Source organism: Rhodoferax aquaticus, from assembly GCF_006974105.1.
Lineage (GTDB): Bacteria > Pseudomonadota > Gammaproteobacteria > Burkholderiales > Burkholderiaceae_C > Allorhodoferax > Allorhodoferax aquaticus_A.
Genome location: NZ_CP036282.1, coordinates 850,379 through 905,660, shown reverse-complemented (window position 1 = coordinate 905,660; position 55,282 = coordinate 850,379). Strand labels below are relative to the sequence as shown.

The following is a 55,282-nucleotide window of genomic DNA, read 5'->3' as shown; positions in this document are numbered from 1 at the left end:
GCGCGTAGCGCCCGGCTTGCCGTAGGCAATGTTGTACTCCACCGTGTCGTTAAACAAGACCGTGTCTTGCGGCACGATGCCAATAGCTTGGCGCAAGGAGGCTTGGGTCACATCCTTGATGTTTTGCCCGCCAATCAAAATGCGCCCGCTTTGGCCTTGGGCAATATGGGCCTGGGTTCCTACGTCATAAAAGCGGAACAACAGGCGCGCCAAGGTGGACTTGCCTGAGCCCGAGGGCCCCACCACCGCCACGGTTTTCCCCGCCGGGATTTCGAAGCTGATGTTGTGCAGGATGGTACGGCCGCCCTGGCTCTTGTCACCCTCTGTGGCCACAGGGTCATAGGCAAAGGTCACATGGTCAAAGCGCACGCTGGCGTCGCTGCCGTTGGCCGCCAGTTGCAAGGCTGGCGCATTAGGCAGGTCGGCGATTTCACGCTCACGCTCTAAGAGAGTGAACATTTTTTCAAGGTCGGTCAGGCTTTGCTTGATCTCGCGGTAGATCACGCCCAAAAAGTTCAGCGGAATGTAGAGCTGGATCATGAAGGCGTTGACCATGACCAAGTCGCCCAAGGTCATGCGTCCGTCGGCCACGCCCTGCGTGGCACGCCAAAGCATGGCCACCAAACCCGTGGCGATGATGAGCTGCTGCCCGCTGTTGAGAAAGCTCAGCGTGGTTTGGCTCTTCACCGAGGCCCGGCGAAACCGCTCTAAGTTCTCGTCATAGCGCTTGGCCTCAAACTCTTCGTTGTTGAAGTATTTGACGGTTTCAAAGTTCAACAAGGAGTCGATGGCGCGGCTGTTGGCCGTGGAGTCCAACTCGTTCATCTTCTTGCGAAACTGGGTGCGCCACTCGGTCACCGTAATGGTGAAAGTGATGTACACCACCAGCGCAATGATGGTGATCCACGCAAACCACACGTCAAACTTAACCGCCAGTAAAGTGAGCACCATGGCCACTTCGATGAGCGTAGGGATGATGCTGTACAGGGAATAACTGATCAGCGAATTCACCGCCCGCGTGCCGCGCTCAATGTCACGCGTGAGCCCACCCGTTTGGCGCTCTAGGTGAAAGCGCAAACTCAAAGCGTGCAAGTGGCGAAACACCTGCAAAGAAATGCTGCGCGCGGCACCCGCCGTGGCCTTGGCAAACACCAGTTCGCGCAACTCGGTAAACACCGAGGTTGACAGACGCAACGCCCCGTAGCCAAACAACAAGGAAATAGGCACCACCACCAGTGCTGCAGGGTCGCCGGGCTTGATGGTCATGGCGTCCACCAGGTTCTTCAACAACACCGGCACGCCCACATTAGCCATCTTGGCGCCCACCATGAAGGCTAAGGCTGCCATCACGCGCCACTTGTAGGTCCACAAGTAGGGGAACAGGCGGCGCAGCGTGTCCCAGTCAGATTTGGGGGATTCGGCCATGGCGGTCGTGGCGGCGGGAACAGGGGCTGAAGGGCCAAAGGAGCGCATGGGCGACAATTCTTAAGTGTTAATTACAGAGGATTGTGCCCATGTCTACAAATTCAAGCCCCAACAGCGTGCAATTGCCAACCGATCAGGTCTTAGTGCTCAAGGTAATTCCTATGCCCGGAGACTGCAATGCCAACGGCGACATCTTTGGTGGATGGGTCATGGCACAAGTGGACTTGGCTGGATCGGTGCTGCCAGCTCGCTATACACAAGGCCGCATGGCCACCGTGGCGGTGAATGAGTTCATCTTCAAACAGCCTGTGCGAGTGGGTGACATCTTGAGCTTCTTTTCCAAAGTGAGCCGCATTGGGCGCACTTCGATCACGGTGAAGGTAGAGGTCTACGCCGAGCGCTACAGTGACCAAGGTACCTACATCAAAGTGACAGAGGCATCACTCACCTACGTCGCCATAGACCACCAGGGCAAACCGCGCGAGATACCCAAGCCCGCCGGTCAAACCAGCTAGCTAAGCTCCCAATTGGCGCCCACCATGCGCGTGGCATTGCCCTGTGCGTCGCGGGTTACACGCCCGGCTCCCCGAATACGCCGCACCACCCCATCCCCACCGATGATCCGGAAGTTCGTGTTGAAGGTGCTTTCACCGCGCAACGCGGCTTGCAGGGAGGCTTCTGCCATGGGCAAGTCGTCTGGATGTACATGCTGCGCCCATAGCTGGTAGTTGCCGGGAACAGAAAACGGCTCTATGCGGTACAGCAGATAGTTTTGGGCGTTCCACACCAGCGTGTTGCTTGCCACATCCCAGTCCCACACACCAATGCCGCCGGACTCTGTAGCAAGTTCCAATCGCTCATTGGCCTCCAGCAACAAGGTTTCTTGTCGCTTTTGTTCAGTAATGTCCTCGTGGGTGCCAAACACCCAGCCCGCCTTACCATCCGCCAGCCAGTGCAGGACCCGCCCTCGGCTCAGAACCCACACCCAGTGGCCTTCACGGTGGCGCAGTCGCATTTCGAATGCAAAGTGCTCACCCCTGTTTTGGAAGTGCTGCGCGTACAACTCCGTCACACGGGCAAGATCTTCTGGATGGCAGATACGCTGCCAAGTCGCTATGGTCACCTTGGCCCAGTCCGACAAGCTGTGGCCGACGATCTCCGCCCAACGCGCGTTGATGCGCATCTGGCCATCTGGTACATGCCATTCCCAAGTCCCTAGGTTGGCGCCGTCGATCACGTTGGCCAAACGCCTGCGCTCGTCGTACAAGCCACGCTCGGCGGCTCGGTAATCGGTCACATCTTCTGCGCTACCTACATAGGTCACGCTGTCAACAGCTTCGTCGTCCACATCAAGGCCTACGTCCACCTCGACAGCCGCTTGCGCGTGCACACGAACAAAGCGCTCTGTACGGTCCAAGCGTTGGATGCGAAACTCCATCATGAATGGGGCACGGTGTAGTACCGAGTCGTCCCATTGCTTGCGCACGGCTTCCAAATCTTCAATATGCACCATGCGCATCCAACTGGCCCCAACACTTTGCGATGCACTGAGGCCGTGCATCTCTTGCCAGCGCCGGTTCGTGTGGGTGCAATTGCTGTATTCGTCGGCATAAAAAATACCGACAGGAAGTGCATCGCTCAGCGCTTTAAACCGAGCATCATCTGCTTGGTTCAGCGCAGACACGCGCTGCAACTCCCGCATCGCTCTGCGCCCTTCTAAGGCCTGACCAGCGGCGAGTGCAAGGTTGACCAAGATTTCTTTCTGCGCAGAAGTTAAGGTGCGTGGCTGGCGGTCAATCACGCACAGCGTGCCCACCCGCTGCCCATTGCCCACAGAAACAGGAGCCCCCGCGTAAAAGCGAATGTCAGGGTTCCCTAGCACCAAGGGGTTGTCTTTAAAGCGGGGATCCAAGCTTGCGTCAGGCACCTCCATAATGCCTTCGCCCAAAATTGCATGGGCGCAAAAGGCAATGTCCCGCGGGGTTTCGCTCATCCCCGTCACACCGACTTTGGCTTTGAACCACTGCCGCTCGCTGTCAATCAGGCTAATCAGTGATACGGGAACACCGCACACCAAAGAGGCCGCATTGGCCAAGGCATCGAACTCAGCCTCAGGTCCCGTATCCAACACCTGCAAGTTACGCAGGGCCTTTAGGCGCTGCGTTTCATTGGCAGGAAGGGTTGCAGATGGCATCTACGCATCCTTTAATCAGCCTGAGACCAAATGGGTCACCGTGCCCCCCATTATGGGCATGTCAACTCCAAAAGAAAACCCCATAGAACACAAGGCCAAAACAAGTCGCCAATGTGTCATGAGCGCGCAGTGGAAAACGTGGCATTTCCGAGGAGAAACAGATGCGTTGGAGCGAAGTTTCCCCTCTGATAGCGCCCTGTAAACCGTGCATCACCGCATGTAAATTGGCACGACATCGGTGTGAACCCTATCAGCGTGAACCCTATCGGTAAAGAAGCGACAGACCACTATAAACAAGACTTCATCCAGAGGAGACAACGTGCAGGTTCTTCAATTGCTGATCAGCGGCATTGCACAAGGTTGCATTTACGGCCTGATCGCGCTGGGCTTTGTGCTCATTTACAAGGCCACCGAAACCGTGAGTTTCGCGCAGGGCGAACTCATGATGCTAGGTGCCTTTGGCGGCTTGGTTGGTTTGACCATGCTGGGCTTTTCCTATTGGACTACCGTCTTGTGCGCCGTGGCGGGCATGGCTGTGTTCGGCATGTTGCTTGAGCGGGTTGTGATACGGCCCGTGCTCGGCCAACCCGCGTTTTCTGTGGTGATGCTGACCATTGGAATTGGCTATGTCATCAAAGGCTTGGTCACCATGATTCCCGGCATAGGAACCGACACACAAGCTCTGCCCGTGCCTTACAAAGACGAGATCTGGAAGCTAGGTGGTAACGCGATGGGCGTGGGTGCACTCATCTTGAATGTGGAACATATGGCCGTCATTGGGGCTACTGCTGTACTGTGCGGTTTGCTCTACGCTTTGTTTCGCTACACCAAGCTTGGCATTGCCATGCAAGCAGCCTCCCAAAACCAGCTGGCAGCGTATTACATGGGCATCCCGGTGCAACGACTCAATGGCATTGCTTGGGGACTGGCCGCCGCTGTGGCCGCCATTGCCGGGCTCTTGCTGGCCCCGATTACCTTTGTGCATGCCAACATGGGCTTCATAGGTCTCAAGGCTTTTCCGGCTGCAGTGGTGGGTGGCTTTGGCAGCCTACCAGGCGCAATTGTGGGGGGGCTTGTCATCGGGCTTGTGGAATCGTTTGCGGGCTTTTACTTGCCCGATGGATTTAAGGACACCGCTGCCTATGTGGTGGTGCTCGTCATGCTGATGGTCAAACCCACGGGCCTCTTTGGTCCTAGCTTACGCAAGAAGGTGTAACGTGCGCTTCATCTTCAAAACCGACTACGCACAAGACATCAAACTCGCCAAGCACGGCGGCCATGTGTTTTGGTACAGCGCCCTTGCGGTAGCTTTGTTATTCGCCCCTTGGCTCATGGCCGAGTACTGGCTGGCACAGCTGACCTTTGTATTGATCTATTCCATCGCTGGCTTGGGTTTGATGCTTTTGGCTGGCTTCACAGGTCTTTTCTCACTGGGACATGCCGCATTCTTGGGGGTGGGTGCCTATACGCAGGCCGTGCTCACCAACATGGGTGTTCCGTTTCCTCTGGCGCTGGCAAGTGCAGCGGGTTTTTCCGCCATTGTGGGCTTGGTGGTGGGCTTGCCTGCGCTGCGGGTCAAAGGTATCTACCTAGGTATGGCGACGCTGTCGTTTGGATTCATTGTGGAAGAAGTGCTTGCGCGCTGGGAGTCAGTGACGGGCGGCAACGCGGGCATTCACATCAAAAAGCCCAATGTTTTTGGCTGGCAGGTGGACAGCGGAGACCAGTTTTACTGGCTGTGCTTAGGGATCACGGTGGTCTGCACTTTAGGTATCTTGAACCTGCTGCGCTCACCCACTGGGCGTGCCTTTGTCGCCATTCGAGATTCAGAAATTTCGGCCCAAAGCATGGGCATTCACCTAGCCCATTACAAAACGCTGTCTTTTTCGCTATCGGCCGCTTTGGCGGGAATCGCAGGCGCACTGTACGCACACAAGCTGCAATTCATTTCGCCCGACCAGTTCAGCCTTTTGCAATCGGTTGAGCTTTTGCTCATGATTGTGATAGGGGGCGTTGGTTCTGTGCACGGTGCGTTTTTGGGGGCGGTGTTCCTCATCAGCATGCCCCAACTGATTGCCTTGTTTAAGGACTACCTGCCCGCAATGATTGGGCAAGCCCCGGGCTTGCAAGCAGTGGTGTACGGCACCGTTGTCATTGCCTTTGTGCTGTTTGAGCCACTTGGCTTGTATGGCCGCTGGCTCAAGGTACGGACCTATTTGCAAATGTTCCCCTTCTACCGCCAAGGCATGTTCAAGCGCCAAAAGTCGTTCCAAAAATCGGACAGATTGAAATGACGCCCTCTCCCATTCTTCTATCAGCCCAAAACATCAGCGTGCGCTTCGGTGGCGTGCTGGCGGTCAACAAGGTGAGCTTTGATGTTCGCCAAGGCGAAGTCTTCACACTCATCGGGCCCAACGGCGCTGGCAAGACGACGGTGTTCAACCTCATCAGCCGGATTTACACACCGACCAGTGGCGAGATCAGCTACTTGGGGCCGCAAGGCATGCTGCAGCTGACCGAGCAAGCACCGCAAGACGTGGCGGCTTTGGGCATTGCTCGCACGTTTCAAAACATCGAGTTGTTTGAACACGCAAGCGTGCTGCACAACCTGCTGATTGGCCGGCACACCCACCGCGCCACTGGGCTGTGGCAAGACCTGTTCTTTAGCCCTAAGGTGCGGCGCACCGAGTTGCAAGCGCGTGCCAAGGCTGAAGAGGTCATCGACTTCTTGGGTCTGCAGCATTACCGCGACACCTTTGTGGCGGGTTTGCCCTACGGCGTACGCAAGGTGGTGGAACTTGCGCGGGCACTGTGCACAGAGCCCAAACTGCTGCTGCTGGACGAACCCTCCAGTGGCTTAAACGTGGAAGAAACCGACGACATGGCATTTTGGATTCAAGACATCAAAAACGAACTCGGCATTACCGTGCTGATGGTCGAGCATGACATGGGCTTGGTCTCTAAAGTCTCAGACCGCGTGCTTGCCATGAGCCAAGGGGAAGTCTTGGCCATGGGCACCCCGCGCGAGGTGCAAAACGACCCGGGGGTGATCGAAGCGTATCTGGGCTCTGCAGACGATGTGTCTTCGCTGCGACGCACCACCACATTTGGCGCTTTAGACGCCCGCCAACTATGAGCACCCTGCCTCCCTCTATCAGCGACCAGCCGGTGCTGAAGCTGCAAAACGTGGAAAGCGCCTATGGCCCTATCAAGGCGATTCGGGGCGTTAGCTTGCAAGTCGCGCGCGGCGAAATCGCCACCGTACTAGGCTCCAACGGCGCTGGCAAGACCACCATTTTGAAAACCATCTCGGGCATTTTGGACCCACGCAAAGGCAGCGTGGAGTTCAAGGGCGAAGACATCACGGCCCAAGACCCCGCTGACATCGTCAAGCAAGGGCTCAGCCATGTACCGGAAGGGCGCGAAGTCTTCCCCTTGCTCAGCGTGCGCGACAACTTGCAGATGGGGGCATACACCCGCTCCGACCGTGACGGTGTCGCACGGGACATGGAAACCGTGTTTACTTACTTCCCTATTCTGCGCGAACGCGCCGAGCAAGATGCTGGATTGCTGTCAGGCGGCCAACAACAGATGCTCGCCATCAGCCGTGCACTCATGGCCGACCCCGACTTGATTTTGCTCGACGAGCCCAGCTTGGGCCTGTCGCCCAAACTCACCAAAGAGATATTCGAAATCGTGGTGCGCATCAACCGTGAGCGTGGCACCACTATTTTGTTGGTTGAACAAAACGCCAACATGGCCCTCAACGCCTCCGACTACGGCTACGTGCTGGAAAACGGGCGCATTGTCATGGAAGACACCTGCGCCCACCTGCGGGAGAAAGAGGACATCAAAGAGTTCTATCTCGGCATGAAGGACGACGGCGTGCGCGGTGAGCGGCGTTGGAAGAAGAAAAAGATGTGGAGATAAAGACAATGAGCGTTCTGTGGGATCTCCAACACCTGCAAGCCAACACCCAAAGCGTGTTGAGCGGCAACACCATCCCAGCCATGTTCTGGGAAGCGGTAAACAAGCGCAGCGCACAAGTGTGGTTGCGCCAAAAACACATGGGCCTGTGGCGCAGCCACACCTGGCAGCAAACGGGCGATGCCGTGCAAGAGATTGCAGCGGGACTGATGAGCCTGGGCTTCCAGAAAGGCGAATGCGCGTCCACTTTGGCAAACACCGTGGTGGAGTGGGTTTGGGCAGACCTCGCCATCCTGTCCGCAGGTGGCGTGTCCAACGGTATTTACCCCACAGACGCGGCCAGTCAGGTGCAGTACCTGTGCGAAGACTCGCGCACCACGTTTTTGTTTGTTGAAGACGACGAGCAGCTCGACAAGGCATTGGAGGTCCGCGCCCACTTGCCCCAGATGCGCAAGATTGTGGTGTTCAACATGGACGGCCTGCGTGGCTTGGAAGACCCAGACGTTTTGAGCCTAGACGCCCTGCGTCAGCTGGGCCGTAGCTACTTGCAAGCCCACCCCGGGGCAGTACAAGCGGCAGCCGCCGCATGCCAACCAGAAGATCTTGCAATACTGGTCTACACCTCAGGCACCACCGGCAAGCCCAAAGGTGCCATGCATTTACACAAGGGCTTGGTCTATACCGTACGCGGGTTCAACACCCTGCTCGCCCAAGACGAGCACGATGAACGCATGTGCTTTCTTCCCCTGTGCCACATTGCAGAGCGCATGGGGGGCGAGTATTTCTCCCTCTACACCGGCACCAAGCTCAACTTTGTTGAAAACCCCCAAACCGTGCCGGAGAACGTGCGTGAGATTGCTCCCACGGTCTTTACTGCAGTGCCACGCGTGTGGGAAAAGCTGTACTCAGGCGTGATGATTGCACTCAAAGAATCAGGCCGCCTGCAACAGGCCGCGTATGGCTGGAGCATTGGCGTGGGCACGCGCATTGCCGACTTGGTGCTGGCGCAGGCACCTGTAGGCGCGGGTCTTAAGCTGCAATTCAAGCTGGCACAACTCTTGGCGCTTAACAATGTGCGCAGGCTCATTGGTATCCACCGCGCGCGTTACTTGGTCACGGGTGCTGCGCCTATCTCGCCAGAATTGGTGCGCTGGTACTTGGCGCTCGGTGTTCCCATGCTGGAAGTCTGGGGCATGACCGAGACCTGCGGCGCATCCACGGGTGTGCCCGCCTCACGCATCAAGCCTGGCAGCATTGGCCCGGCTGCCAGCTTCAACGAGATACGCTTGGCCCCTGATACCCACGAGATTTTGGTGCGTGGCCCCAATGTGTTTGCGGGCTACCTGAACCAACCTGAAAAAACGGCGGAGACCATCGATGCCGAGGGTTGGCTGCACACGGGCGATGTGGGCGCTATGGATGCTGACGGCTACCTGCGCATCACCGACCGCATGAAAGACATTTTGATCACTGCCGGGGGGAAAAACATCACCCCCAGTGAGTTGGAAAATGACTTGAAGTTCTCTCCGTACATCACCGACGCGGTGGTCATTGGCGACAAGCGGGCGTATCTCACCGTCATCATCATGATTGACCAAGAGAACGTCGAGAAATTCGCCCAAGACGCAGACGTACCCTTTAGCAACTATGCCAGCCTCACCCGAAGCCCTGAGGTGCAGGCTTTGATCCAAGCCGAATTGGACCGTGTGAACAAGAAGTTTGCACGGGTCGAACAAATCAAAAAATTCTTTTTGCTCGAAAACCAGCTCAGCGCTGAAGATGAAGAGCTCACCCCCACTATGAAGCTCAAGCGCAAACTCGTTGAGCAAAAGTACGCGGCGCAAATCACCGCTATGTACCGCGAATAGCCCCGCGTACTGAGGTGTTTAAGACAAATTGTTAGTGTGTTGGAACCGAATATTCACAAGGAGACCGATGATGAAGTTGCATACTCTTTTGGCCCATGGTGCCGCGTTAAGTCTGGCCTTGTCGGCCGGTTTAGCGCAGGCACAACAAGGTGTCAGCAAAGACGAGATTACGGTGGGAACCATCCAAGACTTGTCAGGCCCCTTGGCGGGTTTTGGCAAGCAAATCCGCTCCGGCATGATTCTGGCGGTCGATGAAATCAATGAGCAAGGCGGCATCAATGGGCGCAAGGTAAAGCTCTTGATTGAGGACTCTGGCTACGACCCCAAACGCGCAGTTTTGGCCGCACAGAAGTTGGTTAACCAAGACAAGATTTTCATGATGCTGGGCCACCTAGGAACCGCCCAGAACATGGCGGCCATGCCGGTGCAATTTGAGAAGAACGTCGTCAACTTCTTTCCCATTACCGCAGCACGCGAAATGTACGACCCGTTTGACCGGCTGAAGTACGCATTCGCAGCACCTTACTACGACCAAATGCGCTCCGCAGTACCCAAATTGGTCAAAGAGAAGTCTGCCAAAAAAGTCTGCACCATGTACCAAGATGACGACTTTGGCTTGGAAGTCCTCAAAGGCAGTGAAGACGGCTTGAAAACCATAGGCATGGAGTTCGCCGAAAAAACCTCGTACAAACGGGGTGCCACGGACTTTTCGTCACAGATCTCCAAACTGCAAGCCGGCGGCTGCGACTTCGTGGTCTTGGGCACCATCATCCGCGAGACCATTGGCGCCATTGGCACCGCGCGCAAGCTGGGCTACAGCCCCACATTCTTGGGTTCTAGTGCCGCCTATACCGACCTGATCCACAAGCTGGGTGGCAAAGCCATGGACGGTCTGTATGCCACCATGACCGTACAAAACCCCTACACCGATGAGCAATCGCAACCCCTCCGGTTTTGGGCGAACAAGTACAAGACCAAATTCAATGACGACCCCACCGTCTTCTCTGTGTATGGCTACTACGTGATCAACGCGTTTGCCAACGCATCGACCAAAGCGGGCAAGAACTTGAGCACCGACAGTTTCATCAAAGTGATGGACAGCACCACGATTGCTCCTGACATGTTTGGTGCGCCTGCAGCCACGTTCACCTCCACGAAACGCATTGGCAGCACCGTGTCGCGTCTGTCTCAGATTACCGACGGCAAGTGGAAAGTCGTGTCGGAGTATTTTGGCGACGCACCCGCTAAGAAGTAATCGAGTGAACTTTTAGGGGCTAGGCGTATCATTCACTGATGCGTCTAGCCCTTTTAATTGTCATGATGGTCTTGCTCCCGCTGCGTGCGCTGGCGGCAGACCTTATGGCATTGGACATGGCCACGTCGCAGGCCCACACTACAAAAATAGTAGCTACTCCCGCTCTATCTACAGGCGCTAGCAGCCATTTTTCCTCTCAAAGTGTAGATGCAGCGCACCATGACTGCGTAGACCAGTCCGCGCCTGCCTTGGTACAAAGCGCTGAACAAGCTGATGCGTCATCAGGCGACACCACGCATTGCGGTACTTGCAGCAGCTGCCAAGTCTGCCATTCCTTGGCCCTGGGCACAGCTGCCGTGCTTGCTCCCGTGGTCGCGTTTGGCCACAGCGCACCGCAAAGCACGTATTGGGCATTGCACAGTGTCACTGCCGCCCCGAGCCTGAAACCACCTATTTCCTGAGTGCAACGCCCGTATTGGGCCTTGTGGATGGCGTGTTGCCTAGCGTGACATGCCGCGTGTGCAATGCCATGCATTGCTGCTATTGACTCTCAGGAAAACACATGAAAACCTCTCTTGCCCAAGCTTCCAGGCTTTGGCTTTTTGCACCCTTGGTGCTAGGCACCGCCATGCAGGCGTCTGCCCAATTACCTAGCACCCATGCCTTTGTGGTGAGCGCGCTCGACGCGGCACAGGCCGCGACGCCTGTACCCAAAGCGCTGTACCACTCCACGTTTGATGGCTTCCCACTTGGCGTGGAGCAGCCACGCATCGACTGGAAACAAGCCAACGCCAACGTGGGGCAGTTCAAGCGCGGCTACCCAGATCTGCTGAAGTGGGAACAAGAGCAGGCCAAGCCAGCCAACGCGTCCCAAACAAGCCCACAACCCACACCACCCGCGGGGAGTAGGCCATGAGCACACCGAGCCTCTGTGGCCCTAGAACGCACCGGCACACACTAGCGACCGCCTTGGGCGCGATGGTCTTGTCCACATGGATGGGTGCGAGCAGCGCCCACGCCCAAGCCAGTGCACCCGACCGAGGAGTGCGCACCCTGCACGCGCAAGTGGCAGACAAAGCACTGAGCCTGCAGTCGCTAGGCGCGAACCCCCATAGCCCAGCTGTGGCAGTGTTGCTGCCCCATCCTGCGCAAGAGAGCGCCCACCTGAAGCGACTCTTGGCCCAGGTGCGCCAGCGCCCCATGGATGCAGACACCGCAGTGAAGCTGGCGTTGCTGAACAACCCCACGCTTCAGGTCGAGATGGGACACGCGGGCTTAGACCTTACCGACGCGAGCCCGGCCCACAACCCCGCCAAGCGCCAACTGCAAGAAACGGTCACGGTGCTGAGTGCGCAGGTGCTGAGCGCATGGGTCAACGCCGTAGCAGCACAGCAAACCGTGCAATCACTGCAAGAAGCCAAAGCCACGGCAGAAGCGGCAGGGGAACTCAGCCGCCGAATGACCCAGGTGGGCAACGCGAGCAAGCTTGCGCAAGCCAAACAGCAAGCACAGGTATCAGAGGCAAGCATCCAGCTGGCGCGCGCACAGATGCAAGCCTTTGCTGCGAAAGAGGCCTTGATCCAACTGCTGGGGCTTTGGGGCCTAGATACACAGTTTGAGCTTCCCACGGCCTTGCCCGAGCTACCGGAGCGACCCACCGAGCTGCCCAACATGGAGGCCGACGTACTGAATGCCAGGGTGGCATTGAACCTGCAAACCGCACAGTGGCAGCAAAAGCGCCGCACGCCGCAGCCTGCCAGCGCGGACGCTTTGTGGGACGCCATGGGCGACGCGGCCAGTGTGCGGGTGGCAGCAGTCCAAGCGCGCAGCGAAGCGCGCGAGGCGTATTACCGGTACCGCAGCACCTACGACCTTGCCCAGCACTACCAAAACGAAGTTTTGCCCCTGCAACAGTTCATCCAAGACGAGCTGGTGCTGCGCTACAACGGCATGTTGGTCAGTGTGTTTGAGAGCCTGGCACAAAGCCAGACACTCAGCCAAACCAAAGCCAGCGCCACCGACGCGCAGCGCGACTTTTGGCTCGCCCACATTGGCCTGGCAGCGCTCTTGCGTGGCGTGTCCGCTGAGCGGGGCTCTCTTGCAGAGGGCAACAGCGCCAATCGGACAACAACGGCGTCAGGGTCCGGTGGGCACTAGCCAACGCCCTCACGCCCCTCCAAACCATTTTCTACAGAACACCACACACCATGCAAAGACGACATTTTTTCAACGGTGCCGCAGCCACGGCGCTTGGCGCAGTAGCCGCCGCCTCGGTCAGCCGGGTGGCCATGGCCGCACTGCCTGAGCCTGTGCTGCAAACCAGCCCCAACACCATGCCTCCATTGGCACCCAACACCGGCAGGCCTTACCGCCCTGTGGTCACTCTGAATGGATGGACACTGCCTTGGCGCATGAACCAAGGCGTCAAAGAGTTCCACTTGGTGGCCGAACCCGTGGTGCGCGAAATGGCACCGGGCTTTAAAGCCCATATGTGGGGCTACAACGGCCAAAGCCCGGGCCCCACGATCGAGGTGGTCGAGGGTGACCGTGTGCGCGTATTTGTCACGAACAAGCTGCCCGAACACACCAGTGTGCACTGGCATGGACAACGTTTGCCCAACGGCATGGATGGGGTCTCTGGCCTCAACCAAGCGCCCATAGGTGTTGGCAAAACCTTTGTCTACGAGTTCATCGCCAGACGGCCTGGCACGTTTATGTACCACCCCCATGCCGACGAGATGACCCAAATGGCCATGGGCATGATGGGCTTTTGGGTCACCCACCCCAAGACGCCCAGCCCTTTGATTGAGGAGGTAGACCGCGATTTCGTGTTCCTGCTCAACGCCTACGACATTGAGCCCGGGGCCATGACCCCAAAGACCATGACCATGCTGGACTTCAACCTCTGGTCTTGGAACAGCCGCGTGTTCCCCGGCATTGACACGCTGAATGTGCGTTTGGGCGACAAGGTGCGCATCCGAGTGGGCAACCTCACCATGACCAACCACCCCATCCATTTGCACGGCCATGAATTCAAGGTCACAGGGAGCGACGGTGGCCCATGGCCGCTCAGCGCCCGCGTGCCAGAAATCACCACCGACATCGGGGTGGGCCAGATGCGCCAGTTCGAATTTTTAGCCGACGAGCCGGGCGACTGGGCGTTTCACTGCCACAAAAGCCACCACACCATGAACGCCATGGGCCATGACGTGCCCAACCTCATCGGGGTAGACCACCGGGGCTTGGTGCCCAAGCTCCAAAAAGCCCTGCCCGACTACATGATGATGGGCGAGCGTGGCATGGCCGATATGGGGGACATGGAAATGCCCTTGCCCGAAAACACGGCCCCCATGATGACCGGCACAGGCCCCTACGGTGGCGTGGAGATGGGAGGCATGTTCAGCATTCTCAAAGTCCGCAAAGACCAAAAGCCCGGCGACTACAAAGACCCGGGGTGGTACCAACAGCCCAAGGGCACGCAGGCTTTTGAGTGGACGGGGGCTTTGCCCGAACCCGCGCGCTTCCAGTCCGAAACACAAGGCCCCATGCCCATGGCCGCCACACCGGCCCACACCACCCAAGTACAGGTCAGAAAGCCCCAAGGGCCTATGCAGCACTGAGCTGCCGACGCCTCCCTCGCAATCCATGGTTCAACAGACTGAGACTCACATGAAACAAAACACTATTAACTTCATAGCAGCCTGCGCCCTACTGACGGGCCCAAACGCCGCTTTTGCCACAGGAAGCCATGCGGGCGGCCATGGCCACACTGCCGCCAGCATGGGTGTGGCGGGCAAGGCACAAGACATCAGCCGCACCATACACGTCGACATGAGCGATGCCATGCGATTTACACCGTCTGCCATCCAAGTCAAGCAAGGCGAGACCATTCGCTTTGTCATCAAAAACTCCGGCCAACTCAGCCACGAATTTGTCCTGGGCAGCACCCAAGACCTGGCTGACCACTACGAGCTCATGAAGAAAAACCCGGAGATGGAACACGCCGACGACAACATGCTCACCGTCAAACCCGGGCAAACCGGGGAGATGCTTTGGAAGTTCACGCGTTCCGGCTCAGTAGGCTTTGCATGCCTTCAAGTAGGGCATTTTGACGCCGGCATGAAAGGCAATATTGCCGTGGCGGCAGCCAAAGCCAAAGCAAGCAAACCCACCAGCACAGCCCCGTAATCTCTCAAGAAGGACCTGCACCGCCATGACATATTCATCCACCATGACCCACATGCTGCAAAACGCCCTGCGCCCCCTGGCGCTAACCTTAGGGCTGACGGCCACCCTACTTGCCCCTGTCTGGGCCCAAAGCGACGCTGCGCCCAACCTGGGAGAAGTCCGCAAGATTGACAAAGAAGCCCAAAAAATCACCCTCAAGCATGGTGAACTGAAGTCCATGGACATGCCCCCTATGACCATGGTCTTTAGAGTGGCAGACCCCAGCCTGCTCGACAAGGTCAAGCCAGGCGACAAAGTGCAGTTCAATGCCGAGAAGCGAGACGGCGCCATCGTGGTCACGGTCATAGAACCCACAGCAACAAAGTAGCCCTCGCTCAAGGCCGCGCGTTACAGTGGCGGCCTTAGCCACTCTGTATCAGCATCCTATGGACCTGCCCCTTCACCAACTCACCATGACGGTGCTGATGACGCCTGACACCGCCAACTTCTCCGGCAATGTGCACGGGGGCAACCTGCTCAAGCTGCTGGACCAGGTGGCTTATGCCTGCGCCAGCCGCTATGCGGGGCGCTACGTGGTCACCCTCACGGTAGACCAAGTGACGTTTCGCCAACCCATCCATGTGGGTGAGTTGGTCACATTTTTGGCCTCGGTCAACTATACAGGCACCTCGTCCATGGAGGTGGGCATCAAAGTGATTGCTGAGAACATCCAGCAACGCCAGGTACGCCATGTCAATAGCTGCTTCTTCACTATGGTCGCCGTGGACGATGCGCGCAAGCCCGTCGCCGTGCCGCCCCTAGAACCCAGCACCCCCGACGAACGCCGCCGCCACCTCGCAGCCCAGGTCCGCAAAGAAATGCGCCTGGAAACGCTGCAAAGGTTTGATGCCCTGCGCAAGCAACAAGATTTGTGAAAAATCAAGTCAACGCGTCCACGGCGCGCATGAGGCAACCCTGCAACTGCGTTGCAGCCTACACTGGGTACAACCTGCGACAAGTTCTGCTGTTCGGCTAGACCCCTCGCTGGCGCGGACGGTCCCCCAAAGCCTCATGCACACGCCAGTACCTCTGCAACAGCCCAACACGGCTCTCCAAATGCGGCTTGGCTTCGAGATGGAGTATGAATGTCCCGCCCCCACCCCCATGCTCTTGGCATTGAGCATCCATGACTCCCGCTCGGGCGACTTGGTATACCCAGACCACTTGCTTACGCAGCCCAGCGTAGAAGTAAGGTCTTATCGCGACCATTTTGGCAACTGGTGCAGCCGTTTGGTGGCTCCGCAGGGCCTCTTCATCCTGCGCAGCCATGCCCTGGTCAAGGACCATGGCCTGCCAGATGCGCAAGACCCCACGGCAAGGCAAACCCCGGTAGAGTACCTACCGGAATCCACCCTGCTCTATCTGCTGGGTAGCCGCTATGTAGAAACAGATTTGTTGGCTGACATAGCCTGGTCCCACTTTGGGGGCGGCCCTACCGGCTGGGCAAGGGTGCAGGCCATTTGCGATTTTGTACACCACCACATCCAGTTCGGGTACCAGTTTGCGCGCCGCACCCGCACGGCATGGGAGGCCTACCAAGAAGGCCAAGGCGTCTGCCGTGACCATGCGCACTTGGCGATCGCCTTATGCCGCTGCATGAACATTCCTGCCCGCTACTGCACCGGCTATTTGGGTGACATACGTATCCCGGCGGTGCCAGCCCCCATGGACTTCGCAGGCTGGTTCGAGGCCTTTTTGGGTGACCGTTGGTACACCTTTGATGCCCGCAACAACACCCCCCGCGTCGGGCGCGTGCTCATGGCAAGAGGGCGAGATGCGTGCGATGTGGCGCTGACCAACACCTTTGGACCCAACATCTTGAAGCGCTTTGAAGTCTGGGCCGATGAAGTCCCCACGGCGTAGATCACCGTAGGGGATGCATACCGCATGCGTGGCCCTACTTACACGTGTAACCAATCGACACATGCCGTCACAAAAAACACGCAGGCAAGAGGTGGATACATCACCGCTGCCCCCGCTCGGCTAGAGTCAGTCTCCTAAAATACGCGAGCCCCTGGAGCCCATCACTCCGGGGGTTTTGCATTTGGGACCCTACATGTTGAGTTTGTTGAAAGAGGCCACTACTTGGGTGGCCACCAGCCTGTCCATCCAGCGCGCACGCAGGCTGATCTTGGTGGAAGGCGAGTTATGCCAGCTCTAAGCTTGTCCAGCATGGCAGAAGACTTGGCCTACATCTGGCGGCCAAGCCGTGACTACTTAGAGCACAAGCTGGAAGACCATCGCCTGCAGTTTGCGCTGCTGCAACTGTGCGCCACGCTCTTTGGCTGCGCCATGTGGGGTTGGGACTACACCACGGATCCAGAGGGTGCAAAAAACACCGTGCTGCTACACCTTTGGTATTTGGTCTTGCTGGTGAATGTGTACAACGCCCTGACCCGCACGCGGGCCAGTATTTTGGTCCCCATTGCGGTGCTGACCGGCTGGGTGTCGGTGGTGGTGTTCGTCATGACTTTGGACCGCCTGCACAACGGTTTCTCGCTGGGCCTAGGCGGCTTCATGTTTTTCATGCTGATGGCATTGGCGGTGTTTCCCGGGTTTTCGTGGCGGGTGACTTTGGGCTTGGTCGTCGTAGGCACCTGCATTCCCCCGGCCATGGCTTTGGCGGGCTGGGTGCAAGGCTTTGAACATGGCTTGTACAGCGCGCTCATGTGGCCATCCTGTGTGGTGGTGATTGGGGGTGCCACCGCGTCGGAGCTCAAATACCTGCAAAGCTACCGTTTAGAGCGGCTGTTCGAGTACGAGTCCAACCATGATGCGCTCACCGGCGCACACAACGGAACATTCTTCAAACCCTACTTAAAGCGGGCCATGGCTGAGGGACGTTTGCATGGCGCTGCACCTTCGGTTTTGGCCATTGACATCGACCACCTCCGACGCATCAACGAACAATATGGTCGCGCCGCTGGAGACCGCGTCATCCTCAAGCTCACTGAAATTGGCCACCGCGTCTTGGGCCGCCACAGTGACGTCTTTGCACGCATGGGTGGAGAAGAGTTTTCTGTGCTGTTGCCTGCGACCACGGTGAAAGCCGCATTCGCATTGGCGGAGCGCATGCGCTTAGCGGTCGAGCAAAGCGAAACCACGGGCCCCAAGGGCGAAAGCATGCACTTTACCGTCAGCATTGGCGTGGCCAGAGGGATGGGCCCTGGCTCCGCGCGGGAGCAAGAGTCTGACCTCTTGGCGCGCGCCGACTTGGCCCTGTACCAAGCCAAAAACTCGGGCCGCAACCAAGTGTGCGTGTACGCAGACAACCTGAGCGAAGCCTGAGCGCACGCACATCTAGCCTGAGGCAGGGTCACCGGGTACAAGCGCATTGACAGGGGCACGGTGGGCCACTTACAGTGGTACGACATGCCTTGTCGAGCACAGTGCATGCATCCCTCAACGCATTCGCCAGGAGAGCGCCCATGCTGCAAGCTGCGCCTTTGTCGCCCGCCATAGCGGCATCCCTTGAAAAATGGCACGCCATGGTGGCCTCTGGCAATCTAGAAGGTTTGCCCGATTTGCTGCACCCACAAGCCAGCTTTCGTTCCCCCATGGCCCACAAGCCTTATGCCAGCGCACAAGCCGTCGCTCTCATTGTGACGACCGTCATCGGCGTGTTTACCCAGTTCAAATACCACCGCCAGTTTGTGAATGAAGACGGCATGAGCGTGGTGCTGGAGTTCAGCGCCATGGTGGGGGACAAAGCCATCAAAGGCATCGACATGGTGCGCTTCGATGATGACGGCCTCATCGTTGACTTCGAAGTCATGGTGCGCCCCATGAGCGGCCTGCAAGCCCTGGGTGCTGAAATGGGTGCGCGTTTGGGTGCCTTGCTACCCGCCTTCAAAACTGCAAACACCTAGGCTTTGAGCGTGGAAGCCGCTTCTGAATAGACGTGCCCTAAAAACCTTAACCGGCCAGCCCTACGTAGACGTTTTGCACGTCGTCGTTGCCGTCGATGGCGGCCAAAAACGCTTCCACTTCTTCCAGTTGCTCGGCGCTCAAGCTCGCCGGATCAATCGGGTTCTTGGGCTTGTAACCCAGTTTGGCGGTCAGCACCGTAAAGCCGTGCGCGGGCAAGGCGCGGCTCACCAAGTCCAAATCGGTGGGGTCGGTCAAGAACAGGGTGGCGCCCTCTTCAGCGGCCTCAAAGTCTTGGGCACCGGCTTCAATTGCGGCGACCTCAGCGTCTGCACCGGCAGCCGTAGGTTCGGCTTCAATCATGCCCACGTGGTCAAAGTCCCAGGACACGGAACCCGAGGTGCCCAGTTGCCCTTTACGAAACAACACGCGCATTTCAGGCGCGGTGCGGTTCACGTTGTCGGTCAGGCACTCCACCATCACCGCCACGCGGTGGGGGGCAAAACCTTCGTACATCACGTGTTCAAAGTTAACTGCCTCACCCGTCAAGCCCGCACCCTTTTTGATCGCACGCTCCAGCGTGTCCTTGGGCATAGACACCTTGCGGGCCTGCTCCAAGACCAAGCGCAGCTTGGAGTTACCGGCCGGGTCTGCGCCATTGCGCGCAGCAATCATGATGTCCTTGGCCAAGCGTCCAAACAAACGCCCTTTGGCGTTTGCCGCCAGTTCCTTACCTTTTGCTTTCCACTGCGCGCCCATGCTGATGCTTCCTTGCTGTAATAGCGCTCTATGGCGCTTGGTGATATCTGGTGAGTGATTGCGGGTGCCGCAATTGCAAGCCCCACGCACCACTGAAGAGGGCTAGGTTATACACCCAACCCAGACCAGCCGCCCACGTTGGCGGTGCAGCGCCGCGCCTGATCCAGCCGGCCACGGCAAAAGCAGGTGGGCCTCACGACACGATGTACGCCGCCGAGCCGGTGGACAACAGCTTGCCGTCGGCCCCCACAAACTCCATGCGGGTAGACGCCACGCGCGAGCCTAGGCGCATAACTTCAGCATGCAGCACAAAGTACTCGCCAATGCCGGGGCGCAAGTAGTCCACCCGCAGGTCTATGGTGCCTAGCTTGGCAAAGCGGTGCAGACGGGCGAACGGAGACTCGTCCATATGGCGCGCGCCGATGGCGGCCATCACGGCCAAGCCGCCCATGGCGTCCAGCCCCGCGCTGATCACGCCACCGTGGATGCGGTTGTAGCTGTAGTGCCCCACCAGCGCCGGGCGCATGTCAATGCGCGCACTCACCCGCTGCGGCAACAGCTGCGTGATCTTCAGCCCAATGGTTTGGTTAAAGACAATGCTTTCTTCAAAAATCTTGGTCAAGCCGGTGATGAACTCGGGCTCAAACACGACCTCGGCGTTGCTGCCCGCATCGGTGCTGGGCAAGGCAGCGGCAGGACTGGATGGTTCAGTACGGGAGTGGGGCATGGGCCGATCTCACAAACCGAGCTGGCGGCTGGCCAGCTCTTTCATGATCTCTTCGGCGCCGCCGCCAATCATCATCACCTTGACCTCGCGGTAAATGCGCTCGCAGGCTGTGCCCCGCATAAAGCCCATGCCCCCCAAGATTTGCACACCTTGGTCGGCGCAAAACTGCATGGTTTGCGTGGCGTGGTTTTTGAGCAAGCACACCTGGGCCACCCACTCAGCGCCTTTGGCCGACTTTTCGCCCCGGTCCCCGGCGTCAGCACGGGCAGACACCGCATTGAGCCAAGCGCGTGTGGACTCAATGCGCATCTTCATGTCCATGAACTTGTGGCGTATGGTTTGGTGGTCTATGAGCGCCGTGCCAAAGGTCTTGCGCTGCTGCGCCCAGGCCAAGGCTTCGTCATAGCAGCACTCGGCAAAGCCCAAAGCCATGGCCGCCATGGACAAACGCTCGCCATTGAAGTTGGTCAAAATGATTTTGAAGCCCGAGCCTTCTTCGCCCACCAAGTTGCCCACGGGCACGCGCACGCCATCAAACCGCAGCTGCGCTGTGTCCGAGCACAGCCAGCCCATTTTTTTCAGGGGGCTGCGCGACAAGCCAACAGCGTCGCCCGGCACCATGAGCATGGAGATACCCATGGGCCCTTTGTTTACCAAGTCGGTACGCACGGCCACCGTGATCCAGTCGGCGCGCATGCCGGAGGTGATGAAGGTTTTTTCGCCATCCACCACGTACTCGTCGCCCTCGCGGCGTGCCGTGGTTTTGAGGGCAGACACATCGGTGCCACCTCCGGGCTCGGTGATGGCCAGCGCCGCTATTTTTTTGCCTGCCAGCACATCAGGTATGACCTTGGCCTGCAGCGCAGCAGAGCCGTGGCGCACCACGGGTGGCAGGCCAATGTTGTGGCTAAACAGGCTGGCCATCAACCCGCCGCTGCCCCCAGTGCGCGCCAGCGCAATCGTCATGGCGTTGCGCAATGCCCATGGCGCGGGCGTGCCGCCAAAGGCCTCTGGGTAGCCCAGCCCCAGCCAGCCCAAATCGGCCGCGCGCTGGTACAGGCTGCGGGGGAATTCGCCCGCCTCCTCCCAGTCGTTCAAATGGGCGGCCACCTCTTCGCGGATAAAGCGGCGCGCGCTGTCTTCGACCTGGGCAATGTCTTCTGGCCCCCACTCGGCAGTGGTGCTGGGCGGTGTAGGCAATGTGGCGTGTGTCATGGGGTTTAACTCTGGCCTTCGCTGGGCGTGAAAAGTTTGGGCGTGGTGGCGCGGTGAAAACCGTTGAACGGTTTGATGGCGGCGCGCTCTTGCGCCTTGGCATCGGCCACACGCATGGGCCAGCCCATGCGCACTTGGGGCCGCGCACCGTCCACACGCAGCGTGCTGCCGCTGATAAAGGCCGCTGCGGGACTGAGCAAAAACACAATGCTGGCGGCCGCTTCGGCCTCGGTGCCAAAGCGCCCTAGGGGCACGGTTTTGCTCATTTCACGCAGCATGGGGCCCATCTCGGCGGGGTATTTGTCCATGCCGCTGGAGGCTATATAGCCCGGTGCCACGGCGTTCACACGCACCCCGCGCCCGGCCCATTCAATGGCGGCAGTCTCGGTAAAGTTGACCATGCCCGCGCGTGCCGCGCCGCTGTGGCCCATGCCCGGCATAGAGCCCCACATGTCTGCCACGATGTTGACGATGGCGCCGCCGTTTTTGTTCATGCTTTGCAAAAAGCATTCGCGTGCCATCAAAAACCCACCGGTGAGATTGGTGTTGATCACAGCCTCCCAGCCTTTGGCGCTAATGGCTTCTAACGGCGTCATGTACTGGCCACCGGCGTTGTTCACCAGCCCATCAATGCGGCCATGGGCGGCCACCACTTCGGCCACCACCGCTTTCACCGCCTCTTCTTGCCGAATGTCACATGCATGCCAGCTGGCCTTGCCACCGTCGGCCTCTATCTCGTCTTTCACCGCTTGGAGTTTTTCGGGCTTGCGGCCAATGAGCACGGTGTGCGCGCCCAAAGCGGCCAGCTCATGGGCGGTGCAGCGCCCAATGCCAGAGCCGCCACCGGTCACCACCACCACCTGCCCGGCAAACAAGCCGGGCGCAAACACAGAGCCGTATGTAGAAGCTGAAGTCATGCCTTGTCTTTCAAAAATAAAGCAATGCAGGCGCTGGTGAGCTCGTCCAGCGAAGCGCCTTTTTTGCGGTCGAACCACTGCACTGACCAATTCAGTGCACCCAAAATCAACAAGCGCGCCAGCTTGACCGGCGCACCCAATTGCCCGCTGTCGTGCAGGCGCTGCAGCACCGGCGTCCACGCAGCTTCATAGTCGGTCTGGAGCCGGGCCAAGTCCGTGCGTTGGCGTGCGCTCAAAGCGCGGTGCTCGTACAGCATCACAGGCACAAAGTCGTTGCCAGGGCCCAGCAAGGTTTCATAGTGCGCGCGGATCAGGCTGCGCATGGTGTCTACCGAGCTGGCACTGGCGGGCAAAGCCGCTAAAGCCTGCGCTTGGCGCGCCAACGCGGTGTGCATGCCCGCCTCCATCACGGCGAACAGCAAGGCGTCTTTGCTTTTGAAGTGGTAGAACGGCGAGCCGCTGTGCATGCCCACAGCCGCCGCAATGTCGCGGGTGCTGGTGGCGTCAAAGCCTTGCTTGCGAAACAGCTTGGCCGATGCGGTGATCAGGTCTTGGCGGCGGTTACCGTCGTCTAGCTCCAGCGCGGTTTTGCGCGGGCGACCACGGGGGCGCTTGGGTGCCAAGGCCGTGTCTGTGGCAAGCGTTGAGGGTGGTGCGTGGGAGTCGTCACGGAGCGATGCGGGAGCCTTCATGGGCTCTGAGCATATCCAAGCGCCGCATTTATAGCAAGCAAATGCTTTGCGTAAATACCCCTAGCAAAAACCAGGGGCTACCGAGGGATGGGCCTGCTAGGCGCAGCGCATGAGCGTCTGCGCTTAGCAAGGCCTGCGCGGGCTTACTCTTCGAGTTCAGCGCCTGCAAATTCGTCTTCAGGGCCTTCGCTGTCCATGGCGGCAATCTCAGCGTACTGCACCGCGTTGAGCTGGTGGCGGTAAGCCAAGAAAGTGTGGCGAGCGGCTTTGTCAGTGTCGCCTTCGTCTTCGGCAATGGCGGCGGCAAAGTGGTGCTTGGCAGCAGCGGTGAAATGGTGCGCCGCCATGCGGTGCACGTCTGCGGCCGACTCAAAGTCGTCTTCCGCGTATTCCTCGCCCAAGTCGTCGGTCTCTGGCGCGTTATCTTGAGTCATGGTGGCCTCGCATAGGTGTGTCACGGCAATGCGCCGCAGCCCCAAGCATGGGCGCTGCGTATGAAGCCTTCGTGACAAAACAAGGCAGCGCGGTTTGAAGACTCGCCACACGGTGCCATCCTGCACAGTCGCTTGGTATTCTTCGCGGCATTTACACATCGCAAAGCAACACACCGTGACGAATGCAACACCCCACACCCTAGACCCCGCCGCTAGCGCCCAACGCCAACTAGACGCCTACAACGCCCGCGACCTAGCGCGCTTTGTGGCCGAATACACCGACGATGTACAGGTCTACCGCCTGCCCTCCGCAGAGCCCATGTTGGTGGGCAAAGCTGCCCTGACCGAACACTACCGCACCCACCGCTTCAACCTGCCCCAGCTTCACGCCGAGCTCGTCAACCGCATGGTCTTCGGCAACAAAGTCATAGACCATGAACGCGTGACTGGCGTGCAAGACCAAGCCATGGAAGTGGCGGCTATCTATGAAGTGACGGAACAGGGGATTGCCAAGGTTTGGTTTGTGAGTGGTAGCTAAACCCTAGCCCCAGCGCTGGAGGTTGCTGCGCCCAAACTCACTTCGGTGTAACTGCCTCAGCCGGGCTTTCACGCTCGCTCTTTGCACCCGCAAATGCGTCGAAGATGCGGCGGTGTGCGTAGTACGACCATGGGTCGTGTCGCTCGTAGTAGCCAGCCACCCAGGCCTGAAGGTTCTCCAGCATGGCATCTTGTGCTTCTTTGGAAGCGTACTTGTGCGGCTCCCAAGGGCGGGACCGGTTGTGCGTGAGACACACCTCACGCCCGGGGTTCAGGAATACCAGCTCCGTGCATTGGGCCGATGCCGCTTCAACTAGCTCGCCGTAGCACCCCTCAATCACCCAGCTTTGATGGGCCACCAGAAACTCCGCCAGCGATGCATGGATAGCGTCCATGGGGCGCTGTACCGCAACCTTACCGGGCTCCCAAACGATGGAGTCCAGGTCCAAATGTGCAAGGCCATGTGCTTGGCTCAGGTGTTTGGCTAAGGTGCTCTTGCCTGAACCAGAGTTGCCAAAAATGAGGGTTTTCATAGCTTAAGGCGTTGAAGTCAACGAGCTGTTCGGCTTCTGGCGCAGCTCCGGTGAAACCCTGGGCTTGGGCCTAGGGACGAAGAACAGCGAAGCGCCAACTGTCATTTGATGTCTTCAGATGGCGTGCACACAGGGTGCACCCCTGTCACAACTCCATAGTCGCAAGTTTCATCGACTCGCTTTCGGTATGCATCGATCAAGCACTTTGCGGTTTTGCATTGATTTCTCTGTGTCAGCCACCTCAGTTGCTCTTCTTGCAACAACTTCCTAGAACCGCCGAAGTCGGAAGCGAGCATGCCTTTGTAATTTTCCGCCAATGCAACATCGAGCCTTTCAAGTTGCGCATCGGTGCAAATGGTTCTTTCAACGTATGTTGAAGCCTTCGAACAATCAAAGGAAGCAGCGACTGCTTGAAATGTGAGCAGCGCAAGTGCAGTCGAGATCGTCAACTTCTTCATGGCGCAGGCGTACGGCTTCAAGAGGCCCAGCTTGATGTAGAAGTGAAACCTGTCTTGTGAACAAGATCGCTGTTGGTCATGGTTTCGCTCCCTAAACCTGTAAGTCATTGATTTATACCCGAGCAAGGCAGTGTGTTTGACCCAGTCCGCCACATAAGTTGTGGCTTAGTGGCCATCGCGCCCCCCTACAAATACCCCCTCTTCCCCCCTCTTTTCCCCCTCAAGCTTTTCCCGGAGCTGCCTATCCTTGGCAGACCATGAACATCTCAGACGTCCTTAGCAGCCACGCCAGCAGCTTGAACAAGTCCAGCACCTCGGGGGCTAAGGCGAGTTCGGCGGTGGCGGGCAATAGCAACCCCTTGCAAAGAGCGGGAAGCCGCTTGCAGGCGCAGATAGACAGCACCTCGGCGCAGCTGTCGTCGTTTGGGCGTTTGAAGTCTTCCGTGTCTGACACGCAATTGGCGGCCAAGGCCTTGGCGGGGCTGCCCAGCACAGCCAGCGATGTGGAGCTCAAAGCAGCGGTGGCCAAGCTGGCAGCGGCTTACAACGCGTCGCTGGGTGCAGCGCGCACCACGGCAGACAAAGCTGGCATGACATCCGAGGCGCGCGGCGCACTCAACGTAGGCATGGACTTGCGCCGCGCCATCAAGACCGACACCGCCACGGCCGACGCCATGCGTGGCATGGGCTTTGTGCTTAAGAGCGATGGCACAGTAACGGTGGATGACAAAAAGTTGGACGCCGCGCTCAAAGCCAACCCCGCCAAAGTGCGCGCGGCCATGTCCAAGGTGGGCGGGCAAATCAACACGGTGGCCACCAAAGAGCTGGCCAAGGACGGCACCATGGCGGGCTCACTCGACTCGCTCACCCGCCGCGCTGGCACCTTGCAAACGCAGGCCACCGCCATGAGCAAGGTCATGGCGTACATGGCCAATCAGGCGTAAACGCCTGTGCAGCCAGGCTGCGGGCCTGGCCAACGCTCTCACTCAATCAATAAACAAGTCGGGCACAAACTTGGTGGTGCCGGGGGTGACGGAGTAGCGGTCTAGGTCGGTCACGCCGTGGGCGGCTAACACCTCGTCATCCAAATAGAAGTTGCCGGTGGCGCCAGCGCTGCTGGTGAGGATGGCGTAGGCCGCGTCGGCCATGATGTCGGGGGTGCGGCACAGGGCCACGTCTACCCCCGGAATCATTTGCATAGCAGCGGTGGCAATGGCGGTGCGGGGCCACAGGCTGTTAACGCCAATGCCGTGCTTTTTGAACTCGGCCGAGTGGCCCAGCGTGCACATGCTCATGCCGTACTTGGCCATGGTGTAGGCGGTGTGGCTTTGGAACCAGTGCGCCTGCATGTTCAAGGGGGGCGACATGGTGAGCACCTGCGGGTTGCGCCCTGCTTTGGCTGACTTTTTGAGCTCCGGCAAGCAGGCCATGGTGCACATATAGGTGCCGCGTGCATTGACGCCGTTCATGAGGTCAAAACGCTTCATGGGCGTGGCCTCGGTGTTGGTGAGGCTGATGGCGCTGGCGTTGTTGACCAAGATGTCGATGCCGCCAAAGATCTCTACCGCTTTGGCCACGGCGGCCAGCACAGCGGCTTCGTCGCGAATGTCTACCGACAGGGGCAAGGCCTTGCCGCCAGCGGCTTCGATCTCAGCGGCTGCGCTGTAGATGGTGCCGGGCAACTTGGGGTTGGCATCGGTGGTTTTGGCCACGATGACGATGTTGGCGCCGTCTGCCGCTGCGCGCTTGGCCACTGCCAAGCCGATGCCGCGGGACGCGCCAGTGATAAACAGGGTTTTGCCTGCGAGTGATGCCATGGGTCTGTCTCCTTACGTTATAGAAGCCCGCCCTTGGTGGGCGGTGCTGGCGCTGGGGGCGCCGTAACCGCGCAGGCCACTACACATTTAATAGCTGCTTGCGCAATATCCATGGGCGCCAGCAGCACTTTTCGCCACTAAACGCCGCGAACTCAGGCCCTTGCGGGCCCATGCTTAGGCCTTAGAAAAGTCGGGGCGGCGCTTTTCCATGAAGGCGGTGAAGGCTTCTTTGGCAGCAGGCTCTTGCAACATGCGGCCAAAGGAGGCAGCCTCTTCTTCGATAGCGGCCAGCACCTGGGCCATTTGGCCCTTCTTCATGAGGCGCTTGGTTTCCAACAAAGACGCCAAGGGTTTGGTGGCCAGCTTGCGCGCCTGGGCTTGGGCGATTTCATTGGTTTGGGTGGGCGGCAAGATGCGGTTGACCAAGCCCACTTCGAGCGCAGCCTCGGCCATAAAGGGGTCGCCCATGAGCAGCGCTTCGGCGGCGCGGTGGTAGCCCATCATTTGCGGCACCAAGAGGCTAGAGCCCGCTTCGGGGCACAGGCCCAGGTTCACAAAGGGCATGGAGAAGGCGGCGTTGTCACCGGCGTACACCAAGTCGCAATGGAACAGCAAGGTGGTGCCAATGCCCACCGCTGGGCCGCACACGGCAGCGACGAGCGGTTTAGGAAAGGTGGCAATCGCGCGCAAGAAACGGAACACAGGCGCGTCTTGCGTAGACGGTGGGTTGCTCAAGAAGTCGCCAATGTCATTGCCCGCGCTGAAGATGGCCACATCACCCTGGATGAGCACGGTGCGCACGGCGCTGTCGTCCTTGGCTTGCTCCAAGGTGTCGGCCAGGCTGGCGTACATGGCTTTGGTGAACGAGTTTTTCTTCGCCACGCGGTTGATGGTGATGGTCAGCACGCCTTCGGCGGTGAGGGTCAAGATGTCGGACATGGTGTTGCTCGTTTCTTAAAGTTCTGAAAAATGCGAGGACGCACTGTAAATCACTCTTTGTAGTACACCAGCTGGTGTGAGGTCGCCAAGAGCGCACCGGCGTGGCTCCAGAGCTGGGCGGTTTGGTCAAAAAACCCATTGCTAAAGGCTTGGGCACGGGCTTGTGCCAGCACATAGTCGTCAGACGCTTGCGCCAGTTGCTGCGCGCTGGCATGGAAATACACCGTGAGCGACACGGTGCCCGCAGGCACCATGTGGGCGCGGCGCAGCCACACGCGGGGGAAGAAGATGTCGCTCATGGCGGTGACGGCCGGATAGTCCAGAGGCCGGGCGGGCTGGTCGCGCACCCAGAGCTGGCTTTGGCTGGCGGTGTGATGGTCGTCCGAGGCCACGCGGCCATCCCACTTGGCGGGCAAGGGGCCGCTGACATTGCGCAGCTCATAGCGGGCCAGCCATACCAGCGCCTCAGGCGTGGGCACGGGCGCAATGCCCTCTGGGCCGGGGACTTGCGGCATGGGGCTGTCGTTCAGTGCCCAGGTGTCGCGCGGCAGCGCCGTCATGGCGGTGCCGGTGAGCACGGTGGCGCTGCTGCCATCGGGCTGGGTTTGCGTGATGTCTAGCACCCAGTGCTGGGTGGAGCGGTTGGTGCGGGCGGCACGCAGGTTGAGCGTGTAGGCGCCGGGGGTGATGCCTGCCGCAAAGTTCACCGTCAGCGACACGGGGCTGCCCAAACACTCTGGGTGCTGGGTGATGGCCGAGACCATGGTGGCAGCGGTGATGCCACCAAACGGCCCCACCATGTTGTGCCACGCCGGGTGGGTGTGGCCTAGGTAGCTGCCATCGGCCTGCGCCTCTAGGCGCAGGGCTTCGTCAAACAAATGCAAACTCACGCAAAAGCTCCTTCTGAAAACTGCTGCAAATACTGCTGCAGTTGCGGCCACATGCGGCCCAACTGCTCTTCTTTAAACATGCCAAAGTGGCCGATGCGGCGCAGGTTGACCTCAGCAGGCTCCACGCTGCGCAACACATGCGGGGCATTGCTGTACAGCGCCAACAAGCTTTGTACCGAGCGCAGCGTCAGCATCTCGTCGTCGGCCATGGCCAGTGCGACCATGGGAAAGCGGACTTGTGCATAGCTGCGGCGCACAGCCTCGCCCTCTGCGCCTACGCTGTATTCGGGGTTCAAGCACCACTTGCGCCACTGCAGCATGACGCCTGCCGGCACATTGCCGATGATGCCCAAACGCTTGCCCGGAAAGTAGCCACACAGGCGCGTAGCCAGCGGCACTATGAGGTACCAAAACGGCAAGACGCCGCGCTTGAGTTGCGGCGCGTTGTCGCGCCAGTAGCCGCTACCGGCGGCTATGTTGATCAGGCCGCTGACCTTGTGGGCGTTGGGCAAGAGGCCCGGCAGCTGCGCGCCCAGGCTGTGGCCCAAAAGGTAGAGCGGTGCTGCGGGCATGGCCGCGTGGGCGTGGTCCACCACATGGGCGTAGTCGCGCGCCCAGTCGTTGAGATCAGCGTCAAAGCCTTGGAGGCCGCCATGCGGCGTGTTGGGTTTGGAGTCGCCCATGCCTCGATAGTCAAAGGTGGTGACGCGCCAGCCTTGGCTAGCCAGCCATTGGGCAAACGGCGTATAAAAATCTTGGCGCACGCCCATGGCGCTGGCCACCACCACATTGCCATGGGCAGGCCCTGTGGGTGCAAACACCCGCAGGGCAATGTGCACGCCCTTGTCGCTTTCCAGTTGCAAAGTTTCCACTGCGCACTCCGTTATCGTGACTTGGGCGCTTGCCCCTTGCTCCACTGACGCTGGCAACAAAAAGGCCACCCGCAGGTGGCCCTTGCTGTGAGCGGCTTAGACCCGCTCAAAGATACCGGCAGCCCCTTGGCCCATGCCTACGCACATGGAGACCATGCTGTATTTCAGGTTGTGGCGGTGCAAGGCGTGAATCGCCGTGGCGGAGCGAATAGCACCGGTAGCGCCCAGTGGGTGGCCCAGCGCAATGGCGCCGCCCATGGGGTTGACCTTGGCGGGGTCCAGCCCCAGGGTGTTGACCACGGCCAGCGACTGGGCAGCAAAGGCTTCGTTGAGCTCAATCCAGTCAATCGCGTCTTGGGTCAACCCGGCGTAGCGCAAGGCAGCTGGAATGGCTTCAATCGGGCCGATGCCCATGATGTGAGGAGGCACGCCTTTGGAGGCAAAGCTCACAAAGCGGGCCAGTGGCTTCAAGCCATGTTGCTTGACCGCTTTTTCGCTGGCCAAAATCAGGGCGCCAGCGCCGTCTGACGTTTGCGAGCTGTTGCCTGCGGTGACCGAACCACGGGCAGCGAACACGGCCTTCAATTTAGCCAAGCCTTCTAAGCTGGTATCGGCGCGGGCTCCTTCGTCCAAGCTCACGGTGCGGCGCTTTTCAATGACTTCGCCAGTCTCCAGGTTGGGGCTGCGGTCCACCACCTCAACAGGGGTGATTTCGGCAGCAAAGTCGCCACGCGCTTGGGCGGCCAAGGCACGCTTGTGGGACTCCACGGCAAAGGCGTCTTGCGCGTCGCGGCTGATCTTCCACTGGTTGGCCACCTTCTCAGCGGTCAGGCCCATACCGTAGGCAATGCCGATGTTTTCGTCATGGTCAAACATGGTGGGTGAGAGAGATGGCGAGTTGCCCATCATGGGCACCATGCTCATGCTTTCCACACCGGCGGCGATCATGACGTCGGCCTCACCCACACGGATGCGGTCAGCCGCCATTTGCACAGCCGACAAGCCCGACGCGCAAAAGCGGTTCACGGTGATGCCACCCACGCTGGTGGGCAAGCCCGCCAACACGGCGCCAATGCGGGCGATGTTCAGGCCTTGTTGCCCCTCGGGGATGGCGCAACCGCAGATCAGGTCTTCAATGGTTTGCGGGTCTAGCGTGGGCACTTGCGCCAAGGCGGCGCGCAGCGCGGTGACCAACAAATCGTCAGGGCGGGTGTTGCGGAAAAAGCCGCGGTGGGAACGGCCAATCGGCGTGCGGGTGGCCGCAACGATGTAGGCTTCTTGAACTTGTTTCATGGAGGACTCCTTCAATTCTTGCGTGGGCCGGACGGTATCCAGGCCCAGATAAATTCGCATTCAATCGGCTGCGCGCCGGATTCGTCGCTGACGTGCACCGCCACGGTGACCTCGCCCTTGTCGGTTTGCTGCATGAGTGCGCGCTGCGCATCGGTCAGCACCGCCACGGCGCGCATGGCGCCTTGGGTGCGTTTTTTGAAGCTCACCTTGAGCTCTTTGGCCAGCGGCAGGCAGTCGTCACGCACGTTCATGCCCACCACCATGCCGGTGGCGGTTTCAGCCAGCAGCGTCATGGCGGCGGCGTGCACGCCATGGATATGGTTTTGCACGCGGCGCTCGTTGGCAATGGCAATCTCAACGCGGTGCGGCGCCATCTCTACATACTGCAAGCCTGCGGTACCGGTAAAGGGCACCGCGCGGCGCAGCACCACGTTGCGCGCCCAAGCACGGGCAAAGCGCGGCACTTGGTCAAGCTGGCGCAGCGAGCGCACCAAGCGGTTGGGCTTGGCTTGCTCGGGCGTAGAACCTGCGGTGTGCGCAGTGCTAGACACGGCAACCATCTCAGTTGCGCACCGGTTTGCCGGTGGACATCATGCCCATGATGCGCTCTTGGGTTTTGGGGTGGGTCAAGAGCGAGGTAAACGCTTTGCGCTCCAAGGCCATGAGGTATTCCTCAGTGACCAAAGTGCCCGCGTCTACATTGCCACCGCACACCACCTCAGCAATCAAGCTGGCAATGTGGAAGTCGTGGGCGCTGATGAAGCCGCCGTCACGCATATTGACCAATGAGCCTTTGATGGTGGCAATACCACTGCGCCCCGCCACGGCAAACTGGCGCTTGTGCGGCGCACGGTAGCCTGCGGCGTACATGGACTTGGCTTCGTTGATGGCCACAAACAAGAGCTCGTCTTTGTGGGGCACCACGATGTCGCTGTCGAGCAGGTAGCCCAGCTTGCGGGAATCCAGCGCGCTGGTGCCCACTTTGGCCATGGCGGCGGCAGTAAAGCCTTCGGTCAAGAAAGGAACCAAGTCTTTGCCTGTGGAGCTTGCTATATTTTCTGCAGCACGCCGCGCAATATAGGTGAGCCCGCCAGCCCCGGGAACCAAGCCAACGCCCACTTCCACCAGACCGATATAGCTTTCCATAGCCGCCACACGGCGGCTGGAGTAAATGGCGAGTTCGCAACCACCGCCCAAAGCCAAGCCGCGAATGGCGGAGATGACCGGCACATTGGAGTAGCGCAGCTTGAGCATGGCTTTTTGCAGCTCGGCTTCGGCACCGTCGATGGCTTTGGCGCCGCCCATCATGAAGGCGGGCAGCATGGACTGCAGATCTGCGCCTGCGGAGAACATCTCATCGGGCGACCAGATCACCAAGCCTTGGTAGTCTTTTTCAGCCAGCGCTTGCGCTTGCAACAAGCCTTCAATGACTCCGCCACCGATGGCGTGCATCTTGGTCTTGATGCTGGCGATGACGACTTGGTCGTCCAAGGTCCACAGGCGAATGGATTCGTCTTCGAACAGGGTTTTGCCCGCAGTTTCAGCTTGCGGGGCTTTGGCGCCCAGCACGCTCTCAGGGAAGTGCTGGCGTTGGTACACGGGCAGCTGGCGCACTGGCACAAAGGTGCCGGTACTGGGGTTCCACGAACCGGCAGGTGTGTGCACACCACCGGCGTCGGCCACAGGGCCTTTGAACACCCATTCAGGCAAAGGCGCTTTGCACAGGGCTTTGCCTGCGTCAATGTCTTCTTGCACCATCTTGGCCACTTCGAGCCAGCCGGCTTCTTGCCACAGCTCAAACGGGCCTTGCTTCATGCCAAAGCCCCAGCGCATGCAGAAATCCACATCGCGGGCATTGTCCGCAATCGATGCCAAATGGATGGCGGCGTAGTGGAAGCTGTTGCGCAAAATGGCCCACAAGAACTGGCCTTGCTTGCCTTCGGCATTGCGCAGCAGCTTCATGCGCTCGGCAGCAGGCTTTTTGAGCATGCGTGCGTAGACCTCGTCCGCCTTTTGGCCACCGGCGACATAGTCTTTGCTAGCGGCATCAAAGCGCAACACCTCACGGCCCACCTTTTTGAAGAAGCCCGCCTTGGTCTTTTGACCGAGGTTGCCCATCTCCAGCAGGGTTTTGAGCACGGTGGGGGTGGCAAAGCTTTCGTAGAAAGGATCGGTCTCCAAGCTCAAGGTGTCTTGCAGCGTTTTGATCACATGGCCCATGGTGTCCAGGCCCACCACGTCTGCCGTGCGGAAGGTACCGCTGGAGGCGCGGCCTAGCTTTTTGCCAGTCAGGTCGTCCACCACGTCGTAGGACAGGCCAAAATTTTCCACCTCTTTCATGGTGGCCAACATGCCTGCAATGCCCACGCGGTTGGCAATGAAGTTGGGAGAGTCTTTGGCACGCACCACGCCTTTGCCCAGGGTGCTGGTGACAAAGCCTTCCAGCGCGTCAAGGTAAGCGCCTTCGGTGGTGGGGGTGTTGATCAACTCCACCAAGGCCATGTAGCGCGGTGGGTTGAAAAAATGGATGCCGCAAAAGCGGGGTTTGATGTCCTGGGGCAGCGCCTCAGACAGTTTGGTGATCGACAGCCCCGAGGTGTTGGACGCCACGATGGTGTGGGCGCCAATGTAGGGGGCAATCTTGGTGTAGAGGTCCAGCTTCCAGTCCATGCGCTCGGCTATGGCCTCGATGATGAGGTCACAGTCGCGCAGTTGCTCGAGGTGCTCTTCGTAATTGGCTTGACCAATCAAGGCAGCGTCTTCGACCACACCCAGAGGTGCGGGCTTGAGCTTTTTCAGGTTGTCGATGGCTTTGCTGACAATGCCATTTTTAGGACCTTCTTTGGCGGGCAAATCAAACAGCACCACAGGCACTTTGACGTTGACCAGGTGCGCTGCAATCTGCGCACCCATCACGCCAGCGCCCAGTACGGCGACTTTACGAACTTGAAAGCGGGACATAACTCTTCCTCAATTTATTGAACGCGGATCCAAACTTGGGTTCGGTAGAAGAACCCGATGTAGCCGCGCATTTCGATCTTTTTGCCACCTTCGATGGGAGTCATGGTCATCTTGTAGGTCTTGCCGGAGCTTGGCTCCACGATGGTGCCGCCTTCCCACAAGTCTTTACCGTCAGCCTTCTTCAGGCCACGGATGATTTCCAAGCCCACCATGGGTTGGTCTTTGCGGTCGTCCTTGCATTCCACACATTTTTCGTCAGGGCGCGCTTTGGGGTCGAGCACCTTTTCAATCTTGCCGGAGATGACGCCATCGTTCTCGACGATGCGGATTTCAGACTTGGCGGTGCCGTCTTTGTCGTCAATCGTTTTCCAAAGCCCCACAGGGGTCATCTGCGCCATGGCAGACACAGAACACATACCCAAAGCGATAAACCATGCTGAACGAACCATTTGTAGTCTCCTCGTTGTAAAAGTGTGAAAAGGACGTAGCGGGCTTTATGCGAATACGGCGTCGGTGTCCATCAGTACTTTGGAACCAGCGCGCGCAGTACGCATCAAGGTTGCGGTTTCAGGGAAAAGCTTGGCAAAGTAGAAACGCGCAGTCTGCAGCTTAGCGACATAGAAGGGGTCTGTGTTGCCTGCTGCAATTTGACGCAATGCGACTTGGGCCATGCGTGCAAAGAAATAGCCAAACACCAGGTGGCCTGCCACGCGCAAGTAGTCCACCGCAGCAGCCCCTACCTCGTCGGGGTTTTGGAAGCCTTTGAAGCCGATCTCGGTGGTGAACTTGGTCATTTGCTCACCCAACACCGCGATGGGGTTGATGAACTCAGCCATCTTTTCGTTCACGCCTTCTTCGGCCACCAAAGCACCTACCAACTTGCCAAACTTTTTGAGTGTGGCGCCGTTGTTACCCAAGATCTTGCGGCCCAACAGGTCCAATGACTGAATGGTGTTGGTGCCTTCGTAAATCATGTTGATGCGGTTGTCACGCACAAACTGCTCCATACCCCACTCTTTGATAAAGCCATGGCCGCCAAATACTTGCATGCACGCGTTGGTTGCAATGTGGCCGTTGTCGGTCAGGAAAGCCTTGGCAATGGGGGTGAGCATGGCCAGCATTTCGCCGGAGTCGTTGCGCACTTTTTCATCAGGGTGGTTGTGCTCTTTTTCCAGCAACATCGAGCAATAGGCTTGCAGTGCGCGGCCACCTTCAGCATAGGCTTTGGCGGTGAGCAACATCTTGCGCACGTCTGGGTGCACGATGATGGGGTCAGCGGGCTTGTCTTTGGCTTTAGGGCCCGTCAAAGAGCGCATTTGGATGCGGTCTTTGGCATAGGCCAAAGCGTTTTGGTAAGCCACTTCGGTCAAGCCCAGAGATTGGTTGCCCACGCCCAAGCGTGCGGCATTCATCATCACGAACATGCCTTGCATGCCCTTGTTGGGCTGGCCCACCATGGTGCCTACAGCGTTGTCCAGCACCATTTGGCAAGTCGCGTTGCCGTGGATGCCCATTTTGTGCTCCAAGCCGCCGCAGTAGATGCCATTGCGCTCGCCCAAGCTTCCGTCCTTATTGACCAACACTTTGGGCACGATGAACAAACTCACGCCTTTGATGCCGGGAGGCGCATCGGGCAAGCGTGCCAACACCAAATGGATGATGTTGTCTGTCATGTCGTGTTCACCAGCGCTGATGAAAATCTTGTTGCCGGTGATGCGGTAGGTGCCGTCGGCCTGTGGCTCGGCTTTGGTGCGCATCAGGCCCAAGTCAGTGCCGCAATGCGGCTCGGTCAGGCACATGGAGCCAGTCCATTCGCCGGTCGTCATTTTGGGGAGATAGGTCGCCTGTTGCTCAGGTGTGCCGTGAGCTTCCAAGGCAGCATACGCGCCGTGGGTCAAGCCGGGGTACATGGTCCAGGCTTGGTTGGCGCTGTTGAGCATTTCGTAGAACGAACCATTCACAACATAGGGCAAGCCTTGGCCGCCGAACTCAGGCGCGCAGCCGAGTGCAGCCCAGCCACCTTCGATGTATTGCTTGTAGGCTTCTTTAAAGCCCTTGGGTGTGGTGACCGCGTGGGTAGTTTGGTCGATCTTGCAGCCTTCTGCGTCGCCGCTGATGTTCAGGGGGAAGGCCACTTCAGCGGCGAACTTGCCGCCTTCTTCCAACACTGCGTTGATGGTGTCGGCGTCGATATCGGCGTGCTTAGGAATCTGCTTGAAGTCATCAGAGACTTTGAGCACTTCATGCAGCACAAACTGCATATCACGCAAGGGTGGGTTGTAAGTAGGCATGCTGTTTACTCCTTAGGAAACTGGGGAATGAAGGGTTGCTTGGGCTTAGGCGGTTGAGGCATCCACGCCATAACGCACCAGAATGTTTTGAAAGCCTGCGTTGGCGCGCTCGATAGAGCCCGGGTTCTTGAGAAACCGGGCCTCATAGTGGAGCGCCAAGATAAGGCCATGAATCTCAAATGCCATTTGCTGCTCATCGGCATCTGGCCGCAGATGGCCACATTGCTTGGCAAGCACGACCGCTCTGTGCAGTCCGTTGAGCCAAGTCTGTACGGAAGTCGCCAGGGCATCACGGACAGGGCCTGGGCGGTCATCAAACTCAACCGCGCCGCTGATGAATATGCAGCCCGACTGAATCTCTACGGCAACGCGCTTCATCCAGTTCCCGAAGAGTGCTTTGACACGCGGCAGCCCCCGTGGCTCGTGCAAGGCGGGGTAGAAGATTTCTTGCTCAAACCTGCTGAAGTACTCACGTATGACAGAGATTTGCAACTCTTCGCGGGAGCCAAAGTGGGCAAAAACGCCTGACTTGCTCATGCGCGTGACTTCGGCCAGAACGCCAATGCTGAGGCCTTCAAGGCCAATTTGCGTGGCGAGCCCCAAAGCCGCTTCGACGATAACCGCCTTGGTTTGTTGACCCTTCAGCGAAGCGCGTGCGGATTGGGAGCGCACAGCCGATACCGGCGATATGCGCTCTAAGGGGACGCTTGCAGGGTGCGAAGACATGAGGCAGGAACTCACAAAATAGTACGATCGTGCTATTTTGCAGCATTTCTGCAATCACCGCAAAAACAATCTCAGGCTCTAGGGCTTTTCATCTAAGCCCACAGCGGGTTTACCCGAGCATTAAATGCAGGCAGGCATCCAACTTTTCGGTCGGCAAACGCTTAAAGCCTGAACGAACGAAGCGTTGCAAGCGCCCCATGGAGAAGGAAACGAGGACAGAGGCTCGCAACGCAGCGTCCACCTTGGGTGCGTTGTCCGCATGGTCGACGGCCTCGGCACGCAAACACTGCTTCAACGAACTCTCGACTTTGTCGAAAAATTGGTTCATTCGGGCGTGCAGACGTTCGTTTTCGAAAACCAATGCGTCGCCGACCATGACACGCGCCATCCCAGGGTTTTTTTCGGCGAACTGCAACAGCATGGCAACAATCGTGGCCGCCTGCCGCAAACCCAAACCGTGCGACCCCTCACTTTGACCGGCGTCGCGCAGAACGATTTGATTGACCAGCGTAAACACCGACTGCTCAATGAAGTCAATCAGCCCCTCAAACATCTGCGCCTTACTCGCAAAGTGGCGATACAAGGCCGCTTCACTAACTTGGAGTTTGGCGGCCAAAGAGGCTGTGGTGATTCGCTCACCATCCGGGTGCTCCAACATAGTCGCCAATGCCTGCAGGATCTGCACCCGTCGCTCACCTGGTTTGGGGCGCTTTCGCCCCACGGCTGGAGGCGAAATCTCTTGCGGTATGTCCAGCGCTTGGGCAGTGCTTTCGTCAAGAATGGTGGTGGGCGTGTCAGACATGGTGATTGGGGTTGAGCTTCGGAAGATTCTCGCACAGCCCTTGGCGGCGAAAGGCTACGTTGCCAGCTCCAAACGAACCAGCAGCCCTTGCCCTTGGCCGCCTGTCTTGAGCTGCAAATGGCTATGGTGCAGCAACGCGACCTCCTGAGCGATCGCTAGGCCCAATCCATTGCCCTCTTCCTCAACACCCTGGATACGGTAAAAGCGTTCCAACACGAATGCACGCTCCCCCATTGGAATGCCTGGGCCATCATCTTCCACCTCCAAAAACGCATGCGTTTGCGCGGACTCTGCAAGATAGCTTGTGCCGCAACGCAGGGTCACACGCCCTGATGCCGGTGTGTATTTCAGTGCGTTATCCAACAGGTTGGACAACAGCTCGCGAAGCAGCCACTCGTAGCCGCTGACGTGTGCAGGATGCAGCTCTAAGCCAAGGTCAATATTTTTGCGAGCGGCAATGTCGAGGTAATGCTCCAGCAGCGCCTCGCACAATTGCGGCAAGTCAACCCGCTGCATGGGCTGCATGTATGCACTGCGCGCATCCACACGCGACAGCGCTAACAGCTGATTAGCCAACTGTGAAGTGCGCCTAGCTGCATCTCTCAGCTTGAGTACTTGCTCTGCGCGCAAGGTAACGTGGGTTAGCGCCCCCTGCGTGGAGGGATCATGCATCCCCACCGCTCTGTCCCTCCAGTCGGCTTGCCCTCCACCATTCACGGTTTGAGCCCATGCCTCGACTTGGGCCTGCAGGCCGGCAAGTGGCGTTCGCAACTGATGTGCGGCATCTGCGATGAAGCGTGCCTGGCCTTGCGCCTGTGCATCTAACAATCCGAACACCCTGTTAATGGCCTCAACCAAGGGGCGAACTTCGTCTGGCGATGCCTCAAGGTCAATCGGCGAAAGGTCTTTGGGAGAGCGCCTCTCAACCGCATCTTTGAGCTGAATCAAAGGCCCAAGGGCTACGCGAATGGCCCAACTGAAAGCCAAATAACCGAAGATAGCCAAGGTCACGTTCGGCAATACCACTTTGAGCACGAGCTGAAGCAACCATTGCTGTCGTGTATCCGACCCGTCGGACAAGCGAACAACCATCTCCCCCGCCGACGTGAACACTCTTTGGCTAATGACTCGGTACAGAACCCCACCATACTCGTCACTGTAAAACTCAGGCTCCCGAGTAGTAGGCAAAGGGGCATCGAGCCACCGATCGCCAAGGAGTACTTGGCCATCCAAGTCGAGGATGGCCCACGCTGCATTGGCGCCTCGGCCGTCGAGGAACTCTTCCAGAGGAGGCGCCATCAGCATTTGAGGCGGTGCGTCGGCGCGGGGCCCGGCACCCACAATGGAGTCCGCCAACAAGGGGACAAGCGCAAGTAACTGCTTGTCTTTTTCCAGTGCTGCGCTGTCAGCAAGTCGGTAGTCAAACCACGTGTTGAGCGCTGCCAAAAATAGCAAAGGCAGCAGCAAAAGCACCAAGAGGCGCCGTTGCAACCCTGACTTCATGCCGTGACCGGGTCGGCGGCAATCAACTCTAGCCGATAGCCAAATCCACGAATCGAACGCAACGCAATGCCGTGAGGTTCAAGCTTGCCCCGCAGCCTAGAGATATAGACCTCTATGGCATTGGGCGTGATTTCTTTGTCCCACCCGGTCAGCGCTTGCAGCAACTTGTCTTTGTTGGCTGGCTTTGGGGCTTGCAGCAATAAGTACTCCATGACCGTCCATTCGCGAGGGCCGAGTTCAACAATCGTTGTGCTTGCATTTGCGTGGCGAATGCAAGCGAGGCGTTTGGCTGTGTCGAGTTCTAAAGGACCAAAAGTCAACGTGGCCGAAGTTGCAGCCTGCGAGCGTCGCAACAACGCACGCAGTCGGGCCAGTAGTTCAGGCAGCTCGAACGGCTTGATCATGTAGTCGTCTGCCCCCATATCCAGCCCTTGCACGCGGTCCTGCAAGGCATCGCGCGCTGTCAGTATGAGCACTGGCATGGCATGCCCACGCTGCCGCAAGCGCTGCGTCAACTGCAGCCCGTCCATGGAAGGTAAACCAATATCAATCAGCGCAACATCGAAGGCTTCGCTCCCCGTAACCTCTAAGGCACGCTCAGCACTGCCAACCCAGTCCACCGCATAGCCTGCATCCGACAATCCAAGCTTGATGCCGCTGGCCACCATGACATCATCTTCAACCAGTAGGAGTCGCATATCGTCCCTATCACCCTTGCGATGAAGCGCGGCCCAGGTATTTAGAGTGGCCGACCATCAGTGGGCGCGAATCATGGTCCCAAAGGCCTGGTTCGTCAAAATTTCAAGAAGCAATACGTGAGGGACGCGGCCGTCAATAATGTGAACCGAGTTCACTCCACTCTTGGCGGCATCTAAAGCCCCACTTATCTTGGGTAGCATCCCGCCGCTGATTGTCCCGTCGGCAAACAGCTCGTCAATGCGCTGCGCCGTTAGATCCGTCAGCAAGTCACCATTTTTATCCAGCACGCCACTGATGTTGGTCAGCATCATGAGTTTTTCCGCTTGCAGCACCGTCGCAAGCTTAGCCGCTACGACATCCGCATTGATGTTGTAGCTTTCGTTTTGCTCCCCAAATCCAATGGGGCTGATCACCGGGATGAACGCATCGTCTTGCAAGGCTTTGACGACGCTTGGATCAACACTCACGATATCACCCACTTGCCCTACGTCATGCTCTACGTTTGGATTGGTGCTGTCCAACATCTTGAGTTTTTGGGCGCGAATCATGGCGCCGTCACGCCCCGTCAAACCCACAGCCTTGCCGCCGGCTTGGTTGATCAGGCCGACAATGTCTTGCTGCACCTCGCCACCCAGCACCCACTCCACCACTTCCATGGTTTCGGCATCCGTAACTCGCATACCTTGAATGAACTCGCCTTTCTTTCCCAAGCGCTTCAGTGCATTCTCAATCTGAGGTCCACCGCCGTGAACAACCACAGGGTTAATACCGACGAGCTTTAACAGCACGACATCTTCCGCAAACGCCTTTTGGAGAGAGGGATCCGTCATGGCGTTACCACCATACTTAATGACCATGGTCTTGCCATGAAACTTACGGATATAGGGAAGGGCCTGGGCCAGAGTTTGGGCTTGATCGTTGGTTTGCATAGAGGGCTATTTCCGTACACGACTAGAAGGGACCCTGCGATATTACCTTGGCGGCTGCGTTGGACAAGGCACATCCCAAGCTCAACCTGATTCAGTAAACCTGAACAAGGCGCACCCTCGCCAAAGAGCGAGATGGGGTTATCTGAAGTGTGGCGCTGCTATACAGAGACGCAAATTTCTGTTCTTATTCAAAACAGTATTGCAGCAACGCGATTTCAAGCGAACTGATTTCACAGCGACTCCAAATTTCGAAAAATTTGGAGTCGCTGTGGCCAATGGGGGTTCGGAGCAAAACCGAAACCCCATATAGCGAATACTTAAGCAGTAATTGCGAAGTCTTCTTTATTCTTGCCGTCTGCCACCAAAGTAGCGAGCCAACGCGGCGTCAAGCCACGGCCCGACCAGGTCTCACCATTGGGTCCACGGTATTTTGCGGCAACTGAACTGATAGAGCTTCGCTTTTTGCTTGAATCTGCTGAAGCTTCTGCACTGCCAGCCCTTGCTTTTCCGCGCAAAGCTGCGGGCAGCAAAGAATTTAAGTCGTTGACCGAAATCCCAAAGGCTTGCATTTTCGCAACGATATCTTGCACCGCTGCGTCCAACTCCTTTGCTTTGATTTCCGCCTCTTGGGCTTGCAACTGTTTGATTTGGGCTTGAATTTCCGACAGAGTAGCCATTGTTTTCCTTTTTGAAACTAATACTTAGGTTAATGCAAATGTGCCAACCGTGCATCCAACACACAATTACTTGGAGATTCTACAAAAGAATAGTGCACTCACTCAAGTAAAAGTCGCAGCAAAAACAAGTTCATGCTCTGTAGGGCTTGAAAAGAATACCAATACCGATCATCTTTTGGGATTATTGACACGCTATTGCGAGTTTGTCGATTCGGTGACTCAGTTAAGCCTCGCCTGTCCCAACAGAATCTCTCCTAGCCTCAAGAACTTTACACAGAGCGCCGCACGGCAGTGGCATTTGAAAATAGACTAGAGTCCCAACTGTTTCAGTTCGGCAGACAAACACAAATACCCTGTGTAACATCAAGCATCGGCCATTCTCATAAAACATGGAGCAAACATGGTTACCAAAACTAAGAATTCAAAGTCTTCTGGCTCATCTGACGCCTCGCGTGGGGGCTCCGTGAAAGACTCTGCCCAACAAATTTGGCAGGCTGGGCTGGGTGCCTTTACGAAGGCGCAAGTGGAAGGAGTCAAGGCTATTGAATCTTTGGTCAAAGACAGCGCAACGATGCAACGGAAAACCAAGTCAGTGGCGGAGGAAAAACTCACCGAAGCGACATCCAAAGTGTCTTCAATGGCCTCCGAAATTTCGTCCAAAGCGTCTGGGCAGTGGGACAAGTTGGAAAGCATCTTTGAAGAGCGCGTCGCCAAAGCTCTGAACAAGCTTGGAGTTCCCTCTGCGAAGGACGTGAATGCGCTGATTGCACGTATTGATGCATTGAACCTCACAGTCCAACAGCTATCCAAAAAACCGCAAGCACCCACACCCGCCAAAGTCGCCAAGCCAGCGGCAGCCAAGAAAGTAGGAGCCACTGCAAAGAAGAAAGCGCCCAAGTAGCTCCGTGACGGTTTGGGGACGTTGGGGCAGTCAAAGCCTTCGTGCCCGGGTTCTTGTGATGCCCATTCACTCGGCCTGTGGACGCAAGATGTCCCACAGAGCCCTTGTGGGATCACTCATGTCGAGTGTCCGCATGGATTACCTTGCTGCAACGCAACAATAAAAAGTACTCACGCACCCTACACTGTTGGGTATGAAAGAAAGCAGCTCATCTCGTCCTAAGATCGCATTGGCCCTGTCTGGCGGCGGCCCTTTGGGGGCAATTTACGAGATTGGTGCCATGTGCGCCTTAGAGGAGTCATTGCAGGGTGTAGACCTGACCGCCTTAGATCACTACGTGGGCGTCTCCGCCGGTGGCTTCATTGTTGCAGCGATGGCAAATGGAATGGGGCCACGCGAACTTTGTGCATCGTTTATTGAAAACGATGCGACGCCCTCTGAAACGTTTGACCCATCCTGGCTCATGCAGCCAGCGTATGGTGAATTTGTGCGCAGAGGCATTATGTTGCCCGGCTTGCTTTTGTCAGCACTTTGGCACATCTCGTTTGGCCGAAAACCCTTGCTGCGGACTCTAGAGCGCTTAAGTGCAGCGCTACCGACGGGCGTGTTCTCCAACCACCAAGTTGACACGCAGTTAGCGAGGCTGTTTAGTCAGCCGGGGCGGACCAACGATTTTCGAAAACTCAAGACCAAGTTGACGCTCGTTGCCACCAATTTGGACAGCGCACAAGCCGCTCCGTTTGGACGGCCGGGTTGGGACCACGTTCCCATTTCGCAAGCAGTGCAAGCCAGTTCAGCGCTGCCTGGTTTGTTCCCACCGGTGGAGATTGATGACCAATACTATGTGGATGGCGCACTGAAAAAAACTATGCATGCGTCGGTGGCTTTGGATGATGGCGTAGATCTCATGATCTGCCTCAACCCCTTGGTTCCGTTTGATGCCAGTCTGCCCCACACTGCACGGGTGATGCAAAGTGGCCTGCCTGCCGAGAAAAGGCGAATCCCCCGCGTGGTCGATGGGGGCTTGCCTTCGGTACTGAGCCAGACCTTTCGCTCCATGATCCATTCCCGCATGGAACTTGGCATGAAGCACTATGCGCATGCCTATCCCAACACCGACATTGTGCTCATTGAGCCAGACCATCGAGACCCGGAGCTTTACCTCGCCAACACGTTCAGCTATGCGCAACGCCGACAACTAGCGGAACATGCGTACCAGCAAACACGTAGTTTGCTGCGCTCGCGCAAAACGGGTTTGTCGAAGACATTTGCACGGCACGGTATCACCCTCAACCATGAGGTCTTGGATGATCCCAAGCGCCAACTCTGCGCCCCCCTCAAACACACCACCCGAATTGGCAAGGCAATTGCTACCCTCCAAGAGGTCATGGACGACCTGAGTGACGCGGTCGCACATCGCACGCCCCCCCAAACCCACTGAGAGTGCCCCCTATGGTCAAAAAAGCACCCCGCCGCACTGCCGAACGCATTTTGGAAGTTACTTTGGAGCTGTTTAACCGGTTTGGCGAGCCCAATGTCTCAACCACCCTCATCTCCGCAGAGCTCAACATCAGCCCTGGCAACCTCTACTACCATTACCCTGCAAAAGACGAACTCATTAACTCATTGTTTGATCGGTACGAAAAATCGCTCAATGAGTTAATCAATGCCAGCGATGATGTGCGCGATGTGGAGGATGCATGGTTCTTCATGCACACCTTGTTTGAGTTGATTTGGCAGTACCGATTTTTATACCGTGACCTCAACGACTTGTTGAGTAAAAACCGGCGTTTAGAAACCCACTTTCAATCGGTACTAAAAAACAAGACCCGCTCCATCAAGGCCATGCTTGACAGCATGAGCCGCGCTGGGTCCATCCAGATAGACTCACGAGAAGCCGAACCCACAGCGACCAGCATGGTGGTGGTGCTCACGTATTGGCTTAGTTTTGAGTATGTGCGTGATCCCCGCAATGCTTTGGAGCCAGGCAGTGCGCAAGCAGCCCTGCTGCGCGGCGCTCACCATGTTTTAAATCTGCTGGTGCCCTATTTGGAACCACAGCAACGCGCCCACTTGCAGACCCTGGTTGGTGCGTACGCTTCCACTTAATGCCACTTGCTGTAACCCTGTGTGGACCATGAAGCACTGGAACACGTTTTCCTGCTCTCAGGACTACCTCTTTGATGCACAGCGGGTTCGCTCGCAGTGGGCTTGCTTGCACCTGAGTGACCAAGAACCACTGCCTGAAAACCCCGACGTCTTGGCCGCCTGGGCTTTGTTTCATAGCGGCAAATTCCAAGCAGCGACTGAGTTGGGCTTAAGTGCCGGCATGACAGGAATGACGGTAGCCAATAAAGCTACTTGCATCTATGCCAACTACCTTGAGCCTAAAGAGTCCAACAAGCTGCGACTTCTCCAAGAAGTGGCGGAACGCGCGCAAGAACAGTCAACTGTCCAACCGAACAACGCCAATGCTTTCTACTGGAGAGGCTACGCGCTGGGGCGGTATAGCCAAGGTATCAGTGTTGCCAAAGCGCTGGCCCAAGGCTTGGGTACCAAGGTCAAGGCGGCACTAGACGCCACCATACAGTTGCAACCCCACCATGCAGACGCGCACTTCGCCATGGGCACCTTTCATGCAGAAGTGATCGACAAAGTGGGGGTACTCATCGGGCATATGACCTACGGGGCGAAAAAAGACACCTGCCTGCAGCTGTTTAAGCGCGGCCTCACCTTGGCACCGCGATCGCGCATTGGACTGATTGAATACGCAAACGCCTTGGTCATGCTGGAAGGCGAAGACCGGTTGGCAGATGCAACGCGCCTGTATGAGCAGAGTGCAGCACTCACTCCCAACGATGCCTTAGAGCACTTGGATGTGGAAATGGCAAAAGCGGAGTTGGCAGAGAACGCAAAGCCCCTTCGCTGAGGCGGCAGTTCCCCACCGCATTTCAGTCGGCTTGCTCGCCCCAAGGTAGCATCAACGTCAGCAGCGTCAGCTTGTCAAACTCGGGGGCAAATTCATTGATGATTTGCTGGGGGTCAGGGCACAAAATTGCGTCCGACACAATGCCAAACTGCACGCCCCCACCGTAGCTCAAAATGGATATTCCCAAGCCAACCGTTCCGCTTTGGGGCACCCAAAACAAAGACTCCTCAATGGTTGCACCACAAATACTGAGCTTGGTGCGCGGCCCGGGTACATTGGTTAACACTGCTGTGGTTTTCTTCGAGAACAAACTCAGCATGGCATCTTGAGCTGGCTTGATCAACAGTCCAGCCACCGCGAGCATGCCAAACGCCAACAACGGCTGCATGCTGCCTTTAAGGTCCCGCATGCGCTTACGGACCTCCAGAACACGTTCCACGGGGTTAGAGATACCAATGGGAAGGACCACGGGTGCCAAGCCAAACTGGTTTCCCAGCTTGTACGCTTGGTCCAGCGGGCGCAAGTTTACGGGCACCATGGCTCTGATCTCTTTGCCTTGCACGGCATCACCTTGTGCGCGCAAGTACTGCCCAATGGCACCTGCTACGCAACTCATCAAGACATCGTTGATCGAGCACTGCAAAGCTTTGCCTACCGCCTTTACTTCATCCAAAGGGATAGGGGCACACCATGCAACCCGCTTCACTACACCGGGCTGGCCTTTGAGTCGAGTGGCAGAGTCGTCAGCCATCAGCGCGAGGGCGGCTACGTCGCTGGCGGCGTGGTATGCCAGCTTGGCAAGATCAACCGACCCATGGACTCCCGACTCCACACCTTTGTGAGGATCCAACAGCATCTCCAGCGAACGCACAGCCCCATCGCCTGCAGCTCCCAACGCCTTGACCGTCATATCGGTAAATGGACGCAAGATTGCCTCGGACAACCAATCTTCTACCCCTTCCAAACCCTCACGCCTGGGCGCAGCCTCGTGGCGTGGGGGCGCGCCGCCACCATCTACCAAGGACTGGGTCACGGAGATAAGTGCAATACCGTCAGCAATGCAATGGTGAATGCGCACCATGAGAGCGGAACCACCTTTGTAGTCTTCAACCAAATGAAACTGCCACAGTGGGTGACGCTTATCTAAGGGCAACATGGTGAGTTGCGCCAACCGTTCTTGCAACGCTTCTTGCGCATCCCCGCCGGGTGGAACTTGCAAACTCTCGGCTATGACATGTCGGTCGACATCAAATGCACTATCCAAAACCCAAGAGGCCCCAGACGAATCTTCGACAGCACACTGCACGAAGCGCGGGTAATGCAACAGGCGCTCCCGCACGCGTTGCCTTAGATCGGCCAATGAAAGTCCGGGGTGAATCACCCACACTCCGACAATCATCATCAAGTTGCATGCCGAATCCATGCGCAGCCAAGCAGTGTCTACTTTGCTCATGCGTTCAGCGTGCAAACCCGCCGAAGCTTCGGGAGATGAGGCCTGTGCTGTGTGTGATGACGCTTTGACGCGGGTAACCATGTGGACTCCGTAAGTAAACAAGCTGCCCCGCGTGCGCACATCGGTCTGAGCGAAAAAATAGGCTTGGGGTATACGCCCTATTTTGCGGGTAAAACGCACCGTAAGATAGGCACCTGACACCACGCGACCTAGGCACGCGTGGTGCAGCAAGCACAACAACACAGCAACCGGAGATCGAACCATGGCCAGTTTAAAAGCGCAGTTTGAAGCAGCAGTCGCAAATTCCAAGAATCTGAGCGAGCGTCCTGACAACAACACCCTGCTCAAGATCTATGCCTTGTACAAGCAAGCCACCGTAGGCGACAACGCTGAAAAAAAACCTGGCTTCACTGACTTGGTCGGCCGCGCAAAATGGAGCGCTTGGGACGACCTCAAAGGCACAGATGCCAAAGCCGCCATGCAGCAATACATCGACCTGATTGAGTCACTGAGCTAATCTGCCACCTTCGCCCATCAGTAAAGCGCGAGCAGCTACAAAAATCGTAGCGAAGCGCTTTATTTTTTCTTGGGTTTAGCGTTTCCAGCTTGCTGGGACAGCAAAGCATCGAGGTTCTTAACGATCTCGGCCTCTATGCGATCCTTAAAGGCGCCTAGCAAGAAACCTAACTTGGCGTCCAATACAAAGCGGCTGGGCTCTACATGGAGTTGTCCGTTCACGCCGGATCGTGTAAACGTCACCTCATCGGCAGCATCACCCTCTTCATAGGTGCACTCCATAGAAAACTCTTGCTCTACTTGCTCTGCCCATGCCATGGCAATTTTGCGAGCTGCATCCAGGCCTAAGGTATGTTCGCGTTCAATATGCAGATTGGCCATTCACCACTCCTATCAGCTGTTATGTATAAATTCAAATCCAAAGCCGCAGCAGACGTCATCATGTTGGACGCCAGTGCACAACACCTGCTGCGTATTATTGGCAAAGACGATACCGCAGATTTTGTCAAGGGCATTCTCCTTCCTGCAGATATGCCGGGTGCGATCAATGCCTTAGAAAAGGCCGTCGCTCACGAAGAAGCTGAGCGAGCCCAAAAAGCGAAAGAGGCGCTCGCTAGGGGTGAAACACCGGCAAGAGTGGAGGGAGTGACCTTACGACAACGCACAACGCCTTTCATTGCGATGCTAGAGCGCTGTCACAAGGCCGATAAAGACATTGTGTGGGGCGTGTGAACCAAGCAAAGTGCAGAGCGCCCACTCTAGGGTGCAGACTCCGGACAAGCCCTGCGCTAATCAGGCAAGGCTTGCCTTCGGGATGCGTTAGTCCGCGTAGACGCCAGCGGCTTTGATAATGGGCGTCCACTTGGCAATTTCAGCCGCCACAAACTTTTTATGCTCCGCCGCATCGACCCGCTTGTCCGTAATGATGACAGCGCCCAAAGCCTCTTGCTTTTTGATGAACTCGGGGTCTTTCAAGGCGACCTTGAGCGCGGCATGGATCTTGGCTTGCACGTCGGCGGGCGTACCTTTGGGGGCATACAGACCATGCCAAATCGTCACTTCAAAACCCTTCAGACCCACGTCTTGCAATGTGGGCAAGCTTTTCAGCGCGGGGGTAGTAAGCGGCTTGGCCGTGGTCACGCCGTAAGCAATCACCTTCTTGGCTTCAATTTGCTGGGTGGTGTTGGTGGTTTGGTCACACATCAAATCGATCTGGCCTCCCATCAAATCGGTCATGGCAGGGGCCGTGCCTTTGTAGGGTACCGTGGTCATATCGATCTGCACCGCGTTTTGAAACAGCAGTCCACACAGATGCGAGGCAGAGCCAATGCCAGCGTTGCCCAAGTTGATCTTGCCTTTGTTTTGGTTGAGCCAAGCGCTTAATTCTTTGTAGTTTTGCGCAGGCAAACTGGGCCGGCCCACCAGGGTCATGGGCACATCGTTGATCATGCCCAAATACTCAAAGTCAGACTCCACTTTGAAAGGCATGGTGCGCAACAAGGCGGGCATGGTGGCCATGGCAATGTGGTTGAGCAACAAGGTGTAGCCGTCTGGAGCCGCTTTCGCAACCTTGCTGGTACCAATGGAACTACCAGCACCCGCTACGTTGTCAATAATGATGGCAACATCCCCCAGAGGTTTGCGCATGGCTTCGGCCAAATCACGAGCGACACGGTCGGTAGGCCCCCCTGCGGCAAAGGGCACTACGATATTGATAGGTTTGGAAGGATAAGTCTGCGCCCCAGCAAGTCCCGCGGCCAAGGTCGCAATGGCCAACACTACTTTTTTCATGGTTTGTCTCCGGTTAGTCAAGGGCACAAGGGTACCCAAGGCTGCAGCCCTTCACATCGCGGAAACTACTTAGGCCCCACCATCGGTCAGGTTTTGGACAGCTTAGCGGTAGCTGCGTGCGTCTTCGATGACTTTGCCGTCATTGGGCAGACTTCCGGGAGGCAGCAACTGCACGTCGCCGCGCAGTTTGGTCACCTCACGCACCGCATCAGCCACGCGTTGCGCCAAGCCTTCGGGCTGGCCTGCCACCTCCAGCATCAGGGTCATCTGGTCGTTGGCCATTTCACCGCTGACCACCAGACGGGCCTTGTGCACTTCGGGGAAACGCTTGGCCACTTCGTCCACCTGCTTGGGGTGCACAAACATGCCGCGCACCTTGGTGGTTTGGTCGGCACGACCCATCCAGCCTTTGATGCGGGTATTGGTGCGCCCGGTCGGGCACTGCCCGGCCAGCACGGCTGACAGATCGCCGGTACCGAAACGGATCAAGGGGTAGTCCGGGTTCAAGCTGGTCACCACCAACTCGCCCACCTCGCCTTCAGGCACCGGGTCACCGGTGCCGGGCCGCACGATCTCCACGATCACCTGCTCATCCAGCACCAAGCCTTCGCGTGCACGGGTCTCATAGGCAATCAGACCCAGGTCCGCTGTGGCGTAGCACTGGTAACCATCCACGCCGTGGGCAGTAAACCAGTCGCGCAACGAAGGTGGAAACGCTTCGCCACCGAACATGGCTTTGCGCACGGTGGGCAGGGCCACACCCATTTCCAGTGCCTTCTCAAGAATGATTTTCAGAAAACTCGGTGTGCCGATGTAACCCGCAGGCTGTAACTCGGCCATGGCCTGAACCTGCTGCTCGGTCTGACCGGTGCCGCCGGGAAACACCGTGCACCCCAAGGCATGGGCACCTGTCTCCATCATGGAGCCGGCAGGCACAAAGTGGTAGCTGAAGCTGTTGTGAATCAGCTCGCCGGGGCGAAAGCCCGCCGCGTAGATGGCCCGTGCCATGCGCCAGTAATCGCGCGCTGTGCCCTCGGGTTCGTAGATGGGGCCCGGGCTGGCAAACACGCGGGTCATGGCGCTACCGAACCCAATGGCACTGAAACCACCGAACACGTTCCCGCCCTGTTGGCGCGCAGCCTGCTGCAGCGCCTGCAATTCGGATTTGCGGGTCACCGGCAGGCGGGCGAGTGCCGCACGGTCAGTAATGCTGGCAGCGTCCACGCCCTGCAGGATGGAGGTAAACGCCGGGCTGTGTTGCTGCGCGTGGGCAACCTGCCGGGGCAGTGCCGACATGTGGGCAGCATCGCGCTCGGCCTGCGAACGGATTTCCAGGGCGTCGTAGGCGGGGGTCATAGGCTCTCCGTCAGCTGGTTTGCTATTATTTCAGGAGCTACTCACGCACAGTGGATGTGCGCCAGAAGCACTTTTTGATCAAAAAAATCAGGCCAACCAGCGCTTGCGGCGCTTGTAGCTCTTCACGTCTTTGAAGCTCTTGCGTTCACCGCCACCCACACCAAGGTAGAACTCCTTGACGTCTTCATTGCTGCGCAAGTCAGCGGCTGCGCCGTCCATCACCACGCGTCCGCTTTCCATGATGTAGCCGTAGTCGGCATATTTCAGGGCCATGTTGGTGTTCTGCTCGGCCAGCAGAAAGGTGACTTTCTCTTTGGCGTTGAGGTCTTTTACGATCTCGAATACCTCTTCCACGATCTGTGGCGCCAGTCCCATGGAGGGCTCATCCAGCAGCACCATGCTGGGGTTGGCCATGAGCGCGCGGCCGATGGCGCACATCTGCTGCTCACCACCCGAGGTGTAGGCCGCCTGGCTGGTGCGGCGGGTTTTGAGGCGAGGAAAGTAGTTGTAGACCTTCTCGAGGTTAGCCGCCACCTCGGCCTTGCTCTTGCGGGTGTATCCGCCGGTCAGCAGGTTTTCTTCAATGGTCAGGTGGGCAAAACAATGCCGCCCTTCCATCACCTGCACCACACCGCGTTGCACCAAGTCGGCAGGGCTCAGGTTTTCGATGCGTTCACCGCGCAGCTCAATGCTGCCCTTGGTGACCGCACCGCGCTCACCCGCCAACAGGTTGGACACGGCGCGCAAGGTCGTCGTTTTGCCCGCCCCATTGCCCCCGAGGATGGCCACGATGCCGCCCTCAGGCACCTGAAGGGAAACCCCCTTGAGCACCAGGATGACGTGGTTGTAAATGACCTCGATGCCATTCACGTTGAGAACGATGTTTTTCGGTTCCATAACTCAGCCTTGTTGACCAGATGAAAGCCCCGATGCACGACGCTTTCATCTGCAGAGTGGCAAGCGGAGCAAGCCACTCATCAGGATCAGGGACACCGTGGAACAGGCTGGGCCCGGCCACCGGTGTCGTCCCCCTTCCCGCGCGCAGCGAGAGAGAAGGGGGAAGCGGCAAAGCCGCTCAGGGGGTTAACCTCAGGACTGGCAGTCCGCAGGCGTGCGCGGGGTCAGCTTCTTATCTGCCGCGTACTTAGCGGCCGTAGCCTTGACCAGAGGTTTGATGATCTGCTCATCACCCTGCAGCCAATCGGAGGTGAACTGCCACTTGGCTCCGTCCCACGTGTGAATGCGCGCCCACGCAGCGCCCATATGGTCCACGCAAGAAGTGCTGATCGGGCGCATCACGCCCGCAAAGCCCAATGCATCCAGCTTGGGCTGGGTCAGGTTCAGGTTCTCCAGACCCCAACGGATTTGCTCACCGGTCATGACCTTGCCTTTGCCGAAGCGGTCTTGCGCCGAACGCACACCTTCTATGGCCAGCATGGCACTCATAGCACCGCGCATGTAGAGCACTTGGCCGACTTCGTCTTTGGGTCCGGTACCTTGGCCCTTGTCGTGCACCATGGCCATCACGTCCTTGACCAGCTTGGACTGGGGTTCGGCACCGTGCTGCATAGTCACCGCGTTGTAGCCCTTGGCGCCTTCCGCAACGTCTTTCACGTCTGGCTCAGCGCCGGCCCACCACACGCCGTACATCTTCTCGCGGGGGTAGCCGGTGGCTTGCGCTTCCTTGATGGCGGTGGAGTTCATGATGCCCCAGCCCCACAGGACCACGTAGTCAGGACGGTTCTGGCGCACTTGCAGCCAGGTGGCTTTTTGCTCCACGCCGGGGGCCGTGACGGGCAACAGCGTCAGGTTGAAACCGTGCATGGCCGCACGCTCTTGCAACAAGGGGATAGGCTCTTTGCCGAACGGGCTGTCATGGTAGACCAGCGAAATCTTCTTGCCCTTGAGCTTGTCGAAACCGCCCTCCTTCTTGGCGATGGCTTGCATGATGGCGTCTGCGGCCACCCAGTAAGTGCCGGCAATCGGGAAGTTCCACTTGAAGACGGAACCATCGGCGCTCTCGCTGCGGCCGTAACCCACCGTCACCACAGGGATCTTGTCCGCAGGTGCTTTTTCGGTAATCGCGAAAGTCGCGCCAGTGGACAGAGGTTGCACAAACGATGCACCCTTGCTTTTGAGGCGCTCATAGCACTCCACGCTGCGGGCCGTGTCGTAACCGGTTTCGCATTCTTCAAAGCTGAACTTCACCCCATTGATGCCGCCGCGGGCATTGGTGAGCTTGATGTAGTCCACATAGCCGTTGGCCCAGGGCACACCGTTGGGCGCGTAAGGCCCGGTGCGGTAGGACAGCACCGGAATGAACTGCTCCTTGGCTTGCGCGAAAGCATTGCCTGCCATCAGGCCGGATGCACCGGCAGCCACCAGAGTGCTTGCGAGTACGAGTTTAGAAAGCTTCATGTGTCTCTCCTGTAGTAAGTGGTTGAAGCACGAGGGAAATCAATGGGGGAAGGGCCAGAGTCGCAGCTTTTGTTTGCCGATGGACCAGAGCTTGGCTAGGCCATGGGGCTCCACGATCAGGAACCAGACGATCAAACCGCCGAACACCATGAGTTCGGCATGGGACACCACGGCAGTGCTGATCTCGACACCAAACAACCCCGCCAGTGCTGGCAAAAACTGGCTTAAAAAGATAGGTAGCACCACGATGAATGCAGCACCAAAGAAGCTGCCCATGATGGAGCCCATGCCGCCGATGATCACCATGAACAGCAGTCGGAAGGACTGGTCCACCGAGAACGCTGCTGGCTCCCAGGCACCGAGGTAAATAAAGCCCCACAAGGCACCGGCCACACCCACAATGAAGGAGCTCACCGCGAACGCACTGAGCTTGGCGTACATGGGGCGAATGCCGATCACCGCAGCCGCCACGTCCATGTCGCGGATCGCCATCCACTCACGCCCTACGGCGCCACGCACCAGGTTCTTGGCCAACAGGGCAATCACCACGAGCAGCGACAGACAGAAGATGTACTTGGCCAGGGGCGATTCCAGCGAGAGACCAAACACCTGCAAGTTGGACACCGACACCGAGCCCGAAGGCGAGTTGTTGGTGAACCACTGAACACGCAAGAACATCCAGTCCGCAAAAAACTGCGCGGCCAGCGTAGCCACCGCGAGGTACAGGCCCTTGACGCGCAAACTGGGCAGCCCGAAGACCATACCGAACAGCATGGAGCTCACGCCACCCAGCAGAAGCGCAAGCAACAAAGGCATGCCTTCAATGCGCACAAAGAAGTTGTACGCCGCGTAGGCGCCCACCGCCATGAAAGCGCCGGAACCCAGCGAAATCTGGCCGCAGAAGCCCACCAGAATATTCACGCCGACTGCAGCCAGCGAGAAAATCAAAAAGGGAATCAAAATGGCCCGAAACAAATAGTCGCTGGCCAACATGGGCACCAGCGCAAAGCCCACCAGCAAGAGGGCTGTGATGGCCATGCGGTCTTGCAGAATGGGAAATATCTGCTGGTCCGCGCGGTAGGTGGTTTTGAATTGGCCGTTTTCTCTGTAGAACATTTTTTATCTCGCAATCTTGTGGCTGAGTGGCAGGACGGCAGCGCACATTGCTCCGTGTCCCCCGCCCGCTTTGCGGGCTCCTCCTTGACCTGCGCAAAGCGCACTACCGCCCTGCCACCCAATGAACGGGAAGGTGCGCAAAGATGAATGCAAATAGAAATTCATACGCGGTCAATAATTTTTTCGCCGAACAAGCCTTGGGGCCGGATCAGCAGAAAGCCCAGTGCCAACACATAGGCGAACCAGATTTCGATGCCGCCACCCACATATGGCCCGAGGTACACCTCGGACAGCTTTTCGCCCACGCCGATGATCAGACCGCCCACGATCGCACCGGGTACCGAGGTCAGCCCCCCCAGAATCACCACTGGCAGCGCACGCAAGGCCACAGTAGTCAGTGAAAACTGCACACCCAGCTTGCTGCCCCAGATCATTCCGGCCACCAGGGCCACCACGCCGGCCACGCACCAGACGATGACCCAGATGCGGTTGAGCGGAATGCCGATGGACTGCGCCGCCTGGTGGTCATCCGCCACGGCGCGCAGGGCGCGGCCCGTTGCTGTTTTCTGGAAGAACACGCTGAGCAGGGCCACCAGTGCGGCGGCGATGATGGCGGCGTAAAAGTCTTCCTTGTTGATCAGGATGCCGCCTTCAAAGCTGCTCTCCAAAATCATGACCGGGTCCTTGGGCATGCCAATGTCGATCTTGTAGATGCTGCTGCCAAAGATGCTTTGGCCCAGACCTTCCATGAAGTAGGTGATGCCTAGCGTCGCCATCAGCAGCGTGGTGCCTTCTTGGTTCACCAGATGCCGCAACACCAAGCGCTCAATGACCCAAGCCACCACAAACATCACAATGCCCGCACCAATGAAAGCCAGCACGTTGGCGGCTATGGGGTTGGCAATGCCTAGGTGCAGCGGAATCCATTCCGCAAACCGTGCCATGGCCAATGCAGCAAACAGCACCATAGCGCCTTGCGCAAAGTTAAACACGCCAGACGCCTTGTAGATCAGCACAAAGCCCAAGGCCACCAGCGAATACAGCATGCCAGCCATCAGGCCGCCGAGTAAGGTTTCAAGAAAGAATGCCATCTTGGTGTGTCCTTAATGCGAGGTGCCGAGGTAGGCGCTGATCACGTCTGGGTTGTTGCGCACTTCGTCCGGGGTGCCGTCGCCGATTTTTTTGCCGTAGTCCAGCACGACCACGCGGTCGCTGATGTCCATGACCACGCCCATGTCGTGCTCGATCAAGACCACGGTGGTACCGAACTCGTCGTTCACATCGAGCACGAAGCGGCACATGTCCTGCTTCTCTTCCACATTCATGCCGGCCATGGGCTCGTCGAGCAACAGTACTTGGGGCTCCATG

59 protein-coding genes (2 of these 59 cut by a window edge) are annotated in these 55,282 nt (G+C 58.0%); 25 read left to right on the top strand and 34 right to left on the bottom strand.

From position 1 onward, the window contains the following. Positions 1-1,473: the 5' portion of an ABCB family ABC transporter ATP-binding protein/permease gene (locus EXZ61_RS04300; protein ID WP_142809364.1), read on the bottom strand. It extends 411 nt beyond the left edge of the window; 1,473 of the gene's 1,884 nt are visible here — the first part of the coding sequence; its start codon is at positions 1,471-1,473; its stop codon lies off the left edge, out of view. Positions 1,474-1,514: 41 nt separating this feature from the next. Here EXZ61_RS04300 and EXZ61_RS04295 point away from each other — a divergent pair, with 41 nt between their 5' ends. Beyond that, the gene (locus tag EXZ61_RS04295; protein WP_142809362.1) at positions 1,515-1,940 is read left to right on the top strand and encodes an acyl-CoA thioesterase; all 426 of its coding nucleotides are present in this window, start codon (positions 1,515-1,517) and stop codon (positions 1,938-1,940) included. Here the strand turns inward: EXZ61_RS04295 and EXZ61_RS04290 are convergent. Further along, on the bottom strand, positions 1,937-3,619 hold the full coding sequence (locus tag EXZ61_RS04290; protein WP_142809360.1) for a PAS domain-containing protein: 1,683 nt from the start codon (positions 3,617-3,619) through the stop codon (positions 1,937-1,939). The genes EXZ61_RS04295 and EXZ61_RS04290 overlap by 4 nt on opposite strands. 319 nt (positions 3,620-3,938) lie before the next feature. Between EXZ61_RS04290 and EXZ61_RS04285 the strand changes: the two genes are divergently transcribed. The 16 genes from EXZ61_RS04285 to EXZ61_RS04210 all read left to right on the top strand — a co-directional run bounded on the left by EXZ61_RS04285 (position 3,939) and on the right by EXZ61_RS04210 (position 18,765). Continuing rightward, positions 3,939-4,835 carry a branched-chain amino acid ABC transporter permease gene (locus EXZ61_RS04285; protein WP_142809358.1) on the top strand — a complete coding sequence of 299 codons (897 nt, stop codon included), beginning with the start codon at positions 3,939-3,941 and terminating at the stop codon, positions 4,833-4,835. A 1-nt stretch (position 4,836) separates the two neighbouring features. Continuing rightward, a complete protein-coding gene (locus EXZ61_RS04280; RefSeq protein WP_142809356.1) occupies positions 4,837-5,913 on the top strand; it encodes a branched-chain amino acid ABC transporter permease in 1,077 nt (358 codons plus the stop codon). Further along, positions 5,910-6,755, top strand: a complete 846-nt coding sequence (locus EXZ61_RS04275; protein ID WP_142809354.1) for an ABC transporter ATP-binding protein — start codon at positions 5,910-5,912, stop codon at positions 6,753-6,755. The genes EXZ61_RS04280 and EXZ61_RS04275 overlap by 4 nt, the downstream gene beginning before the upstream one ends. Further along, positions 6,752-7,549, top strand: coding sequence for an ABC transporter ATP-binding protein (locus tag EXZ61_RS04270; RefSeq protein ID WP_142809352.1), 798 nt, complete (start codon positions 6,752-6,754; stop codon positions 7,547-7,549). Before EXZ61_RS04275 ends, EXZ61_RS04270 begins: the two co-directional genes overlap by 4 nt. Before the next feature lie 5 nt (positions 7,550-7,554). Further along, complete coding sequence (locus EXZ61_RS04265; protein ID WP_142809350.1) at positions 7,555-9,414, top strand: AMP-dependent synthetase/ligase; 1,860 nt, start codon at positions 7,555-7,557, stop codon at positions 9,412-9,414. A gap of 70 nt (positions 9,415-9,484) precedes the next feature. Further along, entirely contained in the window at positions 9,485-10,669 is a 1,185-nt protein-coding gene (locus EXZ61_RS04260; RefSeq protein WP_142814095.1) for an ABC transporter substrate-binding protein, read from the top strand. A gap of 62 nt (positions 10,670-10,731) precedes the next feature. Continuing rightward, positions 10,732-11,130, top strand: coding sequence for a hypothetical protein (locus EXZ61_RS04255; protein ID WP_142809348.1), 399 nt, complete (start codon positions 10,732-10,734; stop codon positions 11,128-11,130). A gap of 101 nt (positions 11,131-11,231) precedes the next feature. Beyond that, complete coding sequence (locus EXZ61_RS04250; RefSeq protein ID WP_142809346.1) at positions 11,232-11,585, top strand: hypothetical protein; 354 nt, start codon at positions 11,232-11,234, stop codon at positions 11,583-11,585. Beyond that, positions 11,582-12,826, top strand: a complete 1,245-nt coding sequence (locus EXZ61_RS04245) for a TolC family protein (protein ID WP_142809344.1) — start codon at positions 11,582-11,584, stop codon at positions 12,824-12,826. Before EXZ61_RS04250 ends, EXZ61_RS04245 begins: the two co-directional genes overlap by 4 nt. 50 nt (positions 12,827-12,876) lie before the next feature. Next, on the top strand, positions 12,877-14,289 hold the full coding sequence (locus EXZ61_RS04240) for a multicopper oxidase family protein (protein ID WP_142809342.1): 1,413 nt from the start codon (positions 12,877-12,879) through the stop codon (positions 14,287-14,289). A 49-nt stretch (positions 14,290-14,338) separates the two neighbouring features. Further along, positions 14,339-14,857, top strand: coding sequence for a cupredoxin domain-containing protein (locus tag EXZ61_RS04235; RefSeq protein WP_142809340.1), 519 nt, complete (start codon positions 14,339-14,341; stop codon positions 14,855-14,857). Positions 14,858-14,882: 25 nt separating this feature from the next. Beyond that, on the top strand, positions 14,883-15,224 hold the full coding sequence (locus EXZ61_RS04230; RefSeq protein WP_425353607.1) for a copper-binding protein: 342 nt from the start codon (positions 14,883-14,885) through the stop codon (positions 15,222-15,224). A 58-nt stretch (positions 15,225-15,282) separates the two neighbouring features. After that, positions 15,283-15,771 carry an acyl-CoA thioesterase gene (locus tag EXZ61_RS04225; RefSeq protein ID WP_142809338.1) on the top strand — a complete coding sequence of 163 codons (489 nt, stop codon included), beginning with the start codon at positions 15,283-15,285 and terminating at the stop codon, positions 15,769-15,771. Positions 15,772-15,907: 136 nt separating this feature from the next. Further along, entirely contained in the window at positions 15,908-16,759 is an 852-nt protein-coding gene (locus tag EXZ61_RS04220; RefSeq protein ID WP_142809336.1) for a transglutaminase-like domain-containing protein, read from the top strand. A gap of 285 nt (positions 16,760-17,044) precedes the next feature. Further along, positions 17,045-18,184 (top strand): GGDEF domain-containing protein, encoded by a 1,140-nt coding sequence (locus EXZ61_RS04215; RefSeq protein WP_142809334.1) that lies wholly within the window; start codon positions 17,045-17,047, stop codon positions 18,182-18,184. 140 nt (positions 18,185-18,324) lie between these two features. Next, positions 18,325-18,765, top strand: a complete 441-nt coding sequence (locus EXZ61_RS04210; RefSeq protein WP_142809332.1) for a nuclear transport factor 2 family protein — start codon at positions 18,325-18,327, stop codon at positions 18,763-18,765. Positions 18,766-18,811: 46 nt separating this feature from the next. Here EXZ61_RS04210 and EXZ61_RS04205 read toward each other — a convergent pair whose 3' ends face one another. The 6 genes from EXZ61_RS04205 to EXZ61_RS04180 all read right to left on the bottom strand — a co-directional run bounded on the left by EXZ61_RS04205 (position 18,812) and on the right by EXZ61_RS04180 (position 23,507). Then, positions 18,812-19,522, bottom strand: a complete 711-nt coding sequence (locus EXZ61_RS04205; protein ID WP_142809330.1) for a YebC/PmpR family DNA-binding transcriptional regulator — start codon at positions 19,520-19,522, stop codon at positions 18,812-18,814. Between the two features lie 193 nt (positions 19,523-19,715). Continuing rightward, positions 19,716-20,249 (bottom strand): thioesterase family protein, encoded by a 534-nt coding sequence (locus EXZ61_RS04200; protein WP_142809328.1) that lies wholly within the window; start codon positions 20,247-20,249, stop codon positions 19,716-19,718. 9 nt (positions 20,250-20,258) lie between these two features. Then, positions 20,259-21,464: an acyl-CoA dehydrogenase family protein gene (locus EXZ61_RS04195; protein WP_142809326.1), complete on the bottom strand. Its 1,206-nt coding sequence runs from the start codon at positions 21,462-21,464 to the stop codon at positions 20,259-20,261. Positions 21,465-21,469: 5 nt separating this feature from the next. Beyond that, positions 21,470-22,381, bottom strand: coding sequence for an SDR family oxidoreductase (locus EXZ61_RS04190; protein WP_142809324.1), 912 nt, complete (start codon positions 22,379-22,381; stop codon positions 21,470-21,472). Continuing rightward, entirely contained in the window at positions 22,378-23,073 is a 696-nt protein-coding gene (locus tag EXZ61_RS04185) for a TetR/AcrR family transcriptional regulator (protein ID WP_142809322.1), read from the bottom strand. The genes EXZ61_RS04190 and EXZ61_RS04185 overlap by 4 nt, the downstream gene beginning before the upstream one ends. Positions 23,074-23,216: 143 nt before the next feature. Continuing rightward, the gene (locus EXZ61_RS04180; RefSeq protein WP_142809320.1) at positions 23,217-23,507 is read right to left on the bottom strand and encodes a hypothetical protein; all 291 of its coding nucleotides are present in this window, start codon (positions 23,505-23,507) and stop codon (positions 23,217-23,219) included. A 175-nt stretch (positions 23,508-23,682) separates the two neighbouring features. Between EXZ61_RS04180 and EXZ61_RS04175 the strand changes: the two genes are divergently transcribed. After that, entirely contained in the window at positions 23,683-24,045 is a 363-nt protein-coding gene (locus EXZ61_RS04175) for a nuclear transport factor 2 family protein (RefSeq protein WP_142809318.1), read from the top strand. 37 nt (positions 24,046-24,082) lie between these two features. On the opposite strand, the gene EXZ61_RS04170 is transcribed toward EXZ61_RS04175, so the two are convergent. Beyond that, positions 24,083-24,577 carry a P-loop NTPase family protein gene (locus EXZ61_RS04170; protein ID WP_142809316.1) on the bottom strand — a complete coding sequence of 165 codons (495 nt, stop codon included), beginning with the start codon at positions 24,575-24,577 and terminating at the stop codon, positions 24,083-24,085. Positions 24,578-24,678: 101 nt separating this feature from the next. After that, positions 24,679-25,035, bottom strand: a complete 357-nt coding sequence (locus tag EXZ61_RS04165; protein WP_168224696.1) for a lysozyme inhibitor LprI family protein — start codon at positions 25,033-25,035, stop codon at positions 24,679-24,681. 257 nt (positions 25,036-25,292) lie between these two features. On the opposite strand from EXZ61_RS04165, the gene fliD reads away from it, so the two are divergent. Beyond that, the gene (gene fliD, locus EXZ61_RS04160; RefSeq protein WP_142809312.1) at positions 25,293-25,979 is read left to right on the top strand and encodes a flagellar filament capping protein FliD; all 687 of its coding nucleotides are present in this window, start codon (positions 25,293-25,295) and stop codon (positions 25,977-25,979) included. Between the two features lie 42 nt (positions 25,980-26,021). Here fliD and EXZ61_RS04155 read toward each other — a convergent pair whose 3' ends face one another. From EXZ61_RS04155 to EXZ61_RS04085, 15 genes are all read right to left on the bottom strand, one after another. Then, complete coding sequence (locus EXZ61_RS04155; RefSeq protein WP_142809310.1) at positions 26,022-26,852, bottom strand: SDR family oxidoreductase; 831 nt, start codon at positions 26,850-26,852, stop codon at positions 26,022-26,024. 174 nt (positions 26,853-27,026) lie between these two features. Further along, the gene (locus EXZ61_RS04150) at positions 27,027-27,791 is read right to left on the bottom strand and encodes an enoyl-CoA hydratase (RefSeq protein WP_142809308.1); all 765 of its coding nucleotides are present in this window, start codon (positions 27,789-27,791) and stop codon (positions 27,027-27,029) included. Between the two features lie 50 nt (positions 27,792-27,841). Continuing rightward, positions 27,842-28,681 carry an acyl-CoA thioesterase gene (locus EXZ61_RS04145; protein WP_237219084.1) on the bottom strand — a complete coding sequence of 280 codons (840 nt, stop codon included), beginning with the start codon at positions 28,679-28,681 and terminating at the stop codon, positions 27,842-27,844. Then, positions 28,678-29,553: an alpha/beta hydrolase family protein gene (locus EXZ61_RS04140; protein ID WP_142809306.1), complete on the bottom strand. Its 876-nt coding sequence runs from the start codon at positions 29,551-29,553 to the stop codon at positions 28,678-28,680. Before EXZ61_RS04140 ends, EXZ61_RS04145 begins: the two co-directional genes overlap by 4 nt. Before the next feature lie 96 nt (positions 29,554-29,649). Further along, entirely contained in the window at positions 29,650-30,846 is a 1,197-nt protein-coding gene (locus tag EXZ61_RS04135; RefSeq protein WP_142809304.1) for an acetyl-CoA C-acyltransferase, read from the bottom strand. An 11-nt stretch (positions 30,847-30,857) separates the two neighbouring features. Continuing rightward, on the bottom strand, positions 30,858-31,397 hold the full coding sequence (locus tag EXZ61_RS04130; RefSeq protein ID WP_237219083.1) for a DUF4442 domain-containing protein: 540 nt from the start codon (positions 31,395-31,397) through the stop codon (positions 30,858-30,860). Positions 31,398-31,407: 10 nt separating this feature from the next. Beyond that, on the bottom strand, positions 31,408-33,807 hold the full coding sequence (locus tag EXZ61_RS04125) for a 3-hydroxyacyl-CoA dehydrogenase/enoyl-CoA hydratase family protein (protein ID WP_142809300.1): 2,400 nt from the start codon (positions 33,805-33,807) through the stop codon (positions 31,408-31,410). Positions 33,808-33,821: 14 nt separating this feature from the next. Beyond that, entirely contained in the window at positions 33,822-34,256 is a 435-nt protein-coding gene (locus tag EXZ61_RS04120; protein ID WP_142809298.1) for a DUF2147 domain-containing protein, read from the bottom strand. Between the two features lie 45 nt (positions 34,257-34,301). Further along, complete coding sequence (locus EXZ61_RS04115) at positions 34,302-36,098, bottom strand: acyl-CoA dehydrogenase C-terminal domain-containing protein (protein WP_142809296.1); 1,797 nt, start codon at positions 36,096-36,098, stop codon at positions 34,302-34,304. A 45-nt stretch (positions 36,099-36,143) separates the two neighbouring features. Beyond that, on the bottom strand, positions 36,144-36,824 hold the full coding sequence (locus tag EXZ61_RS04110; protein WP_142809295.1) for a TetR/AcrR family transcriptional regulator: 681 nt from the start codon (positions 36,822-36,824) through the stop codon (positions 36,144-36,146). Positions 36,825-36,933: 109 nt separating this feature from the next. Beyond that, entirely contained in the window at positions 36,934-37,626 is a 693-nt protein-coding gene (slmA, locus tag EXZ61_RS04105; protein WP_142809293.1) for a nucleoid occlusion factor SlmA, read from the bottom strand. Between the two features lie 54 nt (positions 37,627-37,680). Then, complete coding sequence (locus EXZ61_RS04100; RefSeq protein WP_142809291.1) at positions 37,681-39,129, bottom strand: sensor histidine kinase; 1,449 nt, start codon at positions 39,127-39,129, stop codon at positions 37,681-37,683. Next, the gene (locus EXZ61_RS04095) at positions 39,126-39,827 is read right to left on the bottom strand and encodes a response regulator (RefSeq protein WP_142809289.1); all 702 of its coding nucleotides are present in this window, start codon (positions 39,825-39,827) and stop codon (positions 39,126-39,128) included. The genes EXZ61_RS04100 and EXZ61_RS04095 overlap by 4 nt, the downstream gene beginning before the upstream one ends. Positions 39,828-39,884: 57 nt before the next feature. After that, entirely contained in the window at positions 39,885-40,757 is an 873-nt protein-coding gene (gene argB / locus EXZ61_RS04090; RefSeq protein WP_142809288.1) for an acetylglutamate kinase, read from the bottom strand. A gap of 317 nt (positions 40,758-41,074) precedes the next feature. Beyond that, the gene (locus EXZ61_RS04085) at positions 41,075-41,434 is read right to left on the bottom strand and encodes an H-NS histone family protein (RefSeq protein WP_142809285.1); all 360 of its coding nucleotides are present in this window, start codon (positions 41,432-41,434) and stop codon (positions 41,075-41,077) included. A 400-nt stretch (positions 41,435-41,834) separates the two neighbouring features. Here EXZ61_RS04085 and EXZ61_RS04080 point away from each other — a divergent pair, with 400 nt between their 5' ends. From EXZ61_RS04080 to EXZ61_RS04065, 4 genes are all read left to right on the top strand, one after another. Further along, positions 41,835-42,335, top strand: a complete 501-nt coding sequence (locus tag EXZ61_RS04080) for a phasin family protein (protein WP_142809282.1) — start codon at positions 41,835-41,837, stop codon at positions 42,333-42,335. Positions 42,336-42,528: 193 nt separating this feature from the next. Further along, complete coding sequence (locus tag EXZ61_RS04075) at positions 42,529-43,776, top strand: patatin-like phospholipase family protein (RefSeq protein WP_142809280.1); 1,248 nt, start codon at positions 42,529-42,531, stop codon at positions 43,774-43,776. Positions 43,777-43,787: 11 nt separating this feature from the next. After that, complete coding sequence (locus tag EXZ61_RS04070; protein WP_142809278.1) at positions 43,788-44,444, top strand: TetR/AcrR family transcriptional regulator; 657 nt, start codon at positions 43,788-43,790, stop codon at positions 44,442-44,444. A gap of 28 nt (positions 44,445-44,472) precedes the next feature. Beyond that, the gene (locus tag EXZ61_RS04065; RefSeq protein WP_142809276.1) at positions 44,473-45,264 is read left to right on the top strand and encodes a tetratricopeptide repeat protein; all 792 of its coding nucleotides are present in this window, start codon (positions 44,473-44,475) and stop codon (positions 45,262-45,264) included. Positions 45,265-45,286: 22 nt separating this feature from the next. On the opposite strand, the gene EXZ61_RS04060 is transcribed toward EXZ61_RS04065, so the two are convergent. Continuing rightward, positions 45,287-46,717, bottom strand: a complete 1,431-nt coding sequence (locus EXZ61_RS04060) for a wax ester/triacylglycerol synthase family O-acyltransferase (protein WP_142814092.1) — start codon at positions 46,715-46,717, stop codon at positions 45,287-45,289. Positions 46,718-46,979: 262 nt separating this feature from the next. Between EXZ61_RS04060 and EXZ61_RS04055 the strand changes: the two genes are divergently transcribed. After that, on the top strand, positions 46,980-47,234 hold the full coding sequence (locus tag EXZ61_RS04055; protein ID WP_142809274.1) for an acyl-CoA-binding protein: 255 nt from the start codon (positions 46,980-46,982) through the stop codon (positions 47,232-47,234). Between the two features lie 59 nt (positions 47,235-47,293). Here the strand turns inward: EXZ61_RS04055 and EXZ61_RS04050 are convergent, their stop codons facing one another. Further along, positions 47,294-47,614 (bottom strand): polyhydroxyalkanoic acid system family protein, encoded by a 321-nt coding sequence (locus EXZ61_RS04050; RefSeq protein WP_142809272.1) that lies wholly within the window; start codon positions 47,612-47,614, stop codon positions 47,294-47,296. Positions 47,615-47,635: 21 nt separating this feature from the next. Here EXZ61_RS04050 and EXZ61_RS04045 point away from each other — a divergent pair, with 21 nt between their 5' ends. Next, positions 47,636-47,965: a DUF1840 domain-containing protein gene (locus EXZ61_RS04045; protein WP_237219082.1), complete on the top strand. Its 330-nt coding sequence runs from the start codon at positions 47,636-47,638 to the stop codon at positions 47,963-47,965. Between the two features lie 87 nt (positions 47,966-48,052). Here the strand turns inward: EXZ61_RS04045 and EXZ61_RS04040 are convergent, their stop codons facing one another. The 7 genes from EXZ61_RS04040 to EXZ61_RS04010 all read right to left on the bottom strand — a co-directional run. Beyond that, the gene (locus EXZ61_RS04040) at positions 48,053-49,024 is read right to left on the bottom strand and encodes a tripartite tricarboxylate transporter substrate-binding protein (protein WP_142809270.1); all 972 of its coding nucleotides are present in this window, start codon (positions 49,022-49,024) and stop codon (positions 48,053-48,055) included. A 102-nt stretch (positions 49,025-49,126) separates the two neighbouring features. Beyond that, positions 49,127-50,380: a phenylacetate--CoA ligase family protein gene (locus EXZ61_RS04035; RefSeq protein ID WP_142809267.1), complete on the bottom strand. Its 1,254-nt coding sequence runs from the start codon at positions 50,378-50,380 to the stop codon at positions 49,127-49,129. 87 nt (positions 50,381-50,467) lie between these two features. Further along, positions 50,468-51,277, bottom strand: coding sequence for an ABC transporter ATP-binding protein (locus tag EXZ61_RS04030; protein WP_142809266.1), 810 nt, complete (start codon positions 51,275-51,277; stop codon positions 50,468-50,470). Between the two features lie 192 nt (positions 51,278-51,469). After that, positions 51,470-52,798, bottom strand: coding sequence for an ABC transporter substrate-binding protein (locus EXZ61_RS04025; protein ID WP_142809263.1), 1,329 nt, complete (start codon positions 52,796-52,798; stop codon positions 51,470-51,472). 39 nt (positions 52,799-52,837) lie between these two features. Continuing rightward, positions 52,838-53,914: a branched-chain amino acid ABC transporter permease gene (locus EXZ61_RS04020; protein ID WP_142809261.1), complete on the bottom strand. Its 1,077-nt coding sequence runs from the start codon at positions 53,912-53,914 to the stop codon at positions 52,838-52,840. Positions 53,915-54,075: 161 nt separating this feature from the next. Further along, positions 54,076-55,005 (bottom strand): branched-chain amino acid ABC transporter permease, encoded by a 930-nt coding sequence (locus EXZ61_RS04015; RefSeq protein WP_142809259.1) that lies wholly within the window; start codon positions 55,003-55,005, stop codon positions 54,076-54,078. Between the two features lie 12 nt (positions 55,006-55,017). After that, a protein-coding gene (locus tag EXZ61_RS04010) for an ABC transporter ATP-binding protein (RefSeq protein ID WP_142809256.1) crosses the window boundary here: on the bottom strand, positions 55,018-55,282 show its end. Its footprint extends 521 nt past the window's final position; the window shows 265 of its 786 coding nt (coding positions 522-786); its start codon lies beyond the right edge, outside the window — the gene reads right to left on this strand; it ends in the stop codon at positions 55,018-55,020.

What these genes read in the sequence shown, in the direction of transcription:
- EXZ61_RS04295 (WP_142809362.1), top strand. Translation starts at nt 1,515, where the DNA reads ATGTCTACAAATTCAAGCCCCAACAGCGTGCAATTGCCAACCGATCAG.
- EXZ61_RS04290 (WP_142809360.1), bottom strand. Translation starts at nt 3,619, where the DNA reads ATGCCATCTGCAACCCTTCCTGCCAATGAAACGCAGCGCCTAAAGGCC.
- EXZ61_RS04275 (WP_142809354.1), top strand. Translation starts at nt 5,910, where the DNA reads ATGACGCCCTCTCCCATTCTTCTATCAGCCCAAAACATCAGCGTGCGC.
- EXZ61_RS04270 (WP_142809352.1), top strand. Translation starts at nt 6,752, where the DNA reads ATGAGCACCCTGCCTCCCTCTATCAGCGACCAGCCGGTGCTGAAGCTG.
- EXZ61_RS04265 (WP_142809350.1), top strand. Translation starts at nt 7,555, where the DNA reads ATGAGCGTTCTGTGGGATCTCCAACACCTGCAAGCCAACACCCAAAGC.
- EXZ61_RS04260 (WP_142814095.1), top strand. Translation starts at nt 9,485, where the DNA reads ATGAAGTTGCATACTCTTTTGGCCCATGGTGCCGCGTTAAGTCTGGCC.
- EXZ61_RS04255 (WP_142809348.1), top strand. Translation starts at nt 10,732, where the DNA reads ATGATGGTCTTGCTCCCGCTGCGTGCGCTGGCGGCAGACCTTATGGCA.
- EXZ61_RS04250 (WP_142809346.1), top strand. Translation starts at nt 11,232, where the DNA reads ATGAAAACCTCTCTTGCCCAAGCTTCCAGGCTTTGGCTTTTTGCACCC.
- EXZ61_RS04245 (WP_142809344.1), top strand. Translation starts at nt 11,582, where the DNA reads ATGAGCACACCGAGCCTCTGTGGCCCTAGAACGCACCGGCACACACTA.
- EXZ61_RS04240 (WP_142809342.1), top strand. Translation starts at nt 12,877, where the DNA reads ATGCAAAGACGACATTTTTTCAACGGTGCCGCAGCCACGGCGCTTGGC.
- EXZ61_RS04235 (WP_142809340.1), top strand. Translation starts at nt 14,339, where the DNA reads ATGAAACAAAACACTATTAACTTCATAGCAGCCTGCGCCCTACTGACG.
- EXZ61_RS04230 (WP_425353607.1), top strand. Translation starts at nt 14,883, where the DNA reads ATGACATATTCATCCACCATGACCCACATGCTGCAAAACGCCCTGCGC.
- EXZ61_RS04225 (WP_142809338.1), top strand. Translation starts at nt 15,283, where the DNA reads ATGGACCTGCCCCTTCACCAACTCACCATGACGGTGCTGATGACGCCT.
- EXZ61_RS04220 (WP_142809336.1), top strand. Translation starts at nt 15,908, where the DNA reads ATGCACACGCCAGTACCTCTGCAACAGCCCAACACGGCTCTCCAAATG.
- EXZ61_RS04215 (WP_142809334.1), top strand. Translation starts at nt 17,045, where the DNA reads ATGCCAGCTCTAAGCTTGTCCAGCATGGCAGAAGACTTGGCCTACATC.
- EXZ61_RS04210 (WP_142809332.1), top strand. Translation starts at nt 18,325, where the DNA reads ATGCTGCAAGCTGCGCCTTTGTCGCCCGCCATAGCGGCATCCCTTGAA.
- EXZ61_RS04205 (WP_142809330.1), bottom strand. Translation starts at nt 19,522, where the DNA reads ATGGGCGCGCAGTGGAAAGCAAAAGGTAAGGAACTGGCGGCAAACGCC.
- EXZ61_RS04200 (WP_142809328.1), bottom strand. Translation starts at nt 20,249, where the DNA reads ATGCCCCACTCCCGTACTGAACCATCCAGTCCTGCCGCTGCCTTGCCC.
- EXZ61_RS04195 (WP_142809326.1), bottom strand. Translation starts at nt 21,464, where the DNA reads ATGACACACGCCACATTGCCTACACCGCCCAGCACCACTGCCGAGTGG.
- EXZ61_RS04190 (WP_142809324.1), bottom strand. Translation starts at nt 22,381, where the DNA reads ATGACTTCAGCTTCTACATACGGCTCTGTGTTTGCGCCCGGCTTGTTT.
- EXZ61_RS04185 (WP_142809322.1), bottom strand. Translation starts at nt 23,073, where the DNA reads ATGAAGGCTCCCGCATCGCTCCGTGACGACTCCCACGCACCACCCTCA.
- EXZ61_RS04180 (WP_142809320.1), bottom strand. Translation starts at nt 23,507, where the DNA reads ATGACTCAAGATAACGCGCCAGAGACCGACGACTTGGGCGAGGAATAC.
- EXZ61_RS04170 (WP_142809316.1), bottom strand. Translation starts at nt 24,577, where the DNA reads ATGAAAACCCTCATTTTTGGCAACTCTGGTTCAGGCAAGAGCACCTTA.
- EXZ61_RS04165 (WP_168224696.1), bottom strand. Translation starts at nt 25,035, where the DNA reads ATGAAGAAGTTGACGATCTCGACTGCACTTGCGCTGCTCACATTTCAA.
- fliD (WP_142809312.1), top strand. Translation starts at nt 25,293, where the DNA reads ATGAACATCTCAGACGTCCTTAGCAGCCACGCCAGCAGCTTGAACAAG.
- EXZ61_RS04155 (WP_142809310.1), bottom strand. Translation starts at nt 26,852, where the DNA reads ATGGCATCACTCGCAGGCAAAACCCTGTTTATCACTGGCGCGTCCCGC.
- EXZ61_RS04150 (WP_142809308.1), bottom strand. Translation starts at nt 27,791, where the DNA reads ATGTCCGACATCTTGACCCTCACCGCCGAAGGCGTGCTGACCATCACC.
- EXZ61_RS04135 (WP_142809304.1), bottom strand. Translation starts at nt 30,846, where the DNA reads ATGAAACAAGTTCAAGAAGCCTACATCGTTGCGGCCACCCGCACGCCG.
- EXZ61_RS04125 (WP_142809300.1), bottom strand. Translation starts at nt 33,807, where the DNA reads ATGTCCCGCTTTCAAGTTCGTAAAGTCGCCGTACTGGGCGCTGGCGTG.
- EXZ61_RS04120 (WP_142809298.1), bottom strand. Translation starts at nt 34,256, where the DNA reads ATGGTTCGTTCAGCATGGTTTATCGCTTTGGGTATGTGTTCTGTGTCT.
- EXZ61_RS04115 (WP_142809296.1), bottom strand. Translation starts at nt 36,098, where the DNA reads ATGCCTACTTACAACCCACCCTTGCGTGATATGCAGTTTGTGCTGCAT.
- EXZ61_RS04110 (WP_142809295.1), bottom strand. Translation starts at nt 36,824, where the DNA reads ATGTCTTCGCACCCTGCAAGCGTCCCCTTAGAGCGCATATCGCCGGTA.
- slmA (WP_142809293.1), bottom strand. Translation starts at nt 37,626, where the DNA reads ATGTCTGACACGCCCACCACCATTCTTGACGAAAGCACTGCCCAAGCG.
- EXZ61_RS04100 (WP_142809291.1), bottom strand. Translation starts at nt 39,129, where the DNA reads ATGAAGTCAGGGTTGCAACGGCGCCTCTTGGTGCTTTTGCTGCTGCCT.
- EXZ61_RS04095 (WP_142809289.1), bottom strand. Translation starts at nt 39,827, where the DNA reads ATGCGACTCCTACTGGTTGAAGATGATGTCATGGTGGCCAGCGGCATC.
- argB (WP_142809288.1), bottom strand. Translation starts at nt 40,757, where the DNA reads ATGCAAACCAACGATCAAGCCCAAACTCTGGCCCAGGCCCTTCCCTAT.
- EXZ61_RS04085 (WP_142809285.1), bottom strand. Translation starts at nt 41,434, where the DNA reads ATGGCTACTCTGTCGGAAATTCAAGCCCAAATCAAACAGTTGCAAGCC.
- EXZ61_RS04080 (WP_142809282.1), top strand. Translation starts at nt 41,835, where the DNA reads ATGGTTACCAAAACTAAGAATTCAAAGTCTTCTGGCTCATCTGACGCC.
- EXZ61_RS04075 (WP_142809280.1), top strand. Translation starts at nt 42,529, where the DNA reads ATGAAAGAAAGCAGCTCATCTCGTCCTAAGATCGCATTGGCCCTGTCT.
- EXZ61_RS04070 (WP_142809278.1), top strand. Translation starts at nt 43,788, where the DNA reads ATGGTCAAAAAAGCACCCCGCCGCACTGCCGAACGCATTTTGGAAGTT.
- EXZ61_RS04065 (WP_142809276.1), top strand. Translation starts at nt 44,473, where the DNA reads ATGAAGCACTGGAACACGTTTTCCTGCTCTCAGGACTACCTCTTTGAT.
- EXZ61_RS04060 (WP_142814092.1), bottom strand. Translation starts at nt 46,717, where the DNA reads ATGAGCAAAGTAGACACTGCTTGGCTGCGCATGGATTCGGCATGCAAC.
- EXZ61_RS04055 (WP_142809274.1), top strand. Translation starts at nt 46,980, where the DNA reads ATGGCCAGTTTAAAAGCGCAGTTTGAAGCAGCAGTCGCAAATTCCAAG.
- EXZ61_RS04050 (WP_142809272.1), bottom strand. Translation starts at nt 47,614, where the DNA reads ATGGCCAATCTGCATATTGAACGCGAACATACCTTAGGCCTGGATGCA.
- EXZ61_RS04045 (WP_237219082.1), top strand. Translation starts at nt 47,636, where the DNA reads ATGTATAAATTCAAATCCAAAGCCGCAGCAGACGTCATCATGTTGGAC.
- EXZ61_RS04040 (WP_142809270.1), bottom strand. Translation starts at nt 49,024, where the DNA reads ATGAAAAAAGTAGTGTTGGCCATTGCGACCTTGGCCGCGGGACTTGCT.
- EXZ61_RS04035 (WP_142809267.1), bottom strand. Translation starts at nt 50,380, where the DNA reads ATGACCCCCGCCTACGACGCCCTGGAAATCCGTTCGCAGGCCGAGCGC.
- EXZ61_RS04030 (WP_142809266.1), bottom strand. Translation starts at nt 51,277, where the DNA reads ATGGAACCGAAAAACATCGTTCTCAACGTGAATGGCATCGAGGTCATT.
- EXZ61_RS04025 (WP_142809263.1), bottom strand. Translation starts at nt 52,798, where the DNA reads ATGAAGCTTTCTAAACTCGTACTCGCAAGCACTCTGGTGGCTGCCGGT.
- EXZ61_RS04020 (WP_142809261.1), bottom strand. Translation starts at nt 53,914, where the DNA reads ATGTTCTACAGAGAAAACGGCCAATTCAAAACCACCTACCGCGCGGAC.
- EXZ61_RS04015 (WP_142809259.1), bottom strand. Translation starts at nt 55,005, where the DNA reads ATGGCATTCTTTCTTGAAACCTTACTCGGCGGCCTGATGGCTGGCATG.